Origin of the sequence: Ohtaekwangia kribbensis, assembly GCF_042676245.1 — a bacterium.
In the GTDB taxonomy this organism is placed as follows: Bacteria; Bacteroidota; Bacteroidia; order Cytophagales; family Cyclobacteriaceae; genus Ohtaekwangia; species Ohtaekwangia kribbensis.
Genome location: NZ_JBHTKA010000001.1, coordinates 2,133,841 through 2,191,511, shown reverse-complemented (window position 1 = coordinate 2,191,511; position 57,671 = coordinate 2,133,841). Strand labels below are relative to the sequence as shown.

Genomic DNA, 57,671 nt, shown 5'->3' with positions numbered 1-57,671 from the left:
GCACACCTGGCGGTATACCTGTTGTTTTGCTGGCGTTACATTCTCAATAACCTGCAAGGTGCCAGGTTGTTGCCGTGGTATCGGAATATAGTGTTGGGTGTTACCATCCTCTGGTTTTTGTACGTTGGCATTTTTGTAGGCGTTATTCCGGTATATATACTGGGGGCTGTCTTCTTTTCATTTCTCATCTATATATTCTCGTACCTGTTGCTGAAGCGACATGTGTTTAACCTGCAGAAATATACCAACACCGCGATGAGTACCGAAGCATCAGCTAATTTGTTGAAACATTTAAAACAGTTATTCGAAGAAAAAGAGATCTATCTGGATAGTGCGATTTCTGTAAAGTCCGTTGCCGAAGGTCTTGGTGTGAGTCCGCGCGAAGTGTCGCAGGTGATCAACGAAAGCGTGCAAATGAATTTTTCGGAGTTCGTGAATTATCATCGCATTGTAAAAGCCAAATCGCTGCTGGCCCATCCGGACTATTGGCAACAGAAGATCGAAAGCATTGCGTACGACTGTGGTTTCGGAAACGTTACGTCATTCAACCTCGCTTTCAAAGCCGACACGGGACTGACGCCTTCGCAGTATCGAAATCAATTCAAAGTGGCCTGACTTTGTTCGAAACCAACTTTTTTGCTTTAACAATCGCGATTATTAAAGACTTCTGACGTGATATACCGGATTCTTGCCAGAAAAAAAGATATGAATCTGGCAAACGTATATCAACCGTTTCGAAAAAAAGTACAACAAATTTTTGGGCTCGTGCCGGTGCTGCTGTCGCTGGCGGGTTACGCGCAAGACTTGCACAGCGTGAGCGGTAAAGTGCTGAGCCGGGATGGCGAGGTGCTGATGGGTAACGTGGTGGCGCTGTCGGTTAAGGACTCGAGTTTTCTGAAGGGCAACAGTTTTTTGGACGGCGATTTTGAACTGGCAGGTTTGGACAGGCGAGAGGTGTTGCTAAAATTGACCTCGCTGCAGTTTAAGGACACCGTGTTTCGCGTGGTGTTTAACGAAAAGCAATCTGTACAACTGGGGGTGATTGTGGTGAATGATGGGATGCGCGTGCTCGATGCTGTAGAAATTGTAGGTGAAGTTCCGTTGTTCAGCGCGCGGCCTGATGGCGTGCTGCAGGTAAATGTTGCCAACACGGTGCTGGCCACCAGCAGCTCGGTGAACGAGATATTGACCCGAACTCCGCAGGTAACAATTGACGATGATGGTATATCTGTTTTTGGGAAAGGGCAAGCTATAATTTACCTGAACGGTAAGCGCATTACCAATGAACGACTCGCTGCCATTTCGGCCAGCCAGGTAAAGAGCATCGAAGTTATTTCCAATCCCTCGGCTATATATGATGCCGAGGGCAAGGCAGTGATCAACATCATTACAAAAGATAATCTGCAGGATGGTTACCGGATATCCGCACAGCAACAGGTAACATGGTCAGACATGGCGGGTATTGCTTCGAGCTCTATTCTTAATTTTAACTACAAACGAAGAAAAGTAGATGTATCCGGTAATTATGATTTGAGACTGGGCAATGATGCCGAACTGCTCTATACTTCGCGTGTGCGGCCCGCGCAGGAGGATTACCTGCATTCGGATTTAATATGGGATTTTCAGCGTGATTTCCGAAATGTATCGAAATATAGTCTGGGAGCATCGTACGATCTGAACGGAAAAGGCTACGCCTCGGTAGAGTATAACGGCTCATACGAACGTACGGATGACCTGACCCGAAACCGGAATCACATTGTAACACTTGATGAAGATGGTTTATATACTTCGCGCGTTAGTCGTGACGGACTGATTCGCAATAATTCCGTTACCGTAAATTTATTTACGATCATGGATAGTCTGGGATCGTCTTTCTTTATCGGTGGCCAGTTATCAAAGTATACTGCAACCTTGCTCGATAATATTGATGAAGATAATGTAGTGAACAACGAGGAAGTTTCGCGTCTGCTGAAAAGCAACCAGAACAGTGACATCACCATTATAAACCCACAGACCGATTTTGTGAAAGTATATACCGGTGGTAATCGGTTAAGTATAGGTGCGAAGCTGAGCTATGCAAAAATCGAATCGCATCTCAGGTTTTACCGGGCTAATAATGAAAATGAATACGAGTTTGATCCCGTACGTTCAAATGATTTTGAATATGAAGAGACTGTACCCGCGGCCTATGTTCAGTATGATGGTTTGCTCGGTAAAACTATATCCTACGGACTCGGTTTGCGTAGCGAGTGGACGCGGTATACCTTGAATACCACCGTTCAGGACAACGGTATGTTTCGTTCATCGTACATAAACGTTTTTCCGAATGCACAGATGAGCATCGCGCTGGATAAGGTAAAGCTGCGTGCTGCCTATACCTCGCGCATTACGCGACCATCTTACCAGTCGTTAAGTCCGTCACTGATATACCAGGATGCTTTTACCTCCATTGAAGGAAACCCGGAACTACGCCCTGAAAAGACGCATGCATTTGAAATGGGCGCTGCGCTCCATGCATTTGATTTCAAGGTTGGGTATAATTATACAATTGATCCGATGAGTGGTGCTGCCCTGCGGGGTGATAACGACAAGAGCTATGTTCTGAAAAACCTGAACTTCAGAAGCGGCCATTTATACTTTGCAACGTTGTCGGCTTCGTTTAGCACATCGTGGCTTACCTCTACCAATACCGTAAGTGTGAGCTATAACAAGTTAACGGATGATCAGTATGGCTATAAACAGGTTGGTGTACGCCCGCAAATATATATTTACTCCAGCAACAAGATCAACGTTGGCAACATTGTTACCGTGAACTTGATCGGCTGGTACCTGGGAGAGAAGTATTACAGTTTACGTTACAATAAAAGCAGATCCATTGTGGCGGTGGGGGTTGAACGGGAGTTTCTTCACAAGGCAATCAAATGTACGCTTACGGCAAACGATATATTTCATACCAACCATGCAGCCGGCACGTACGATGTGGGCGAGACCTTTGTTACCTACAACCGCCTGTATAACCTGAACTATTATCGCTTTGCCCTTACCTATACCTTTGGTCAGTTGAAAAAGATACAGTATAAAAGTAAATCTACAGGCGAGGCGGAGAATAGCAGGGTGCGGTAATGTTTTATATGGACCATTGAATAATTATCTGCTGATAGCATTAGGAATACTGCCGGATATTTGTTAAGTTTTATATTGCAATGACCTATAAAAACGAACATGAAGTCTGTTTTTGATACCACTACACGGGAGGAATTGGTAACAAGAATAAAATCCTTAACTCCGCAGAATAACGCACAATGGGGTAAAATGAATGCCTATCAAATGGTAAAGCATGGCACATTGCATGAAGATATGGTGTTGGGGAAGCTGAAGATCAACCGTGTTTTTATTGGACGTTTAATTGGCGGTATGCTGCTGAAGAAAGTATTGAAAGATGATAAACCTTTCGGTAAGAATTCTCCCACAAGCTCATTGCTGAAAACTCTTAACGAGAACGGTGACATTGAACAACAGAAAAAAGAATGGATAGACAGGCTTGAACAGTACGCCAGTTATACCGATCCTGATTTTATTCATCCCTTTTTCGGACCCATGACGAAAGATCAGATCGGATTCTTTGCCTATAAACACGTAGATCATCATTTGAGACAATTTGGTGCATAAAAAATTGTATGTTGCGAAACTTGCTGTATTAATTTAATATAGTGAACTGAAATTTATATAGTTACCCTAAAGCAGCAGCAGCATTAATATGAACAACGAAATATATCCCATCAGGAACCGAAGGGAACGTACGCGGATAGAGGTTGAAGAAAAGAAAGTTACCGGAAGGGGTTGATTTCGAATTTATTTTCGAACTTCAGGAGTGCAGTACATCGGAGCTATTTTATATTTATTGGCAAGGTACAGAGCAAACATTATGCTTCTGATGATGGCATTGTTGCCAACGATGCACGGGTTGTGTCAGCAAAAGTCTTTGCCTCCTGTTTACGTATATAGCAATACATTTACAAGTGAACAGGGACTGTCGCAAAACAGTATTGCCTGCATAACTAAAGACCGCGATGATTTTATATGGATAGGTTCTGCTGACGGCCTTAATCGCTTTGATGGATATTCTTTTAAACACTTCAGTCATTCAGATCAGGATTCAACAAGTCTTAGTAACGATGTAATCCGAAATCTTCTGGTAGATAGCAAGGGGCGTCTATGGGCAGGTACATATAGCGGCCTTAATCTCTACGACAGTGAAAAAGAAAACTTTCGACAGTTTCTGGCAAGTCGCGCAGATAAAAATACCATCAGCCAGAATACTATACTTTGCCTCCTGGAAGATCGGCATCATAATCTTTGGGCGGGCACGTATTGGGGCCTGAACAAAATAAACCTTGAGACATTTGAGATCACCCGGTACTTTTATCGTACCGATGGAACAGGGCTGTCTGACAACGCTGTGACTGCTTTGCTGGAAGACAGGAACGGAAAGATATGGGTGTGCACTGCCGGAGGAATTAACATCATCGGTGCAAAGGGTATAGAGACTACTATACGTCCGAGTACCGCACCCGATGGATTGACTTCCACGCTGCTCGTAAATGTAGTGCAGGATTCTACGGGCACTATATATTTTGGTTCGAATGGAGGGGGGGTGTTGTGCCTGGAAAATGAAGAGGACCGGACGTTCGAGTACTTTGTTCATGTGGCGGATAAACCATCGCTGGGTTCCAATATTATATCCTCTATAGCCATCGATCGCAACGGTGTGCTTCTTGTTGGTACGGATGGTGCCGGGCTATACAGATATGAAGGTAACAACAGTTTTACACAGATTCTCACGCGCGAAACCCGCATCCTCCACAATGGAAGTTTACACGGTATTTATGTTGATGATCAGAATAATTACTGGGTAGGACTCTTTGGTGCGGGTGTCACGTTTATATCCGGGGCGCGGCCACGCTTTGAGCATTACCGGTACTTCGATGAGAATATGGAGAGTATCGGGAAGAATTCTGTGCTGGCCATTACAGAAGATCATGATCATAAAATATGGATTGGAACGGATGGTGCAGGGTTGTATAAATTTGATCCGGTTACAAAGCAGTTTACACCATATTTACATTCTCCAAAAAATAAAAACAGCATCAGTACCAACGTGGCCAAGTCGCTGCTGGTAGATAGCAGGAATAACCTATATATAGGCACGTTTGCCGGGGGGCTGAATTATTTCGATACCAAGTCAAAAACATTTTCGCGATACCTGCATATACCCGGAGATACAACAAGCATCAGTACCAATCACGTATGGTCACTTCTGGAAGATGATAATAGGATATATGTAGGGCAGTTGGGCGGACTCGATGAGTTTCTTCCGGAAAGCAAAGTGTTTAACAAGCTCGTTATAACAGGCAGCAATACTGTAACCACACAAACGGCATCGGTTTTTTGTATACGTAGAGACCGGCAAGGGTATATATGGATGGGAACGCGCCTCGCAGGTATTCATCGGTATGATCCTCGTACACGTACATTCAAGTCTTTTCTGAATATACCAGGCGACTCACTGAGTATGCCTACAAACGAGATTATCGCATTTTCGCTTGATGCCCAGGGTAAACTTCTTGTAGGCACCGATAACAAAGGTTTGCTACGGTTTGACCCGGAAACACTTACCTATACGCAGCTTCTTCCAGACTTTCGCGAACGGAATATAACTTCTGTCCTGGAAGACGATTCTCATAATTTGTGGTTTACAACTTTCGATGGTCTTCACCGGTATGATCCGAAAACAGATAAAGTTTTCGACTTTACGGTTGCTGATGGATTGCAGGGCGTACAATATAACGAAGACGCAAAATTTAAAAGTTCAGCGGGTGATTACTACTTTGGCGGTACAAACGGTCTCAACGTTTTTCGTCCTGAAAAAGTATTGGAAGATCACAGCAAGCCTCGCGTTGTCTTTACAAAGCTCAGCCTCTTCCACGATGCCGTGCAAATGAATGATAAAACGAAGCTGCTCACCAAGAGTATATCCAAGTTAAAAACGATTACGTTTCAACCGGATCAAAATGTATTCTCGATCGAGTTTGCCTGTCTCGAATATAAATTCCCCAAGAAGAATAAATATCGTTACTACCTGGAAGGCTTCGATAATGGCTGGAACAATATAAATGAAAGCCGGATTGCAACCTATACCAATTTGCCGCCGGGCGGATATACCTTAAAAGTAAGTGCTACCAATGGTGACGGCTATTGGAATGATGAGGCTGCAAGCATCGAGATTATTGTTATACCTCGCTGGCACCAACGGTTGGGTGTGAAGGTTGCGTTAGCGATGCTGCTGGTTGTGTTCACCATGGTAATTATACACATCCGTACAAATTTTCTGTTTCAGCAAAAACGAAAACTGGAGCACCTGGTAACGTTGCGTACACAGGTGGTAGAGTCGCAGAAAGAAGAGATCAAGGACAAGAACGAAAAACTGGAACAAGCGTACGAAGAAGTAAACTCCGTGAATGAAGAACTGCAGCGGGTTAACACAAATCTTGAAAAGCTTGTCGAGAACCGTACAGAAGAATTGAAACTCACCATCAAGCAGCTAATTGAGACAGATAAAGGGCTTGATACATTTTTATATAGGTCCAGTCATGACTTGCGCGGTCCTATAACATCCTTGCTTGGTTTGGCACGTTTGGCTAAAATGCAGAACCAGCAAACAGATTTAGATAATTACTTTGCTAATATAGAAGGTACAGCAGGTCGCATGTTACGACTTCTCGGCAGGTTAAGCGATACCGGCTCGCTCTTCCGCACCAAACGTAACACAGAGATCATTCACGCAGATGAATTTATTCAAACCCTGCGAAGCCAGATCAATAGTTTAAATACCAATAACGCAGTACACGTAGAAATTGAAAACAAAATAGGAGTATCCTTCGAAGGCGATTCGGTTTTGTTGAATCATATCGTTATAAACCTGATGGAGAACAGTATTATCTTCAGAAAGGAAAGCGAGCCGTTTGTGAAATGTATACTGAGCCAGGAAAATCAACAGTTGGTTCTCCAGGTAATTGATAATGGGATCGGTATACCGGAGGAATTGCGCGACCGTATATTCGATATGTTCTACCGTGGTTCCGAGAAATCGATAGGCAATGGATTAGGACTATTTATCACCAAGAAAGCGCTCGAAATACTGGGTGGCACGATCGAGATCGAAAGTGAACGACATAAGTATACCACCGTCACCGTTCGTATACCCCTCAATTATACCGATATACCTTCTGCGGTAAATTCTGCTTCATGACAGCTTGAAGAAGGGTAACATTCCATAAAAAGTTAGTTCACCACTTCTGCGAGAATGGTAAGTTCAGATCCGATCTTGAGTTTACGTGCCTCGAGGTTTTTGATGCTTATGGTAAATCCCAACCGGTCATCATCCTGAATGAAGAAATTTATACAAGCTCCTTTTTTTGCCAGACCATCACGTTGTGTGATGATCAGTACCGGTTTATCTTTTATTGTGTTGATGATTTGTTCCAGGTCTTTGCTTTTGGCATCGGGTATATAAAGCATCTCACAATCGGTAATGCTCTTGGCATCCATCACTTCTGTTACCACGATCGATTTTCCATTGGGAGTCTTTTTCACCAGGGCAAGCTTTTTCAGTTCAGCGCTGATCGGAGAATTACCATATACAATAATTCTGAAATCGCCTACAGGTGTTGGCCAGTTTGTATACTTCATAAAGTTATACATAAACAATACCTGTGCTTTATAGTCTACCGATTGCGCCTGGCTTGAAACACCGGAACATAGCAGTATAGCAAATACAACTATATACTTAGCCTTCGATTTCATACGCTACCGGGAGTTTAAGGTATAGGTTAATCTCAGCATGAATTCCCGCGACATGGAAGGGTAGGAGCCCGTTACCGTAAAGTATGGCGACAGGTAGTTATAGTTTTTGTTAAACAGGTTGTAGGCTCCCGCACCACTTTCAAGTCCACGCACAGGAGTTTTCCAGTATATATACAGGTTGGCCAGTAAAGCCGGATTCTGTGTAATCAGTTCGTTTTTATAGGTTCCCTGCGTAACGGGAGTTAAATCATAACCATAGCGTTTGCCATAAAAGATTAATGTTGGACTCACGGAGATTTTTCTATGAACGCGCACACTCGCATTCATACTCGCCTTATGTGCCGGGAAGGCCAGCACAACAGCCGTGTTGGCTTCTTCGCCCGAAGGAAGCACTCCGTCACCCGATGTATACTGGCGCGTGGCATACGAGCTGATCTTGCTTAATCCTTTCACTGAGTAGAAAGAGTAATTGGCAACTATATAGCCCCAATGTCTTTTATATCGCCATTCAATTTCCAGTCCACGCGTAGCAGCCTTGTCTCCATTGCTATATATATCCAGGTCACTGTTATATACAATCGGGTTTTTAATAATACTGTTGTATATATTCAGCGTCATTACCAGGTCGTGCGTTAACTGGTAGCCTGTTTCCAGTTCAGCGATGGTTGTTTTCTCCGGTTTCATAGAGCGTGTAGGGCCTGCGTTGCTGGAATCCATCTGTACACCCAGCGCTATATTCTGAATGGTAGGCGCGCGGAAGGAACCGCTGTAAAGGGCTTTGAAATGCCAGCGGTTTATTTTTCGGGTGAGGCCTATACGCGGTACAAAGGCCGATCCGTAGTTCGAGTTATGATCGTATCGTGCACCGAGTATAAGGTTGGCCAGCCGGTGTTTTATCAGCAGTTGCGAGAAGAACGCGTAGTTGTTATAGTGTATGGATTTTACGGCTCCATTGGCAGTTTGAATGGAGTCTTTGTTGTTGGTGGCCTGGTCGCGAAAGAATTCAGAACCGGCCGTTACGTTAATCTTCCTGGATGGATTATATACCAGCAATACTCCGCCCTTTATACGTTCGCCCTGTTCTTTTGAGTAGCTTATACTATCGCTTGTACTTTTTATTTTAGGTGCCTGATGTATATAGCCTATACCGGGTGTAACGGTTAGCTTTCTGGAAATTTTCAGATCGTACTTTACTTCAGATGAAAGTGAAAAATTCTGTGCTGATATAACCATGTTTCCATTCGCATCACTTTCCTCGCGCACCGTTGAACCGTAGTTATCAAAAATTGCTTTGAATGAAAAAGCCTTATGCGAAGCTTTTAAGTTTAGCATAAAAGGATTGGCATCAGCATTACCGATCAGGCTTTGATACGATCCCTGGATGCGGGAAGGGTTGAGGGAACCACCACCGGTACTTCTGGTTTGTACAAATGCACTTCGATCGCCCAGGTTTCCCTGTCCTGCCATACCGGTGAGGCTTATATCCCATTGTTTAACCGTATTGCCTATACCAAACTCTATATTTCTGCGCGCATAGGTGTTACTGGTCTGCCCATAGCTGGCCGTAGCATAGCCTCCTTTCAGATCACTTCCTTTCTTGGTAATAATGTTGATAACACCTAGTTCGGCAAAGCCTCCATATATAGCAGAACCTGGTCCGCGTATTATTTCAATGCGGCTGATGCTGGATACAGAAAAGTGATTGCCAAAAGACAGCGTTGCGGAAAATATATCGTTCATCTGTATACCATCCATCAGGAGTAAAACTTTTCCTTCATTTACCCAGTTGCCTCGTATGCCCAGCCCGATCTTTCCATTGCCATCATACGCAAAGTCGAATCCCGGTATTAACCGGAATACATCAACCAGGTCGCGGGCACCGGATTGTTTGATTTCTTCTTCGGTAACAAGACTTACAATGCCTGGACTTTCGCGTGTCGATAATGTTTTTTGTGATGCAACAGACATCAAAGAGTTGAGGAATTTTTCCAGTTCACTGGATACACCGGACGCTTTTACTTTGTTAAGTTCTTCCAGGCTCATGTCGTAATACCGAGCCAGCGAATCGGTTGATATCGGATCCTGGGCCCAGGCACAGACTATATTTCCGATGAGGAAGACAAACAGCAGAACGTGTTTCATGTTCGAAACGGACAGATTTTAGAGTAGTGAATTATATAGTATACTACCTGATCTTATGGTATCCTGGTAAGCAGAATGACAGCCTTAAAATCAGCTTCTGAACGAAGAAAGCTTTAACAGGCAAACACCGGGACAATTGTAGACGAAGCCGGGAAGAATAGCGTCAATACTTGTTTTCATGAAGAGAAGACCAACTGTATAGCTCAAAACAGTTGGGGTATACACTTTCGGATGCTCCTGTTGCCGAAAAAAAAACAGGCAAGTTCTGATGGAATAGGGTATAGAATATATAGAGAATTTTAATCGTTACAACGCTGATTTGAGCGGATCACAAACGTTTTCGCGAAAACGTTTGTAATGGAGCATCATTTATGGGTTTTGGGCTATAATTCATATCCTGTTCACTCCTTCATTTTCATCTTTAGGTGCCCGTTTAGCCCTTCTCCGCATACTTAATATATATGCCGGCAAGTATATACAGTTGCGGTGCAAGTGCAAGAATTAGTACCAAAACCAAAACCAGATGAAAAGACATTTACTTTTGATCCTGGCATTTATCTGTGCGTGCGCGCTGGAGATAAATGCCCAAACCTTCGTGCATCCCGGTGTACCATTTACTACGGATGATCTCAATCATTTAAAATCAAATCTTACCAAAGAACCGTGGGCTTCCGCGTATGCAGCATTTACGAATGACTATAGATCGAAGCTCACGTATGGCATGCAAGGGCCCTATGTTACAGTAGGGCGAGCTCCCGATGTGAACCGAAACCCATGGATGAACGACATGGTGGCGATTCACAACCTCGCGTTTATGTGGATCTTTACTGGCGATCAGGCCTACGCTCAAAAAGCAACCGGTATACTGGATGCATGGGCTATAACCAACACGCGCTGGACAGGCGATGAAACATTCCTCGATCTTGGCGACTATGCACAATACTATATAACCGGTGCAGATATACTTCGTTCCACGTATCCCGGTTGGACAGCAGACAATGATGCGCACGTGCGCAACTGGTTTGCCAATATACTCTGGAAAGAAGCTGATGTACCTAATCCGCTGCGCGGTCTCAATCAGGGTGCTATACAGATAAAGATTGCTATCGGTATAGCGGCATACCTCGGTGATGCTGCATTATGGCAACAAGCTGTTCAATCCTATCGCACCGATGCAGGAGGAGCATTGCCGAACAGTTTAGGCAATGGTCAGGTCGGTGATGCCGGCCGTGACGAAGGTCACTGGTTTGGACAAGTTGAAGCACTTGCATGGAGTGCTGAAGTAGCATGGAAGCAAGGTATAGATGTGTTTACCGACTTGAATAATCGCGTGTTGGCCACCAGCGAATTATATACAGGCTTTCATGTCAACAGCAGCTCCTATATCAATAACTTTATACCCTTTGGCGGAACTTACGCCTACTATACCGGCTGGGGCTCTTCGGGGTCTGCACCTGCCAGACAATCGATGCTATATAATATTATAGCAAATGCCTATACATTACGTAAAGGTGTAGCGGCACCGAATACAACTTACTATAGAAGTCTGATGGGAGAGAGTGGTCACTCTTTTCTTTTCAGAAGAACGATCGATAATTCAACAGCATCAGCATTAAGTCCTGTGCAGCATCCTGCAACGGTAAATACCACTTCGCTCACGAGTATAGATGTAGGCGAAACAGGACTTGCCGGTAAAGCTATATATAGCAATAGCGCGTGGACACTGCAAGGTGCCGGTGCCGGTGTCCCGGTTCCCCCGCAGTCACAACCGGATGCATTCAATTTTGCATTTCAAAAAATGAATGGCGATGGCGCGATCATCGTGCGTGTTGATACTATACTTACATCTGCCAATGCACAGGCGGGTATTATGTTTCGCGAATCGTTGGAGGAAGACGCACGACATGTAGCACTAGTATTACAACCGAATGGCGGACTATATCTCACCTGGCGAAATGCAACTGCCTGGAGTAAAACAAATATATCGTGGAACAATCCTCCGGGAGGCTACCTGGTACATTTTCAACCAAAGGCTCCATGGTGGCTTAAACTCGAACGAATCAACGACCGCGTTTTTGCATATCACTCGCAAGATGGAGTCAATTGGACTTGTATTGGTATTGTAGTAAGTTCTTTGTCCGCATCTCCGTATGTCGGCTTATATACTACATCTCAAAACCCTTCGTCATTGGTTACAGCTGTGTTTACCAATGTGTCGATGACCAATAGTGCGCCTGCGGGTTCACCAGCTATTACCAGTGCTACGTCAGCAACCGCTACGGTAGGTTCGGCATTTAGTTATGCTATAACAGCATCAGCATCACCAGCAAGTTATAGTGCTTCCGGTTTGCCTGCAGGGTTGAGTATAGATACCAGCACCGGTATTATATCCGGTACACCTACAGCCTTGGGTAAATATCTTGTTACCGTCAATGCTACAAACGCACAGGGTACCGGTTCGGCTGTTGTTGTTATGGATGTATTTAACAATGTAGCACCGGCAGCTCCGGCAAACATGGTGCTGAGCAATACCGCCATCAAACAAGTTACACTTCACTGGGATGCTTCAGCTAATGCCACAAGCTATACCGTGAAACATGCTTTGAATGCCGGTGGACCCTATACCATCATTGCATCTGCCGTAACATCAACAACCTTTACACAGGCAGATGCATTTCCCGGAAACAACTATTATATAGTAACGGCCCTTTCGGGGAATTTGGAAAGTGCTCCTTCTGCGGAGGCTGCCATCACGTTACCTCCTGATATTCCAGGTAAACCAGTTATCACAAATGGCGATGGACAAGTTACATTGCAATGGCCCACGGCCACCGGTGCTGCAACCTATACTATAAAACGTGCTGCCGTTAGTGGCGGATCGTATGCTATACTTGCCAGCAACGTCACAACCACAACGTATGTTGATAGTCCCTTGGTTAATGGTATATATTATTACTATGTAGTATCTGCTGTGATTGGCGATCGTGAAAGCAATAATTCCGAAGAAGAACTGGGTATACCAGGATCCACATCACCGAAGTGGAGCATAGCACCTGTGTCGGGCTTATGGAATATAGCTGACAACTGGGAGGGAGGCATTATTCCGGCAAGCCCCGCTATACTTCGCTTTGACAGCACGAGCATAACAACACTGACGAATGATGTAGCCGATCTGGAAGTAGCGCGCTTTTCATTCGAGTCGGAGGCAAACGCTTATACGATAGCGGGCAATGCCGTGCGCATGGGGAGCGAGGTTATCAATAAATCGGACAACATGCAGGTATTGAATATAGGCATGACGCTGAACGGTCCGTTGCAAGTCAATGCTCCGAAAGGCGCGGTGCGATTGGGAGGTGTTATTGCAGGAACCGGAAGTATAGCCAAGAAAGGTTCCGGCTGGGTATATCTTACCGGAGCGAATACATACTCCGGAGGAACTACGATTCAGGATAGCCAGGGAGGCTGGGGACCGAATGCACCGCTAAATATAGCCGGGGCCGGAACGCTTTCGAATGGTGTGCCCGTAGCCGGTCCGTTGGGTACCGGTGTTGTTACCATGAAGGGGGGTGCTTTGCGAAATGCTGATGCCTATGCGCTTATCTATAATGATATACTGGTGGAAGCAGGTACAAAGAATTTTCTATACTCCGAAGGAGGAGGCTTATTCCTGGCCGGCCGACTAACCGGTAGTGGTACCATTGAACACGATGGTAACGCGTACGATGGCTTGCACCTGAGCGGTAACAACAGCGAATTTACGGGTACATTCATATCCGTAAACCGGAGCAGCAGACACCGCGTGCGCATTGATGCATCATCAGCCGGCAGCGCGAAAGCAAACTGGATTTTGAACAACAGTTTTTCCGATGGCCACCGTCTGAGTTTTAATGATACGATTCAATTCGGTGCACTGTCGGGTGGAGGTCTTATCAATTCATACAATGCACCCGTTATGAATATTGGTGCGCTCAATACCAACACAACCTTTAGCGGTGTAATGGCGAATAGCAACATTGGTGTTGTGAAAGTAGGTACTGGTACATTGAAATTTACCGGCACCAACCTGAACTACGGTGCTACCACCGTGAAGAATGGTATACTGTTGATCAACGGGCCCTATAACAGCGCGGTAACAGTAAGAGGTGGAACGATAGGCGGGAGCGGCACGATCAATAACGTTGTTACTACAGGAACCGGATCGGGAGCAGGATCATCGCTGGCACCCGGTGATGAAACTATAGGACAGCTTACCGTTGGAAATATAGTAACGTTGAAGAGCGATGCTACCTTGCGTGTCGAGTTCAGTGGTAAATCAGCCACCATGGATAAACTTATAGCTAAGGGACTGACGCTCGAAAATGCTGCATTACAATTTACAGATATAGATCCGGGTAATCTCACAGCAGGTGTTTCGTTTATACTTGTAGACAACACCAGCACCAATGCCGTTACCGGTATATTTAATGGTCTTGCAGAACTGGCGCTTGTCCAGGTTGGCGACTACCAGTTTCACATCACCTATAAAGGCGGTGATGGTAATGATATAGTTTTGCTGGATCATCGTACGACACCCGCGCTCATCACCAGTGCACCGACTGCAGCGGGAATGAAAGACCAGGCATTCTCCTATACCATAACAGCCATCAACACTCCATTGAGCTATAGTGCCACCGGCCTTCCGGCAGGTTTAACGGTGAACACAGAGACCGGAGTAATTTCCGGTATACCGACAGAGTCAGGAATTTTTAAAGTACAACTTGGAACGCAGGATGAAAAAGGTTCAGCGTCACTCGAATTAAACCTGACGATACAAACCAACGAAGTTCCTCCGGCTCCTGCTGGATTATCCTCCATAGCCAGGAATAGTTTACAGCTTGATCTTTCCTGGAATCGTTCACCCGTCTCGGCTTTCACACAAACCTATACACTAAAAAGAGCGCAGGTTGAAAGCGGGCCTTATACCATTATTGCACAAAACCTGACGGATACTACCTATTCGGATAAATCGTTAGCCCCGGTTACAGTATATTTCTATGTTGTATCGGCTACGAATGCTATAGGCGAGGGATCGAATTCTGTCGCGATCAGCGATACCACGTTGTTCCCGAATATATCCCCCAAGGTTCATAATGTACTTGCCGTTGGTTCGAATGCAAAAATCAATCTTACCTGGAAGTCATCTTTTGAAGCGGCTTCTTACAATGTTAAACGGTCACTTACAGCAGATGGTATATTCAGTACAATTGCCAATGTAGCAGACACCAGCTATATAGATACAAACATTACCGCTGGCACCACTTACTACTATACTATATCGGCCGTAAATCTCGCAGGTGAAAGTGAACCTTCAGATATGGCCAGTGCCATGGCCGATGCCGCTGCGTATGCATACTGGCCGTTTAACGAAGCACAAGGTACGGTCGCTACAGATTTGTGGAATGCAAAAACAGGAACCTTAACCGGGGCTACGCCTGGCTGGGCATCCGGTGTTTCGGGTTCTGCTGTTAAACTGGCGGGTAGCTCGCACGTTGCATTGCCAAACGGAACCATGAGTACCCTTACGAATTTCACTATATCCACGTGGGTAAAACTCGATGAAAAGCGAACCTGGGAGCGTGTCTTTGATTTTGGATCAGGCACTGCCACCTATATGTTCCTCACAACAACGCACAACGGTGGGGGAGTGCGTTACTCTATTAAATTAAACAATGGCAGCGAACAACAGATCAATTCATCCTATTCTGTGCCACTAAACGTCTGGGTTCACCTGGCTGTAACGCTCAATGGTTCCACCGGTATACTTTATATCAACGGAGAGGAAGTTGGTCGCAATACAGGTATGACTATAAATCCGTCAAGACTGGGTAATACAACACAAACGTGGATTGGCAGATCGCAGTGGGCATCCGATCCATACTTTCATGGAACGATTGATGATTTTCGGATTTATTCCCGTACGTTAAGTGCCCTGGAGATTTCCGGGATGGTAAAAGCAATTGCACCATTACCACCGACAAATGTAATGGTTGTGCGTGCGGGTGATGGAACAGCACTTTCATGGACTCGTTCTAAAGACGCAGATAGTTATACTGTACTGCGAGGTTCTGTTGCCGGTACGTATACAACGATAGCTACCGGAGTAACGGATACACTCTATACTGATCTTGCTCCGCTGAAAGGCAAGAACTACTACGTGGTATACGCAACGCGTAGCAATTTCAGAAGTGTATTGTCCAATGCAGCATTCATCACCATGCCACCTGCTATACCCGGCTATAGCCACGCTTCCGGGTGGAATCATCGTGTTGATTTAAGTTGGGCTGCATCAGCCGGTGCAACAGGTTATGCTGTTAAACGTTCAGCAGGTAGTGAAGGTATATTCACCACGATAGCAACCGTTACGACTACAATTTTCAGTGATACCGCAGTAGTGAACGGTACGCAGTATAATTATACAATTTCTGCAACAAACGAAGGCGGTTCTACCGATGGCGTGCTTGTTAGTGCTATACCGGTAGCGAACGAAGTTGTCAATACATGGCAACATGCTGATGTCGGTGCGACAGGTATATCCGGTAATGCGCGCTATGTGGACGGTATATTTACCATGCACGGTGCCGGTGCGGATGTTTGGGGTACTGCGGATGGATTCCATTTTGCATACCAGGCGCTTACCGGTGACGGTGCTATTGTAGCGCGTGTTACATCATTGGAAAATACCAACACCTTTGCAAAGGCTGGTGTTATGATCCGCGAGACTTTGAATGCCAATGCTAAGCATGCCATGATGGATCTGCGGCCCGATGGTGGTGTCGAGTTTATAAGACGTACCGCTATAGCAGGAAGTTCCGTGTCAACAACAGGGGCTACCTTACTATATCCGCACTGGGTAAAATTGGTACGACAAGGAAACGTATTTTCGGCTTATCGTTCTACGGATGGCAGCAAATGGACACTGGTGGGAACGGAGACCATCGCCATGAATGAGCAGGTATATATTGGTATTGCTACTTGCAGTCATAATACAAGTGTCATTGCAGAAGCGAGCTTCGATCATGTTAATATCGCGACAGTATTGCCAGCGATCAACAGTGCATCTACTGCGAACGGAATGGTGACAATACCGTTTGTATATACTATATCGGCAACGAATATGCCGTACCAGTTCAGCGCAACAGCATTGCCGGATAGCCTGGTGATCGATAAAGAAACCGGTATAATATCCGGTACTCCGGTTGTTGCCGGTACATTCCCGGTTATTATCACTGCTGCCAACGCACTGGGTATTGCAACGGATACACTCACATTAACGATAGCAAAGAAGACACAGTCTGTTTCGTTCGAAGCCCTGGCAGGAAAGAAACTCGGTGACCGCGATTTTCAACTTCACGCATCGGCTACGTCCGGGCTTACTGTTGCATACACCAGTTCAGATACAACAATAGTCACCATTGCGAATGATATAGTTCACATAAAGAAGGAGGGATCCGTAACCATTACGGCTTCACAAAGTGGCAATGAGTTTTATGAGCCAGCTACTGCAGTGAGCCACGAGCTTGTTATCATAAAGCTGCCGCATACTCCGTATGGAGGAACAGCGCGCGTTGTTCCCGGAGTGGTGGAAGCGGAAGACTTTGACATCGGTGGCGAAGGTAAAGCCTATCACGAGACGACTGACTGGAACTTAGGACTTCTCTACCGATGGAATGAAGGCGTTGATATCGAACTATGCAAAGCCGGAGGCTACGATGTATTCCTGACTGCAACGGGCGAGTGGTTGAAATATACTATAGATGTACAGGAAGATGGTAACTATCAGCTTGGTGTATACCTTGCGGATCTTCTTGGTAAAGGAAAGATAAGAATAGAGATTGACGGTGTTGATAAAACCGGAAGTATAGCGCCCGGTAAAACCGGTGGCCTTCAGAAATGGGTTACGCTTAACAGAACCATTAACCTGACCGCTGGACTTCGTGTTGTTACGATATTCTTTGAGTCAGGGGGTATAAGTGTCAACAAGCTTGTGTTCTCGAAGGAAACTTCATCCGCACGTGCGTCAGTTGAAGAAACTGAAATAGGCGAACCGTCCTTGTTCATCTCGATGTATCCTAATCCTGTCGAAGATCATCTTCAGCTTGTTGTTGACGAAACATTAATAGGTGCTGAGGCTTCGGTTATCGATAACCGGGGTGTAAAAATGAAAACGGTCTTCATTCAAAACCCTGTACTCACACTCGATATGACATCCTTTACTTCCGGAGTATATATACTCCGATTAAGTAAAGGTCACGATGTAGTTACACGAAAAGTAATCAAGAAATAAATCAGTTTGGGTTGATTTGGTGTACAGCCCTGGTCACGAAGGTGGTCAGGGCTTACTTATGCCTGATAAGTCAATGTACATTGAGTGACATCTCCCGCATTTCACTTTCCAAATTCCCCACTGACTTAACTCATAGCTTCTGCAAAGTCGTGGAATTCCCTCTATGAAATGCACTTTTAAGTTAAAACGAACCGGTAAACTTTAATATTTATTCACATTTTGTATGTATTATTGAATCCATTCTCCATACATTCACGTAAAGCAATGTGTACGTGAAAATATGAGCGTCCGGAGATCAACATTCAAACCCGATCATAATCGGAAGAAGCATGAACCACCTGCGTGGGCTCAACGATTCATTGTGTGGTACTGTAAGCCCGAGCTTGCTGAGGATTTGCTTGGAGATCTTCATGAGTATTTCGACCGGAATGTTAGATCAAAAGGTCCACTCCGCGCCAGGCTCATTTATAGTATGGATGCATTCAAGTTCTTCAGAATATATACTGTTCGTGCGCCAAAATTTGTAAACCTCTTAATCAACTGGATCATGATTGGAAGCTACGTCAAAACATCGATGCGTAATGTGCAGCGCAATAAACTGTTCTCGACTATCAACATCGTTGGTCTTGCCATAAGTATGTCGGTAGGTCTGTTGCTGATTGCTTTCGTACACGACTTGCTGTCGTACGATAAATTTAATGAGCATGGTAAACGTATATATCGCATTACCTCGCATGCCCGGTTTCAGGAAGGATCCGGTGAAAAATTTGCATCCACGTCTTTGATGGCAGGCAAGCTCATACACGAAAAAATATCAGGCATAGAAGAGACAGTGATCATCGGGACGGAATGCTCAGGTGATGCAACGGTTAATAATAATGTTGTTCCGCTTACCGGTATATATGCTGAGCCCACCATGCTTCGGATCTTTACGTTGCCCATGGTGAAGGGTGATGCAGCAACAGCGCTAGCCAAACCTTATTCCATCGTACTCACAGAAACTTCTGCAAAGAAACTTTTCGGTGCTGAAGATGCTTTCGGTAAAACTATTCACTTCGATAGTGCTGATTATGAAGTGACGGGTATACTCAAGGATGTTCCATTCTTTTCTCATATTCAATTCGAATCGCTTGTTTCATTCAGTACCGTTGAAACGCAGTTGGCGAAGGGCCGGGATTTTTCGGAGTGGTCGCGCGTTTGGGACAGAAACTATGTATACTTGTTGCTCCCGGAAAAATCAAATGTCTCTGACATTCAGGCGAAGATCGATGCCCTCTGTGCGGAACAAAATAACGGAGACAATAAAGCGCAAATATATCTTACACTTCTTCCGCTATATGATATTGTGTTGGGCGAAGATCTCGCTAACTCCATTCAACCCGTGGTGCCTGATATTGTGCTCTGGATCGTTGGTGGTTTGGCACTGATAGTAATCTTGTCTGCATGCTTTAATTATACCAACCTTTCGATTGCGCGATCGATGAGACGCTTCAAGGAAATAGGTTTACGCAAAGTGATTGGTGCGGGAAAGAGTCAGGTTCGCTTGCAGTTTCTTGCGGAGGCAATCATCGTATCGTTAGTTGCTCTTCTTCTTTCTTTTGGAATGTTCCTGGTACTCCGCCCGCAATTTGTCAGTATAGCTCCCGAGTTACTGAAAATGGTAAAGCTGGAAATAACAATGCCGATGGTGTTAACATTTGTTGTCTTCTCTATGGCGGTTGGTATAGTCGCGGGCTTTTTACCGGCAATATTCTTTTCGAAAGTCAATGTTAGTAATGCACTAAGAGATGTCTCGTCTGTAAAAGTATTTAAAGGACTCAGCTTCAGGCGCGCGTTGGTTGTTGTTCAGTATACATTAACGTTGATGTTCATCACCAGCACATTTATAGGTTACGTTCAGTATAAAGATATTCTCACGTTCGATCTGGGTTTTAATACGGAGAACATTCTTAACATCGACTTGCAAAAAAATAGACCCGATGATTTGATTAACAAGCTCAAAGCTATGCCCGAAGTATCCGGGGTTTCACAGTCGCGGCTGCTGACCAGTGTTGGTAATGCGTGGGGCGGTTATGTGAAGTATAAAGACTTGCGTGATTCATCGCTTGTGTTTACCAATATAATCGATGAGAACTATATACCCTTGCATGAGTATAAGTTGATTGCCGGGCAGAACTTTATCACCAGACCTGTAACGCGCGATGCTGCCAGCGAAGTGATCGTTAACGAAAAAACGTTGCGACTATTTGCTATAGCCCATGGTGATCCTCAAAAAGCAGTAGGCGATGAGATACTTCTGAATAGTAAAAAGCATACAATAGTCGGTGTGATAAAAGACTTTCATTACGGAAAGCTTGACGAAGACATCAAGCCAGTTGTGTTTACATACCTCACACCGGATGCATTTCTCACCAGTGACAGGAGGGATGGTCTTGTGAATGTACGCATTAATACCAGCGACCCGATTGAGACTATGGCAAAGATCCAGGGGGTTTGGAAAAGCGTTGACTCCGTTCATCCATTCGAAGCCCGCTTCTATGACGATTCCATCGAGGATGCATACAAGGAACTCTCTGCAATGATAAAGGTAATCGGCTTCCTTTCGTTCATCGCTATATCTATAGCTTCTCTCGGATTGTTGGGTATGGTAGTGTTTACCACGGAAACAAGACTGAAGGAGATGAGTATACGTAAAGTGCTGGGCGCGACTTCCGGTAACTTAGTGTTCTTATTAAGTCGTGGTTTTGTTGTTCTGCTTTCTATCGCTGCATTGATAGCGCTTCCGATAACCTATATATTCTTTGAAAATATAGTGCTCATCAATTTCCCATTTCACAAGCCGGTTGGAATAGCGGAATTGTTTGGTGGCGTGCTGGCTGTTCTAACAATAGCATTCATCATGATCGGGTCGCAGGCTCTGAAGACTGCCCGGAGTAATCCGGCCGAAGTTCTGAAGTGTGAATAGGCCGAGGTAAAGTGAATAAATTTTAGTCTTCACGAAACAAGTCCAGGTATATTGCCTGGACTTGCTTGTTTATACTGAATGTTGATTGATGCAAACGCTATTTTCTTTCTTCAGTTGCTACATCTACACCGCGCAGCATGTCCCATACTCGGGATGACGCGCCATCATAGAAACCTGTATGTACTGAGAAATCTTTTGGATTGCGGAATGTTCCAAAAATAATATCAAATACAGGCAAATCAGAATAGTTGTATTTATGAACACCGGTGGCATGATGTAATGAATGACTTTCCGGACGCTGTACAATATAGCCAAGCCATTGGGGCGTGCGTATGTTTGAATGCTGAAATATACTCAGGAAGTTTGTAGCCAGGATCATAACAGTGATCGCCTGTGGTGTAAGCCCGGCAACAAGACTAAAGCAAATGCTTCCGAGAACGGTCCAGCCAATCATATCAAGTGGACTAAAATAAAAAGCTCCGTATGCATCTACACGTTCGGCACTGTGGTGGATCTGGTGAAAGAATTTCCAGAGTACATCACTGCGATGCATGAAGTAGTGCCATAAGAAAACACCAAACTCATAGAGCAGAACTGCAAAAATACCACCGCCTACTATACCCATCCACGAAAGATCCAGCAGACGATATGGCTCGAGCAAAGGATTAATATAGTATGGCAGGTACGATGACAGAAAGAAATAGCAGACAAAGGCCAGGATGCCTTTTACTTTCCAATACCTGATGCGTGGAAGCTCGCGTCCCGGAAAGAAACCTTCGTATAACATTAATGCGGCATAGATGGACATCACAATAAGCGATATCGGGTCGAGAATAAGATCTAAAGGAGTTGGCATAAAGGGTCGATTTTGATTGATAACTTTAAAACCCAAGGCGTGAGTTTTCACCTTACATCGTAAGAATCATTCTTTTTCCAGGTGCCACAATACATTTTTCTCAGGGCGATACGAACAAAAAATTCCTGTCTTGATTGAATTGGACAAGTGTTTGCCCAGGGAAGGATGAATGGTCGCAATTTTCTTTATTGAGTTTCGTATACGCCACGTTACTGCGGACCGGACCTTCTCTATAGGATCATCGCTTTTTCGTGTGCGTCCGTTGAGTCCCATAGAATTACTGAGCATGTCAAGAATGTCATCGTATTCCTTTTGCAACACGGCCGACAGCTGGTAGTTGTTATGTGCTTCTGCGAGCGACAGATCTTCCTGCAAGCTGAGTAGTCGGGCCTTATAACTTTTCTTTGCCTTCTCATCGATGACTTGCTCACCGCGCATCTTCACCATACTTCCCATCAGTTCACTGCAATGAATTAGCTCACCGGGCATTGACAGTAAACGGGCTATATCATTAATCCCTTTTGCATCGGAGATCCGGAAGGAATGATTTTCATAGGAGATCCGCCATCCATCATCTTCACGGAAAAAGAAATTGAGTAGGGGCTGCGTTGTGCGTAAAAAATTTCTGGGTGCAACTGCTGTTTCCTTTCCGGCCATGTGTTCCCAGAATCTTCTTTGATGGGTATGGCCGCGGTATGGACTCACGTTGATCACCCATTGTATAGCTTCGCGATTGCCGGGAAATCGTTCATCCTTCAGAATTTTTGTTTTGAATTCATACAGGTAGCGATGCCAGCTTTTTTCCATTCCTGCCTGATCGCCCATCTCGAAGTAAGCAGCAGCCAGTATACAATGCGAGTCAACCCAGGCTAGTTGTGTACTGTTACTGAGTTTTATACATGTTTCAAAATTTCCCTGTTCAAATGCGATGAACGCCCCTATATAATAAAATTGCTCTGCGCGTTGGGTATTATACTGAAGTACTTTTTGATAGAGTGCTTCAGCTTCCACTATATATCCCAGGAAGACAAAACATGAAGCAATCTGTACAAGATTTTCAGTGTCGGTAGGATTTAACTGCAGCGCCTTTCTCAGGTAATGTTCAGCGATGTCGTATTCGGCTTCATATAAATATACCCGGCCGAGAATCATAGCGGCCACATGGTTATGCGGATCAAGGTCTATCGCTTTCTTCGCCCAGTCGAACGCACCCTGCTGACTCACATCCCACCGTTCCCATAGTTGACAACTCCATTCGTTAAAATAGGTAAGCGACATTCCGGAATATGCGAGCGAATTAAGCGGGTCAGTCTCCATCGCTCTTTGAAACTGATCACGTGCGCGCTCATCGGCTTCAACGGTGCCCTTGCGTAACTCTTCCATGCCTTGCAACCAATACTCATAAGCAGAAATGGAAACCACTGGCTTTTTGGACATGTAGGCAAGCAAGTCACTGTTCAGATGATCCTGCATTGTCTCGACAATCCGCTTCAGTAATTTTTCTTCGACAGCAACAAGTGCATCTTTATCGAACTCGTATTGCTCGGCCCAGGCAAGCTGCGAACGCTCATTGTTGATAAGCTGTGAATTTACCCGTAGTGTATTTTGAAGAAACCGGTATGAACCCCGGATGGAATATGTAGTATGGACATCTTTATGTTTGGCACTGTCTGCAGGAAATATTTTGAACTGCCGGAAGCGGGAGAATTCCGTAATGAGATCTACATAAAACGAACGGCAAAAGATATCGGCATCCTGATTCATCGTCAGGTTCTCAAGCGGAAAAATAGCAATGGAAATTTCAATCTCTTTTGCAGACATCAAACCTAAAATAGGTCAAATCATGTGCATAATCAAATAAAGTTTGAGCCATGATTGGACTGGTTATAACAGTATATATAGGAAATAGTTATTCCGTTGTCTCAACTGATTTCGCCTGCTATATATTTTACATTCTGTTTCGCAATATTTGTATTTCATATTTTCAGAACGAATACTGTAAATGAGCTATAGACAGATTAAGCCAACCGGATTTTTGAGCAACTTTGTGCAGAGCTTTTGGTATTACCAAACTACGGATGCCGAAGTTCAGCACACGATTTTGCCAGATGGGTACTTTGACTTAATTGCAGAGTTTGAAAACGATGTGCTGTCCCTTGTAAAGTTAACGGGCGTCTGGACGAAGCCCAAGGATATCGTAATTCCTAAAAACACAAAGTTCTTTGCTGTGCGATTCAAGCTTTTAGCAATTGAGTATGTCTTCAAAAAGGAAATTAAATCCATTGTAAACACCACGGTAGATTTGCCTTTCACATTTTGGAATCTGGATACATATACATGTGATGAATTTGAGAAATTTGTTGCAGACACGTCCAATAGATTAGAGGCTTCCATAAAACATCTCCGTGAAATAGACAACAGAAAATTTAAACTTTTTGAAAACGTTTATCAGCAGAAAACAAAAACTGTCGCTGAGCTTTCTACTCAAATTTTTTGGAGCAGCAGACAAATCAACAGATACTTTAATTCACAGTTCGGTATTACGCTAAAAGAGTTTCTGAAAATTGTTCGCTGCCATGCTGCGTATGAGAAAATTTCAAATGGAAACTTAAGTCCTCAATCAGATTTCTTTGACCAGGCACATTTGATCAAAGAGATTAAGAAATATACCGGAGTAACACCAAAAGAATTGAACAAAAATAAGAACGACCGATTTTTACAATTATCGAAGCTGGACGGAAAGTAATCTTGCGTCATAATATTTCATCAAATGAAGATAAGTAAACTTTCTCCCAACTTTGAAGTGAGCAACATCCGGAACACCGTTGCCTTTTATACTGAACACTTTGGATTTAAACTAATGATGGCAGTTCCTGAATCTCAGGATGGTGTTGATGAAACTTTTGCAGAGAACAAAGAATATGTTTATGCCATGATGCAGAAAGACAACGTTGAATTTATGTTTCAACGCACCGATACTTTTAAGAACGATGTTATTTTTTCAAAGGATCTATCCATTGGGGCAACCGTTTCATTCTACATGGACATAGAAGCCCTAAAAGATTTTTACACGACACTGAAAAATAAAAACCTTCAAGTCACCGAATTGAAAACCACCTGGTATGGTATGCAAGAGTTTTATGTAAAAGATCTCAATGGCTATATACTTGGATTTGCTGAGAAGGCCGGATGATTAATATATAAAGTCTTGTTGAAGAACAATAGTTAGAGCATAAAAAGTGGACGCGGTAAAAGATATCATCGTCCACTCAGGTTGACCGGAGTGGCAAAATTTCGAACCGGTTTTATTTAGATCTTAATTTAATATTCAGATTATACCCTTGATTGCTGAGAAAAAATGGATATTTATTTCTGAGAAATAGAGAACAAATTTAGATCGCTAAACAACGAGCGATTTAATGCAACTGTATCGGTATGAGATAAAGGAGATGTACTGTCCATAAATTTTTGGATAGCAAAGTCTCTTGACTGAGCAGAATTTTCCTTAACAGCATAGGCAAGAGCTTGCTTAAGGCTCGGTGCGCTTAGCTCCGTGCAATATGCGGGAGTACCCGGTTGATGCTTCCATGATTCCGACAGAGTTCCAGCATCGACCGCGTCAAAGCCTAAATCATGAACTAAGCTAGCCAGTTTTTCTTTGGCGGTCTTATCATCGCCAGATATAGCCATCGCTATTCGTCCTTGTTCTCCGGCTGTTTTTGCTCCATGTTGAAGAGTATGCGCCAGGAGATTATTAAATGCTTTAATGACTGGTCGTCCTAACTGCTCAGAGACCCATATACTTTCTACTTTACCATTTTGTAGTTCTTCGATCACACCATCACGAAACGGATAATAATTTGTAGTGTCAACGATGACAACATCGTCCGAAATGTTTTTAAACAGATTTACAGGCAACTGAGTCACCGCAGCTGTGGGTATAGACAGTATAACAATATCAACGACCTCTATAACTTCGGTAATAGTGGCTGGTACAGCGCCCAACTCTTTTGCTTTAATTGATAATTCACGGAATTGACCGGCATTATTAACCTTTACCTGATGACCCGCTGCGGCTAGTTTTTTAGCTATGGTACCTCCTATAGCACCGGTGCCTATTATTCCGATTTTCATTTATTTAAAGTTTATGGTGCAAAATTAAGAATTGTCACTTTCCTTTGTATAGTCCTTTCCCAAAGGAAAGTAAGATCGATCTATGGCTTCAAAAAAAACTTACTGTGCCTGCCTGGATACTATCAAGCCGGTGCGTGATGCGCTAGATGTAATAAATGGTAAATGGAAGTTGTCTATTATTATTTCCGTAGGCGTAGGTAATGAGCGCTTTACCGATATACAGGAAAGTATTCCCGGTATAACCCCCAAGGTGTTGGCGAATGAACTTAAACAACTTGAACAACACGAACTGATAAGGCGGATTATAGTAGATGATTATCCTGTTAAAATCCTGTACAGATTAGATCCTTATGCTGAAACATTGACGCCTATTATATACGCATTGAAGGATTGGGGAACGAATCATCGAAGAAAGATTTTTCGTGGAGATTCACCGGCATCGTAAGCCCGTGCCCAAATCCTGTCATTAAAATTTTTACAAACTTGTTGTTTTATTGAACGGTGTTCAATAGTTTTGTGTCAGACTTTAAGCATAATGACAATAGCAGAAAGAAAGAATAAGGAAAAAGAAGAGATGTCTAAACGCATCCTGGATGGAGCTCGGAGGGTATTCCTGAAAAACGGCTATGAGCGTACCAGTATGCGGAATATAGCGGAAGAGATAAATTATAGTCCTGGAACGCTATATTTTTATTTTAAAGACAAAGGAGAGATATTCAATAAGCTTCACGAGGAGGGGTTTCGTTTATTATTAGCGAAATGCAAAGTGCTGGATAATGTGGCAGATCCTTTTGAACGACTTAAAGCTGTTGGGAAAACTTTCATTCAGTTTGCAACGGAAAACAAGGATTATTACAATCTTATGTTTCTGGTTGACGAAGCTGATGACTACAAAAAAGGCGGGTTAAACGTTGCCACGGACGCAATAAATCACTTGGCAGCTACAATAAAAGCTTGTCAGGAAAAAGGGCACTTTAAGGATATGAAAACTGACTACCTTACCTTTATGATTCTTTCTTCAATACATGGAATTTGCGCTTTGTTCTGTAAGGACCGTACTCAAAATTTCAAGGACCACACTACCGATGACTTGATAAAAAATGGATATGAGTGCTTTACAATGATGCTCGAAAGAGCATAAATTTTTTTGCTTATTATTTGAACACTGTTTAAAAAAAATACAATGATCAGTTTTATTGAACGAAAATCAACATTCTTTAATAGGTTCGCATTTGCTGCATTTGTTCTTGTAGCAAATACCGCGAGTGCACAAGAACATCTTAACCTATATATCAATCAGGCACTGCAAGCTAACCAGGGAATCAAACAGCAAAACTTTCAACTTGAGAAAAGCTTGTTTGCGCTCAAGGAGGCAAAGGGAATGTTTCTACCGAGCGTAACCTTCTCTACAACCTATACGAAAGCGGACGGTGGTAGAACGATAGATTTTCCAACAGGAGATTTACTTAATCAGACTTATTCAACACTGAACCAGCTTACAGGAACAAATAGCTTCCCTCAGTTAGAAAACCAAAGTATACTTCTCAATCCTGATAATTTCTATGATGCGAAGTTCAGGACAAGCATGCCTTTGTTTAATGCTGAACTGATTTATAATAAAAGAATTAAGCAACAACAAGTCGAGTTGCAACGGGCAGAAATAGCCTTGTATAAACGTGAACTTATAAAGGATGTAAAGACTGCTTATTATCAATACGCCAAGGCTGTAAATGCAGTAACTATATATCAATCATCATTGCAGTTAGTAGAAGAAGGCAAGCGAATCAATACTATACTTCTGAAAAATGAAAAGGCAAACCGAACCGCAGTGATTCGAAGTGAAAACGAGGTCTTCAGAATAAATGCAGCACTAACGGCAGCCTTGGAGAATCGCAAATCAGCCCGAGCTTATTTTAATTTTCTTGTCAACCGGCCATTGACTGACAGTATAGTTTTAGATGAGATAAATGTCTTGCCACAAATGGATAGCGAGACCAATGATGAAGTAGGTAAGAGAGAAGAGCTTTTAAAGCTAGGCATTGCCAAGGAAATTGATGAAAATATAACAGGGTTGTCAAAGGCATATATAGTCCCGAATGTAAATACATTTTTAGATCTCGGTTCACAGGCATTTGACTGGAAGTACAATGACAAAACCAGGTATTACCTGTTCGGTGTGTCCTTAAGCTGGAATATATTCTCAGCAGGTGTGAACACTTACAAGATAAAGCAAGCCCGGGCAGAGCAACATAGCCTCGTTGAACAAACAGACTATATAGAAGATCAACTTAAGACCGAGCTATATGTTCGTAAAAATGATTTTCAAAGCGCATTAGCCCAGTACAATGCCGCGCAATCGCAGTTAAAAACTGCAGAGACTTATTATAACGATGAGTTAAAATTATACAAAGAGGGGTTGGCCATTTACATAGAATTACTGGACGCACAAAATCAACTTATCAATGCCCGACTTGATTCAAATATAGCCTTGTATAATACATGCATAAGTTATGCCGCCATTGAAAGAGCCAGCGCCAGTTTTAATATACAATAACACTTAATCAAAATAGTATGAAATTAATATTCACTTTCAGTTTATGCATCTGCATTGGATTGCTATTTACTTCTTGCGGACATAAGAAAGAACAAGAGAGCACTACTCAAACGAGTAAAGACACGGAAACCATTCGGGTGAAAGTAATGCCTGTATCGTCTTTGAAGTTATCCGATGACATTATTGCTACAGGTTTACTCACCACAGAAAACGAAGCTATATATTCATTCAAAATAGGCGGAGTCATTAGCCGGATTCTTGTTGACGAGGGACAGTTTTTCGGCAAGGGGCAAGTGTTGGCGTTGCTTAATACAACAGAGATAACTGCCGGATATGAGCAGGCTCGTCTTAATGTTGAAAAGGCGCAGCGAGATTATGACCGCGCTCTTCATCTGTTTAAAGACAGTGTATATACGCTCGAGCAATTGCAGAATACCAAAACAGGTCTTGACGTAGCACAGAAAGCTGCCGAAGCTGTTGCCTTCAATAAACAATACGCTCAGGTTTATGCAGCTTCCGATGGCTTTGTTACAAAGAAAATGGCAAACGAAGGAGAGATTGTCGGACCAGGCACTCCAGTGCTCGCCATCAATGAAACGAAGGGCAACAGTAATTATGTACTTAAAGTAGGTGTAACGGATGAAGAATGGGCTGCTATATCTATAGGGCAACAAGCCGTTGTTAAACTTGATGGCTATCCCGACAAAAGTTTTGATGCGCATGTATTTAGAAAATCATTGGCATCAGACCGCAACAGCGGATCATTTCAGATCGAACTTAAGATGAAGCTGGGAGACGTAAGACCTGCCACCGGTATGTTTGGCAGAGTGCAAATTATAGCCTTGAATGCACGCTCTCTCCCTGTAGTACCCTACGATGCTTTGATAGAAGCCGATGGCAACAAAGCTTTTGTATTTACTACATCAGGCAATAACCGGGTTAAAAAGATACCTGTGATCATCTCTCGGTTCGATAATCAAAAAGCCTATATAAGCCAGGGATTGGAAAATATTAACGAAGTAGTGGTAGCTAACAGTACCTACCTGAACGAAAACTCTACAGTCCAAATCATTCGATAAGCTAGCTATATGAAGATTACTAATTTTTCAGTCAGAAATTATCAGTTTACGCTCGTGATGTTTCTCATGGTGGCAGCTGTTGCATTTGCAACATTGTCTACCATGCCGCGATCCGAAGATCCAACTATACATCCGCCTCAGTACCTGATCACAGTCATCTATCCGGGCACCAGTCCGAAGGACATGGAAGAGCAGGTGGTTAAGCCTATTGAAAACAAAATATACCAGCTTGAAAATATAGAGAAACTACTGACCACTATTGAAGATGGTGTAGCAGCGATTCAAGTCAAATTCAAATATGGTGTCGACATTGATAACAAATACCAGGAGTTGGCCACCGAAATCAATGCGTTAAAAAACAGCGGACTGCCAGACGATATATACCTGATAAAGACAGAAAAGATAAGCCCTACCGATGTAAATGTTTTTCAGATTGCGTTGGTTTCCAACACCGTTTCTGCAAAGGAGCTGCGTAGCCAGGCAGACAGGCTCAAGACTCAGCTTGAAAAGATCACAGATCTTAAGAATGTAAAATATTCTGGTATGCCGGAGCAGCAAATCCGTGTTGACGTAAAGGTTGACAAGCTCGCGCAATTAGGCATTCCATTGAATGTAGTGACAGGCAGTTTACAAAGTGAAGCTGCAGATATACCGGGAGGAAGTATCAATCTTGGAACCAAGACTTTCAATGTAAAAACAAGTGGCAAATTTCAAGATGCCGATGATGTAGCCAACACTGTAATATTCAATGGTAACGGAAAAATTATATACCTGAAAGATATAGCAGAAGTGGGTTACAAAAACGAAATCGAAAAACATATTATCAGACTGAACGGCAACCGATGTGTGTTGGTAAACGCCGGAATGAAGGAAAATGTTAATATTACAGCCGTTCAGAAAAAATACCTGCCGGTAATAGATGAGTTTAAAAGTACATTACCCGCTAACATCGCGTTAGTAAAACCGTTTGACCAGGCCGATATGGTCTCGCAGCGATTGGGGCATTTAGGTGTTGACTTTATAATCGCCATAGTGCTCGTGCTTTTTACATTACTGCCATTGGGCTCAAGGGCATCTTTGATTGTGATGATTTCTATTCCACTCTCTTTAGGATTAGGACTTATCGTTTTAAACGCTGCCGGTTTCTCTTTGAACCAATTAAGTATAGTCGGGTTGGTTGTAGCGCTGGGACTTTTAGTAGACGATAGTATTGTGGTGGTGGAGAACATAGAGCGCTGGCTAAGGGAAGGTGCTTCTAAACGTGATGCTGTTTTAAAAGGGACTAAGCAAATAGGTATTGCTGTGATTGGTTGTACGGCTACTTTGATTATCGCTTTTCTTCCACTTGCTTTTCTTCCAGACATTGCTGGAGAGTTTATAAAAAGTCTTCCAATGGCTATTATCACTAGCGTATTGGCATCGATGATTGTAGCATTATCCCTTGTACCTTTTCTAGGTAGTCGTCTTTTGAAAACTCACTCAAATGAGCATGGTAACGTGTTCCTGGTATATCTACAAAAATTACTGAATATATCTTACGCCAGGGTAATGCCCGCGGCATTGAACTGGCCTAAGATTACGATAGCACTTTCGATCATATTGAGTGCCGGAGCTTTTATGCTCATTCCCCAAGCGGGCTTTAAGTTATTTCCTGCATCTGAAAAACCAATGTTTCTGATCACTATTAAAATGCCTCTGCAGGCCAACATTCCGGAAACGGATAGAGTAACAAAGCTGGTTGAAAGTGAACTGAAGCAACATCCGGAGATAGTATATTTTACAGCCAACATCGGTAAAGGTAATCCGCAGATTTATTACAACGTACGCCAGCAAGAAGAGAAAGCAGACTTTGCTCAAATCTTTGTGCAGTTGGAAGAAGAAGCAAAGCCAACCGATAAGGTAGCGCTGATTGAAAAGCTCAGAAGCAAGTTCAACGACTTTCCCTATGCAAAGATTGAAGTAAAAGATTTTGAACAAGGATCGCCCATCGAGGCTAACATCGTAGTTAGAATATTTGGAGACGATCCACAAGAGTTACGCAAATTGGCTTTCCAGGCAGAAGATATATTACGTAAACAAGAAGGTACAGTATATATCAACAATGAACTGAATACTTACAAAACAGATGTTAAACTAAAGATAAATAAAGAAAAAGCCAGAACGTTAGGAGTCTTAACAGCGGAAATTGATAAGACGGTGCGTCTGGCTGTAGCCGGCTTACCCGTTGGAGACTATATAGATGAAAAAGGTGATGCCAGGAATGTAATGATCACTACATCTTTCGAGAAGTTTCCAAATCTGGATGCATTCAAGAACCTATATGTAAATAATCTGCAGGGAACTCCCGTTCCACTCAACCAGCTTGCCGATATAACATTCGAAACATCGCCTACTGCAATCAATCACTTTAATAAGTCTCGCTTTGCCAAGGTTACTGCGATGACAGATAAGAATATATTGGCTAATGATATACTTAAAAAAGTTGTACCACAGCTCGATAAGCTTAAAATGCCAGCCGGATATTACTATAAACTTTCAGGTGAAGCAGAATCAGAAGGCGACACATTGGGCGGTAATTTTTTGACTGTGATTCTCTTTAGTGCATTCTTATTTATTGCAGTGTTGTTACTTCAGTTCAAAACATTCAAGGGAATTATCATTGTACTGTCAGTTATACCACTTGGAATAATTGGAGGCGTGATCATGTTGTTGATCACAGGTTTTCCGATGTCACTTGTTACCATCATTGGTTTTATCGGGCTCTCTGGTATACAAGTGAAAAATTCTCTTTTGCTTGTTGACTTTACGAATCAGTTAAGAGAAGAAGGACATTCTATAGATGATGCCATAAAGAAATCGGGTGAAACAAGATTCCTGCCTGTCGTGTTAACATCTCTTACTGCTATATGTGGACTGATTCCTATTGCCATGAATCCCAATCCGCAAATTGCACCTTTAGCAATGGTTCTGATAGGCGGTTTGATTAGTTCAACTATACTCTCACGAATTGTAACACCGGTGATGTACAAATTGATTCCACCGAGAATTGGATCAGAAGAATAAACCATCACCAAGGATAAAACAAATGAAATTATATGTCTTGCCCACAGGAGTATCGCCAGGCATTGGCTATGAAACGGTAACTCCATTAGCCACTAAACAATGAATTGGATTTAGTATGTAAAGGTATATAAGTGATAATGTTCTTCTCAAGAACAAGCAATGGGAAGTAAAGAAAGAAAAGCAAGAAACAGATTGAGTATGCATAAGGAGATACTATATGCAGCACTGAGTATTGTCAGAGATGAAGGTCATCATTCATTAAGTCTGAGAAGGCTGGCTGGCAATATAGAATTTTCTCCAACGGCAGTATATCTGTATTTCAAAAATAAAGACGCACTTATGATTGATCTGGCCAGATTGGGATATCAACAACTTAATTCGAGTATAGATAGAGATTGTAAGAGTATAAATGACCCTAGGAATCGGCTGAGGGCAGTGCTCAGAACCTATTGGGATTTTGTGAACCATGAGAAGAAATTATACCTTCTCATGCAGGAGACTGAAATGAAACTGAATGAATTAGAGCCGATGTACCCGGAGATGCAGCGATTCATCAACTCGATAAATCAGGCAACTACAATGGCGTATGGAAAAGAGAATTGCACCGATGGCTTTCTGAAACGCAAGTGTTATATGTTAATTGCGATTGTACAAGGGCTTGCATCGCTCAATTTACTTCACAAAGGCATAGATGTCAGCTCCCAATTCCAGATGCTGGATGATGCTATTGAAAGTCTTATAGATTCTTTGAACTAAATGTATATCTGGATAAACATAAGTAAATACTAACCGATGTTTACTCAACTTAAAAATTAAATCAACTTAGAAATGAAAAAAACAATTTTGATTACGGGCGCATCGTCTGGCTTTGGTTTATTATTAGCTACAAAACTTCATGAAAGTGGCTACCATGTAATTGGTACAAGTCGTAATCCGGAAAAAACACAGACACCATTTAAAATGTTAGCATTGGATATTGCCGATGAGACTTCTGTCAACGAATTCAGGAAAATACTTTTTGAAACAACCAACCGGCTAGACGTATTGATAAACAATGCCGGGTATATGCTTGTGGGCATTGCCGAGGAGACATCATTAGAACTGGGCAAGAAACAATTTGAAACTAATTTTTGGGGTACCGTCAATTTAACCAACGCTCTGTTGCCATATTTCAGAAAACAAAATAGCGGGCAAATTATCACCATTAGTTCTATTATGGGTTTAATAGGACTCCCAAGTAAGTCTATATATTCTGCTTCCAAGCACGCGCTCGAAGGATATTTTAAATCTCTACGCTTTGAATTAAATCAGTTTAACGTCAAGGTTAGTATGGTGGAGCCGATGTGGTTCAAAACAAATTTAGGCAACAGTGCAGTGACTTCCGATATTAAAATTGCTGCCTACGATTCATTCAGAGAACAAGCCAACGCTTACATTAAAAAAAGTATAGAAAATGCAGAACAACCTGAAGTCGTAGTCAATGCTATAATAAAACTGATGGGTGCAAAAGCTCCTAAATTTAATTATCCAGTTGGAAAGATGGCAGGAATGATTCTGTTTCTTCAGAATTATGCATACAATGCTTTTGAAGGTTCAATACTTAAAAGTGTGAAAACGGCTAAGTGAAAACATGAAAAATATACTTCTGATAGTATTACTAATTATTGTAAAGATAAATGTCTTAATGGCGTTATGAATAACGATACTAAAGCTGGCTCTAATGGAATTACATCATTATGTAGACATCGCCATTTAAGATTTTATCTGCTAATTAAGCCTCGAATGGATAATAAGGCCTATACTTCACTAAGCATATATACTGCAATTGAATAGAAGAAACGATGACTTGAATATTTGGGGTATACACGGGTATCTTTATTTTTATAGGATAGAAAGAGCTGGAGGGAGGAAGCAATACTATACTTGTTTGGGTGTGGGGGTAGTAAGCACGCTATAGTTTTGAATCAAGGTACAGATGGACTCAATGATATAGAAGATTTCAATACCCAGATAATTACATAACATTCTGTGCCCTAAATATAGTATAGGAAAATAGCGTACAAGTCTATTGAATAAGATGGTGTGAATTGATTTAAGAACTGCAACCCATTTATGTGATACGATTTATGTTTTTTTGCCGACAAATGATTTTTGAAATGTCGGGGCGACAGGATTCGAACCTACGACCTCCACGTCCCGAACGTGGCGCGCTACCGGGCTGCGCTACGCCCCGAGTAAATCAAATTTAATAAATCGGTTTTAAAAATATATATAGCTATTCATGGTCTTTGACGCAGCGGAAACCGATGTGCGACTGGCCACTGTCAAATGCGGTGCCTTGTCGCGCGCTCGGGCGGTAATTGAGACAGTAATTGTTAGCGCATAAAAATGATCCACCTTTCGTAACACGCTTCTGTGCATAGGGTTCGTTGGGATCGAACGACTTTGCAGGGCCTTGGGGATTAAGCGTTACTGCATTTTGTGACAGTGTGGTATAGTAGTTTGGATCATACCAGTCGCTTGTCCACTCCCAAACATTCCCGATCATATCGTATAGTCCGTATTCATTCGGAGGGTAGCTTTTAACGGGAGCTGAACCTTCGAAGCCATCTTCTTTTAAATTACTCGAGGGAAAACTTCCCTGGAATGTATTGGCCATCAATTTTCCTCCCGGGGTAACTTCGTTTCCCCAGCTATATCTTGTTTGTTGTTTGCCTCCGCGTGATGCGAATTCCCATTCGGCTTCTGTTGGTAATCGTTTGCCTGCCCAGGTTGCATAGGCTGCTGCGTCTTCGTAAGCTATATGTACAACGGGATGTTGCCACTTGCCATCGAGGTTGCTCTGCGGTCCATCAGGATGTTTCCAGTCGGCACCCTTTGTCCATTTCCACCAGAGGCTTAAATCGTTTAACATAACCGTGCCGCTGGGAGCATCAAACACCAGTGCTCCCGGTACCAGTAAACTATCCGGTGGCTTGGGTGTATAGGGCGGGAGCTGTTTCTGCAGGTCTTTCCATTCCGGTTTTCGTTCGGCTACGGTTATATAGTTTGTAGCTTCTGTAAACACGCGGAATTGTTCATTGGTAACTTCAGTCTCGTCCATCCAGAAACCTTTTACACGAACATTGTGTGCAGGACGTTCATGTTCGTAGGTATCAGGTTCATCGGTGCCCATACTGAATTCTCCGCCCGGTATCCATACCATGCCTGCTGGCTTTTCATCGGATGTATTCGTAGCCGCCAGGTTCTCGGAGTTTTTCTTTACGCAGGCTGAGAGCAGCAACGTAGCAAATAAAGCTATGTATACTTTCATCACTATATATTTACTTAGTCGGTGCCGTACGGATGGCTTTGAGATATTGCTGATAAATTTCGTCAGGTGGCTCGGGTTGTGATTGTAATAGTTTTTTTCTTTTCTGTGGATCATATTCCCATCGGTAGAACCATGAAAATCCATACGGACCAGCATAATAATCGTGTTGCTTGTAGACGTTGTCTTTCAATGCCGTTGTCAGGTCTATAAATGTATACCCTTTCTTTTGAAGCTGTTCGATAAGCGTGGTAATGCAATCGGCATGAAGCGCATTTATATGTCCTAGAAAAATCTGAGGCACCTGGCGTTTATATTGTTCTTGCGATATTGTTTCAAAGTAATCGAATACAGCTATAGTATAGTTGATATAGGAATCAGCGATAGCTTTTGCTCTTGTTTTATCGTTCTTGTCCAGTGCCTGTTGATAAAGTGTATTGAAAAGGTAATCGGAGCTTTCGATCGTGAACGGAGTGCTGATATAGTTCTTTTCTTTCAGAAAATTCTGCATGGCAGCTTTTGTTATACTATCGCTGCCAAGTGCATTGAACGGGAACCGGAAATACAGCAGAGATTGTCCGGTACCCTGGAGTAATTTTTTGGTAATCACTTCGCCTTTGATGATTTCATCCTGAAAGGCAGATGCGTTCATGTTGACATAGTTTGGATGACTATAGGAGTGATTGCCCGGTGTTATCAGCGGATTGGATAACCACTGTTTCAATGTCCGGATACGTGCATCCGTTTCGCCTTCTTTTATCAATGTATTCTCATTGATAAAGATGCACACCGGAACAGTATACCGGTCGATGGCGCGAAGTATTTTTGTGTTTGCTTCTTCAAGGGTCTTTAGCGGTGTTCGGTCGCTCCAGGTAGTGAATGGTGCATCGTCCAGTGTAATGGCAACTTGTTTCAGCTGTGCGAAGCTTGCCTTATAAAATAGAATGAATAGAAGCGAGAGGAAGTACCTTTTCAAAATCATCTTTAAAAATAGAAAATGAATCGGCCATAAAAGCCACCGATCATCATTTTCTATGACGTTGCTTTAACCGATGATTTAAAGAATGTCAAAAACAGGAATGCACATGCAGCCAGAAAACTGCAGACGCTGAACGTAATGGCAAAATTGGCGGAATCATTACCATAGATCAGTCCTGACATAAACGCCCCTACACCAATCCCTAATTCCATAAATATATATAGTGATGCTATGCCGCGACCTTTGTGATGTGCATGACTTAGGTCGGTTGCCCAGGCTAACAGGGTAGGAGAGGTGGCGCCTTGTGCAAAGCCATATATAGTTACACCTGCGATGAGCATCAGTTTGGATTCTGCAAACGCGATAATCAGCATAGACACAACGATAAGGCTAGTGGACAAACGAAGTACGGGCTTGCGTCCCCAAAGGTCAGACGCTTTACCGCCAATGAGCCGCACGAGAAAAGATGCTACCGTGAGATATGTAAAGAGTAAACCTTTGTTTTTTATACCCATAAATTCACCGAGGTCGGGTATTATGGTAAACATGGCACCGTAAGCATACGCACTCAGTACCATTACAACGCATGGAGCAATTACACGTGGTTCGAATAGATCGCTTGTCTCAACTTTCAGAATTGAAACGTGAAAGGTATGCTTCTCCTGTAATGTCTCACGAATGCCTGCGAGTATAAGAATGGAAAGTATACCAAATGTTGAAGAACAGTAAAACATAACATCGAGTCCGAAAGCGTTGGCCAATGTTCCACCGATAGCCGGGCCGCTTGCCATGCCTAATGTACCGGCAGTGCCAAGTAGTCCCATGGCTTCTCCTCTTCGATGCGCAGGAATAATGTCTGATAAGTATGCCGTTTGTCCTGTAGGAGTAAAACCTGTTGAGAAACCATGTATCAGTCGCAGCAGCAGAAAGCCTGCCACGGAAGTAAGTATAGGATATACCAGGCTGCAAAGAAAACATACTCCGGAGCCAAACATCATTACGGGAACACGCCCTACCTTATCGGCTAACCTTCCACTGAATGGACGTGATATCATCGCGGTTAATGTAAACAACGCGATGATGAGCCCTTTATATTCTGCACCACCCAGTTTAGTAAGATACGCTGGTAATTCCGGAATGATCATGTTGAAGCTTGCAAAGAACAAGAGCGAGCTTGTGCATAAGAGCCAGAATTGCGTGTTGTAAATTTTAGTGTTTGTCAAGGAGGTATAAAAGAGCCTGCACATATACACTGTGCAGGCATGTTGATGCAGAAATTTTTAAGCTTGTTGTGGTTGCTCCTGGGCACCCAGCAAAAATGCTTTTATAAAATCGTCAAGGTCGCCATCGAGAACGCTTTGTGCATCGTGACGCTCTACACTTGTGCGTGCGTCTTTCACGAGTTTGTAAGGATGCAATACATAGTTTCGTATCTGCGAACCGAAATCTATTTTCATCTTACCGGCTTCGATCTTGTCACGTTCAGCATGACGCTTCTCCATTTCCAGCTGATATAGTTTTGACTTCAGCATTTGCATGGCGCGCTCGCGGTTGGCATGTTGTGAACGTTCTACCTGGCATACGATTACTATACCGGTTGGCTTGTGTGTTAACTGTACTTTGGTTTCAACCTTGTTAACGTTCTGTCCACCGGCACCACCCGATCGCGATGTTTGTATTTCGACATCAGCAGGGTTTACATCAATCTGTATAGAGTCGTCTACTTTCGGGTAAACAAACACTGATGCAAAAGATGTATGTCTGCGTTGGTTGGAATCAAACGGAGAGATGCGCACCAGGCGATGTACACCTATTTCTGATTTCAGTTTACCATAGGCAAAAGGACCATCGATCTCGAGTGTAGCCGATTTTATTCCGGCCACATCACCACTCTGGTAATCGATCTGCGATACTTTGTAATCACTCTTCTCGCCCCACATGATATACATACGGTTCAGCATATCCGCCCAGTCCTGACTTTCAGTACCACCGGCACCGGGGTTAATTTCGACAACGGCACTTAGCTGATCTTCTTCTTTGCTGAGCATTTTCTTGAACTCCAGTTCTTCAACTGCTTTGGAAGCTTTCCGGTATTCAAGTTCGAGTTCATCTTCGCCTACATCACCGGCTTCATGAAATTCATTCAGTACTTCGAGGTCGTCCATTAATTTGGAGACATGTTCGAAGGCATCCGTCCATATTTTTTTTGCACGGATATTCTTTAAAATGACTTCAGCTTGCTTGGGGTTGTTCCAGAAATCGGCTTGCTGGGTTATGAGTTCTTCATCGCGTACTTCAAGGCTCTTACGATCGTAGTCAAAGATACCTCCTCAAGGCGCTAACACGAGCCTTCAAATCTTTCAACTGTTCAGTTGTCATCCAGATTTTGTTTAAATTAGGTGGCAAATATATCCCATTTATGAGGAATACTTTACTGTTGTTTTTTATTTTGACATCTCTTGCGGTCAATGCCCAGGTAAAACGAATCGTTCTCAAAGCCGGAGCCAATCGTCCATTTATCAATGATGTTACCAACACCTTTACTATGGTCTCCGTTATCCCATCGCCTCTGGGGTATGGTAACGCCATTACTGTAGCAACTTTTAACGAGCGCTATGATGAGAAGATCGGTGCTGACCTTGCAGGTAGTATAGACTATACTATATGGAGAAAGTTTTTTGTCAGTACCGGGCTTGGTGTTAACTACACTCGCTTCAAGCGCGATGGCGCTGTGGTTGGACTTGATGATTTTGCCAATGGAAACCTCGGTTTTTATTCAAGTACTTATCCAATCAAGACCGGTGTACCCATTGGTTCTATTTATGGACCAACTGTAGATCCTCGCTTTACCGTTTCGCAGGGAAAATTAGATAATCTTGGAAAGACGGACCTGGTATATGTCCAGATTCCATTGATGGCTGGCATTTCTTTATTACAGGACAAACTTATGGTGCGAGCAGGCACAACGTTGTCGACCCTTGTATATGCATCCGAGTATGAATCGCGATATAGTGCTTCTGATAATGTGTTTTATGAGCAACGCAGTACAAGCAAAGAAAAATATAACCAGTTATTGGCCGGTATTACACTCAATGCCACCTACTATATTATGCCGGGGTTAGGCATTGATGTTTCAGCTAATAAGTCGTTAACACCTATTTATGATCTGGATGACGATGGAACAGAAAAGGCAAAAATGACCTTACTATCGTTAGGCTTATGTTACTCGATTGTTAAATAAACTTCGGAAAGTCCATACAGAACGAAGAAAATTGTCGTTTTGAAAGTCACTTTGTGATATTTAATAGTGTCAACGACCGATTTCTGGAAAATTTTCGTTTAGATTTGCCGGCAGTATGAAGAGTGAAATGGAGAAAATGAAGCCGATCGTTGGTCTTTTCCTGGAAGGACTGATGCTTGTATTTATTTTCGTTTACTCTCATAATACACTTACTGCTGACGCACAAGACACACATGACTCTCCGTTGAAGAACAGATTTTCATTTCATGAAGTCGTTATTCGTTCAGGTTGGTCATCCGAGTCACTTAGTAAAGTTGTTCCGCATTTGCCCACCATACTATCAAATATATTCCCACCGGTATCCAGAGATAAAGCGAGTACATCTATAGCGATGTGTGATGCTCTTTCGGTTAATTCATTTGAGCGAAATACATTCTATATAATAGCCTCCGATAATGTTCCGTAACCCCGATGGCCATTCTATTGTTGCGCTTTTGTAAAAAACATCAATTTCCAAATTGAAAACTTATATATTTAAAACTCTTTGGCTAACAAGTATTAGCTAAGTAGATATGATTTCAACGGCTTTTTTATTTATAGATCTGTTTAATCCGGAAGAGATAATCAAGTGGGGTGGATTGGCTCTGCTTCTCTTTATTATTTTTGCCGAAACAGGTTTGTTCTTTGGTTTCTTTCTTCCTGGTGATTCATTATTATTTATAGCTGGTATTTTAAGTGATACGGAATACTTGTCTATTAATGTATGGTTACTGATTCTTCTCCTCGTGATATGTGCCGTGGCAGGTACATGTGTGGGATATGCGTTTGGGCGCTGGGCTGAAAAATATCTGAAGAGGCGAAAAGAAAATTTCTTTTACAAGAAGCGATACATGGACATGGCGCAAGACTTTTACAAGCGCTATGGAATGATGGCTTTTATCTTGGGAAGATTTTTACCCATCGTCCGTACCTTCGTGCCTATATTAGCGGGCATGGTGAGAATAGAATTTGGAAAATTTTTCTTTTTCAATGTTGTAGGGGCAGCAATCTGGATTGTTGTCATGGTGATATCCGGTCATTTGTTGGGGAATATGTTCCCTTCTATTACCGAACATCTTGAAATAATTGTCGCGGGAATGGTTTTACTTACAGCGATCCCGCTTATAATTTCATGGAGCCGAAACCGAAGTGTTGGAAAAAATGGAACAAACTAAAAACTGAAAAATAATTATTGTATTTCTGTGACTATTGCACACTATTTAAATTATTATAACACGCAAAATTTCCTAAACTAAAAACCATTAACAATTAACATTCACTATGAAAACTACACAAACTTCTTCTTCTTCTTCTTTAGCTGAGAGCCTGAAGTCTGGATTTGCGGCATCTGTGATCCTGATCGAACTTTTTATAGGATTTCTTATCTGGAAATTTGTACTGGGTAACCCAGCAAACTTCGAAGGTGGCGATCCGGCATCTCACCCGCTGGAAGGAAACTTCTTAGGTATATTCTATAAAGGAGGTTATCTGGTACCTCTGGCGATCGGTCTGTTGCTGATGGTTTTTACTTTTGCTATCGAGCGTGCTTTCACAATCAGCCGTGCAAAAGGTAAAGGTAGTGTAAAGGCTTTCGTACAACGCATCCGCTTATTAGTAGCTGGTGGTAACATCTCTCAGGCTATTGCTGAGTGCGACAAGCAAAAAGGATCTGTTGCTAACGTGGTTAAAGCAGGTCTTTTGAAATACAACGAACTTGTTAACAACAACGCGATCGAGTCTGAAAAGAAAATCGCTTTGATCCAGAAAGATATCGAAGAAACAACTCAGCTTGAGTTACCAATGTTAGAAAAGAACCTGGTTATTCTTGCAACCATCGCTTCTATCGCAACACTGATTGGTCTTTTGGGAACTGTATTGGGTATGATCACAGCCTTCGCTTCAATGGCACAAGCTGGTGCTCCTGACTCAGTAGGTCTTGCTAACGGTATCTCTGAAGCGCTTATCAATACAGCTCTTGGTATCGGTACATCTGCGGTAGCGATCATTTTCTATAACCTGTTTACAAGCAAAATCGATGCATTGACTTATGGTATCGATGAGGCTGGTTACAGCATCGTGCAGAACTTCACTGCTACGCAAAAGCACTAGGAATTAAACTAAACGAATAAGTGACGTATGGGAAAAGCAAAAGTACATAGGACATCTCCTTCATTGGATATGACGCCTATGGTGGATTTGGGCTTCCTGCTGGTAACATTCTTTATGTTGACAGCAACGGCTGCGCCTGATGAACCTGTGGCGGTGGACATGCCTTCGTCTGTTTCGGAAATCAAAATGCCGGAAACAGATATTCTCCTGATCACTGTAGCGGATGATGGAAAGGTGTTCTTTAACATGGACGGTAAATACAACCGCCAGGAATTGTTGAAGAGTATGGGCGAGCGCTACAACGTTCAGTTCTCTGATGAAGAGGTAGCACGTTTCGCGGTAATGTCAACGTTCGGATTACCGATCGGACAGTTGAAAGAGTTTATTAATCTGGCTCCGGATGAACGCAAGAAGGTTAACCAACCTGGTGTGCCGGTAGATTCATTGAACAATCAATTGAAAGACTGGATCATCTTCTCGCGTATGGCTAATCCAAAACTTCGCATCGCGATTAAAGGTGATTCGGATACAAACTATCCGGTAGTTGAAAAAGTGATCAACACGCTGATTGATAATAAAGTCAATCGCTTCAACCTGATCACAAACATGGAAAGAAATCCTTCATAACATTAAACCCTACAAGAAATGGCAGAAGTAAGTCAAGGCGGTGGCGGTGGTGGTCATAAAAAAGGTGGTAAAGTAAGAGCCAAGAAAGCGTCAACAAAGATTGATATGACGCCTATGGTGGACTTAGCCTTCTTATTGTTGACCTTCTTCATGCTCACCACGACTTTCAATAAGCCTCAGACCATGGAGATCACCATGCCTGAGAAACCTAAACCGGAGGACAAACTTCCGGAAGTGAACGAAAAGAAAGTAGTTACGCTTGTATTAGGAAAGAACGATAAGATATACTGGTATCACGGTATCACCGATCCTAAGATCGAGGTGACTGATTTTTCAGCAAACGGAATCCGTAAAGTGTTGATGACACAGAACTCGCAGATCCCGGGCATGATTCTTCTGATTAAACCTTCTGAAGAATCGCGTTACAAGAACATGGTAGATATACTCGATGAGATGAATATTACCAACATGCAACGATACGCCCTGGTGCCCATTACACCAACGGATAAAGAACTCATAAAAGAATCTAATTTATGAAAGCAGAACAGTTAAAACCGCAGCGTTGGGAAGACATAGTCTTCGAATATCGCAACAAAGAGTATGGAGCGTACGAAAACCGCAGGTCTTACTCAAAGCACGTAGTTCTTGCTGCTATCATAACCGTGCTGGTGGCAGCGCTTGTGCTGGCTTATCCTAAAATTGTTGAATGGATAAAAGGTCAGCAAGAAGCAGAGGCACCGGTGTTGAAGACTGTAAAATATACAGACCTGGCACCACCTCCACCAATTCAGAACACACCTCCGCCTCCACAGGTAAATATACCACCTCCGGTAAAGACGATTATCAAGTATCTTCCTCCGCAGGTAACGGATAAAGAAGTTGTAGAAGAAGAAGAAATGCCAACCATCGAAGAGGTAAAACAAAACGATGTAGGCTCTGAGAACATCGAAGGTACCGGTGAAGTAGTATTCGATGAACCTGTACAGGAAGTTGTTCAGGAAACAACGGAAGATGAAGATAAAATCTTCATGGTTGTTGAGCAGCAGGCTGAGTACCCGGGTGGTCTTGAGTCAATGGCTAAATTCCTTCAGAAGAACGTGAAGTATCCTGCAGCGGCCCGAAGAATGGGTATCGAAGGTTCGGTATTCGTGAGCTTCGTGGTAGATAAAGAAGGAAAGATCAGCGATCCTCAGGTAGTAAAAGGTATCAGCGCAGAGTGCGATAAAGAAGCGATCCGCGTTGTAAACCTGATGCCACCCTGGAAGCCTGGTAAGCAAAACGGCAGAGCTGTAAAGTCGCGCTTCGTATTGCCTATCAAGTTTAAGCTGGCAAGCTAATGGAAACAGAAACTGACGAGTATAAGATGACTGGTATGGACATGGTCATCAAATACTTTGGACTAATTATGGCAGCGGCCTATATAGGTATAGGCGCTGCCCTGATTACTCGCCCTGATATGATTAATATTAATGGAGCTTATGCTTTGCCTTTAGGAATTCTTCTTATTGCGTATGGTTTATTCAGAGCATTTAAAGTATACCAGCGATATTTTCAGAAGTAGATATGAAGATTGTTTTTCATAGTTTCATAATAGCATTATTCATAGTAATAGCTGGAGCCTGTACGCAGCGTGATAAAAAGGGAAAACCTTTGGATACGTCTACGTCAGGCTCCATCACTATTGCAGTAGATGAGTCGTTGAAACCTTTGTTCGATACAGAGGTTGATACATTTATGGGGCTCTACAAACGAGCCAATATTAAAGTGATCTATACTTCCGAGGCTGATGCCATGACGCAGCTTTTGCTTGACAGTGTTCGCCTCTCGGTTGTTACACGCAAGCTTGAAAAGGAAGAGATAGAAACATTCAAGGCGCAAGCCATTAATAAACCCCGCCAGGTAACAGTGGCGAAAGAGGGGATTGCACTTATACTGAACCGTTCTAACCAGGATACAACTTTTACGATAGCACAGTTAAAAGATATTCTGGCGGGTAAAATCACGAAGTGGAATCAGCTTGATCCGAAAGGTAAAGCAACCCCGATTGAAATTGTATTTGATCAGCCTACTTCAGGCATATTACGATATTTAAAAGATTCATTGGCCATCGATTCACTGCCGGCCAACTGTTTTGCGGTCAACAATAATCCCGCAGTTGTGGATTATGTCACCAAAAAAGAAAACGCCATAGGTTTGATTGGTGTCAGTTGGATCAGTGACGATGACGATTCCACCACCAATGTTTTCAAGAACACCATACGGATTGCCGAGCTTTCAAACGATGGTGTCGAATTTTTCAAGCCTTACCAGGCGTATATTGCTCAAAAAAATTATCCTTTGGTGCGCGATATAACTATAATCAGCAGGGAGACTCGCACTGGGCTGGGAAGTGGCTTTATAGCCTTTGTAGCAGGAGAAAAAGGCCAGCGCATAATTCTGAAGGCTGGACTTGTTCCTGTAACCATGCCGGTTAGGATTGTAGAAATTAATCGCCAACCACTATTTTAGCATTCAGATTGTCCGTATTTTCATTGTCCAATGTCGCATACAACAGAGCAATGAGGTATGGCATCGTGTTTGTTTACGTAACATCTAAACTTAAAATAAACTCATGAAAGAATTAATCAAACGAGCATGGAGCGGAGGGATAATGCTCTTATTCTTCATCGCTGCTGCTACACTTGCTGTTGCGCAGGAGCTGCCGGCTGTTAAGCAAGCACGTCAGCAAATGGAAATTGAGCAGACTAACAAAGCAGTTGCTACGCTGAGCGAAGCTGTAAAAGCAAATCCGGCAGATGCAACATTACTATACTATCTCGGTATGGCGCAGATCGCCAACGGTGAAAAAGAAAAAGCCGAGATATCATTTCAGAAAGGTTTAGAAGTAAATCCAAAAGAAGCGTTGAACCTGGCAGGTAAAGGATATCTGCGCATGATTGAAAACAATGTTGCTGAAGCAAAGACATTGTTGGATCAGGCACTGGCTCAAACAAAATCAAAAAATGCTCCTGTATTAAAAGCTGTAGCCCAGGCTTATCTGCAAAACGATAAGTTCACTGCGGATGCTTTGACTTTATTACAGAAAGCTAAGTCGATCGAAAAGTCTGACTATGAAACTTTCATCTTATTAGGTGATGCTTATACAAAACAGGTAAAAGGTGGTGAAGCCGTAAGTGCCTTCGAAACAGCAGCTACACTTGATCCGAAGAGCGGAACACCCCAGTATAAAATTGGTGTTGTATATCAGCGTTCTAAAAACCTGAGCTCAGCAGAGGAACACTTCAATAAGGCTATTGTAGCTGACCCTAATTATGCACTGGCTTACAAAGAACTTGGTGAATTATACTATGCGCAGAAGAAAGCTCCTGAAGCTGTGAAGGCTTACGAAAAATATCTTTCATTAACAGAGAGACCTGAGCCTGCTCAACTTCGTTATGCGTTCTTCCTGTTCATGGCGAAAGACTATAAGAAGGCAAACACTGTATTCGAAGGTTTAACGAAGCGTGCAGATGTATCTGCAACAGTATATAAATACTATGCTTACTCATTGACTGAAGCAGTTGAACTTGCTAAAGCTGAGCAGGTGTTCGGCCAGTACTTTGCAAAGGCTGCACCAACTGAAATCCAGGCTAGCGACTATGTTTACTTGGCTAGATTGCTGCAGAAGCAAGCTAAAGATTCCCTTGCGCTCGTAAATTTTAAGAAGAGTCTTGAGCTGGAGATGAATCCTGAGATTGCTCAAACTATCGCAGATGCTTATTACAAGCAGAAGAAATATCCTGATGCTATCGAGGCGTTCAAACAATTGCGCACCGCTAAAAGCAACAAACTTTCTTCACAGGATTTGTTCGCATTAGGTCGTTCTTATTACTTCAACAAGCAGTTCATAGAAGCTGATACAACATTTGCTGAGCTTGCTGTACTGCAACCAAACATTACAATTCCGTATGCATGGAGAGCACGTTCCTTAGCTAACCTGGATCCTGAGTTGAAACAAGGTTTAGCAAAGCCTTACTTCGAAAAAGTAATTGAAATTGCTGAAGCAAATCCTGATAAGAGTAAATCTAAGCCTGATCTGATCGATGCATATTCTTATATGGGATATTACTACGATACGAAAGGTGATTTTGCTGCCGCGAAGAAGACTTTTGAGAAGCTGAAAGAGCTTGATCCTGCTAACGAGAAAGCTAAAGCATATCTCGAAGCTTTAAAGCAAGCTGCTGCTGCGAAGCAGAAAGCTAAGACGGCGAACTAGTCACTGCAATAAATAACAAGAAGTACGCGTTCTTACCCAAAGAGAATTTTTTACAGTACTTCGGTCATTAAACAATATAAATAGCGATAGTAGCAAGTATTTTGCTACTATTGCTATTAAATATAAATCCCAATCTCTCCAATGCTTGGTATCCTCACTATTCTTTTGCAGATCACAACATCTGCAGACACTACTGCTGTAACAACATCGACAGAGTCATTATCACTCCTCGACATGGTAATGAAAGGTGGCTGGATCATGATCCCGATTGCCTTCTTAGGATTTGTAGCCTGCTACTTCTTCTTCGAGCGTTATTTATACCTTAACGCTGTTACCAAAGAGAAAAAGGAACTTGTGTCATCCATCAAGCAATACCTTAAGAACGCTGATATTAAAAGTGCACGCATGTATGCAGCACAAGATGGTTCTGCTACCGGTAAAATATTACAGGTAGGACTGGAGCATATTGGCAAGCCGATGAAAGAATTGGAGAGTATGATGGAGTCTGCTGCCAACATTGAGGTAGCAGAAATGGAACGTAACATGGGCTACCTCGGTATCATTGCCGGTGTGGCGCCTATGCTCGGTTTCATTGGTACAATCGGAGGGATTATCCGTATCTTCTACGATATATCGCAGACGGATAACATTACCATCGGTATTATAGCAGGTGGTCTTTATGAAAAGATGATCACCAGTGGGGCCGGTCTTTTCGTGGGCGTAATTTCTTACTGTGCTTATCACATTCTTCAGCAGCGTGTAAACGTGTTTACATTGAAGATGCAGAAAGATGTTTTCGATTTCATGCGTTCAATCCTTACTCCTGAGTCATGAAGATCAGACACCGGAAACAGTTTGCCCATGAAGTAGCGACCTCATCGCTCAATGACATCATGTTCTTTCTGCTGTTGTTCTTCCTGATCATATCAACCGTTACCAACCCGGCTGTTATCAAAGTGCCGCTCCCGAAGTCAGGCGCCAACCAAAGTGTTAATCGGTCACCGGTTGCCCTGGTCGTTACAGAAGACAAGCGTTACTATGTTAACAAACAGCAAGTGGCTTTCGATCAGTTGGAGTCTACACTCATCAAGCAATGTGCTGGTATGACTGATCCGACTGTAGTAGTACACATCCCTTACGGTGCTACCGTTCAGGATCTCGTAAGCGTTGTTGAGATCGGAGCCAAGAATAAAATCCGAATGGTGTTGGCCACAGAGAAGCCAAAGTAGATCTCGCTTCCTCTATTGTCTCATTTAGACTACTTGTCTCATTCTATATTTAGTTACAACGTGACGGCTAAGGGTGCAGTCATATTTACTCTAATCTCATTCTAATTTTTATGGATGCTATAGATGGTTATTTATAATCAATCTATATAACATGCTAATTGTGTCTATAGCACACAATCTCCGGAATTTTATTTCCTGAAATCATCATTCTGCAACGACAATTTTTGCTCGGAGCACTTCACATCAATCTTTATTCTTTGGCTTGTTGGTGTTTGAACTTTCTGAATATGCAGAGTGTAATATTTCATGAAAGATCGTGGTGAAAAACCGGTAAATAATTGTTCGCCTTTTGTGGAGTTTGAAGGATAAAAAACGAAATTTACCCCATTCTAATTTGCTATGGAGAATTCAGATTTAGCACAATACCTTCCGATTGCTTTAATGTTTCTTTTCGCGATGGGGTTCATTGTCGTAACCATGATCGCTACACACGCATTGGGACCGAAGCGTAAAAGCAAAGTGAAGCTCGATACGTTTGAGTGTGGTATCGAATCAAAAGGCAACGCCCGGGTACCGTTCAACATTAAGTACTTTCTGGTGGCTATTCTGTTTGTTTTATTTGATGTCGAAGTGATCTTTATGTATCCCTGGGCTGTTAACTTTAAAGAGCTAGGAGAACCTGGGTTTATTCAGATGATCACCTTCATAGCATTGCTACTGGTAGGCTTTTTCTACCTGATCAAAAAAGGGGCTCTTAAGTGGGAAGATTAGTGGAAGTTGTGATTTAAAAAGTGAAAGCTATGGAATCAACAAGCATACAACAGGGTGTAACAATCGGTACGAAGCCGGAAGGCTACGAAGGCGCAGGTTTCTTTGCTACCAGTTTGGACAAGGTAGTAGGGCTTGCCCGAAAAAATTCAATATGGCCGCTACCTTTTGCTACTTCATGCTGTGGCATCGAGTTCATGGCGACCATGGCCTCGCATTATGATCTGGCCCGCTTCGGTTCGGAGCGTCTCAGTTTCTCACCGCGTCAGGCTGATTTGCTGATGGTAATGGGAACGATCGCCAAGAAAATGGGACCGATACTTCGCCAGGTATATGAACAAATGGCTGAGCCACGCTGGGTAATCTCCGTAGGAGCCTGTGCCTGCAGCGGTGGTATATTTGATACCTACAGTGTTCTTCAGGGTATCGACCGCATCATCCCCGTAGATGTATATGTACCCGGATGCCCTCCGCGCCCGGAACAAATCATAGATGGTATTTTGAAAATACAGCACCTCGTAGAAACAGAGTCGCTTCGCAGAAGAGATTCTGATGAATACAAGGCCATGCTGAATAAATACGGAATGGAGTAATTGTTACTTCGCTACACCTTGATCATCCAAGGTGTAACGGATAATAATTACCAATACATAAACAAAACCGAAACCGAACCAATGGAAGGTTCTACGCAGGACAACGTCATTAGTGCGCTCAAAGAAAAGTATGAAGACCAGATACTTCATATGGACACACCTTACAATTTTCTCACGATCTCTTTGAAGAAAGAGAAAATTGTAGAGATCATTCAATACCTGTACAACCACCCCGATACAAAATTGCAATACCTCACAACATTGTGTGGTATACATTATCCCGAGTTGAACCAGATCGCTGTTATGTACCAGCTTCATAATCTGGCAACCAACACACGCGTACGCCTTAAGATATTTCTTTCGGCAGAGAACCCGGTAACGCCTACCATTACACCTATATTTTCGGGAGCGAACTGGCTGGAGCGCGAGACATACGATTTCTACGGAGTAAACTTCGTAGGACATCCGAATCTGAAGCGTATTCTGAATGTGGAGGATATGATCATCTTCCCGCTGCGTAAAGAATATCCGCTGGAAGACCAGAGACGCGAAGACAAGAACGATACTATGTTTGGACGATAATTTTATGAATGTGAATCAATCGGTCATCGAACAGGAAAAAGCAGGAGAGAAACAATACTCATACCTGAACCTCGGTCCTACGCACCCGGCCACGCATGGTATATTTCAGAATGTATTAAAGATGGATGGTGAGATCATCGTAGAAGCAGAACCCACCATTGGCTATATACACCGTGCGTTTGAAAAGCTCGCTGAACGCAGACCTTTCTACCAGATCACACCGTTGACGGATCGTATGAACTACTGTTCATCGCCCATCAACAACATGGGGTGGCACATGACAGTTGAAAAACTGTTGAATATAGAAATACCGAAGCGTGTACAATACCTCCGTGTTATCATCATGGAGTTGTCGCGTATATCAGATCATATCATTTGTAATACGATCATCGGTCAGGATACCGGAGCAACAACCGGCTTCCTATACCTGTTCCAGATGCGTGAGCGTATCTACGAAATCTTCGAAGAGATTTGTGGTGCCCGCTTAACAACGAACATAGGTCGCATTGGCGGACTCGAGCGTGACGTACCCCAGAAAGCCTGGGATAAGATTGATAAATTTCTGATTGACTTCCCGATAGCATTCAAAGAATTCTCAAACCTGCTGGAGCGCAACCGTATCTTCATGGATCGTACGATTAACTGCGGCCCTATATCTGCAGAACGTGCGCTCAACTATAGCTTCTCGGGTCCCAACTTGAGAGCTGCCGGGGTTGACTACGATGTGCGCGTCATGAATCCATACTCCTCCTACGAAGAGTTTGATTTCATTATCCCGGTAGGTACCAATGGCGATACATACGACCGCTTCATGGTGCGCCAGGAAGAAATGTGGCAAAGTCTGAGCATCGTTAAGCAGGCGATCGAAAAAGTAAAGAAAGAACCTGCCGGTATATATAGCGCGCGTGTTCCTGAGTTCTGTCTTCCTCCAAAAGAAGAAGTATATAACGACATGGAAGCGCTCATCTATCACTTCAAGATTGTGATGGGTGAAACAGAAATTCCGAAAGGCGAAGTATACCACTGTGTAGAAGGCGGTAATGGTGAGTTAGGTTTCTACCTGATCAGCGATGGCGGCCGAACTCCATTCAGATTGCAATTCAGAAGACCTTGCTTTATATACTACCAGGCATATCCGGAGATGATCAAAGGATCCATGCTGTCGGATGCAGTAATTACCATGAGTAGCATGAACGTAATAGCAGGAGAACTTGATGCATAAGCTCAAGCATAACGGATAGAAAGATGAGTGAACAGATAAAACCGATACAATTTTCAGCCGAGACAATGGATCTCGTGCAGCGCATCATAAAACGTTATCCGGAAGGAAGACAGAAGTCAGCCCTGTTGCCTATACTACATATAGCGCAGGCAGAGTTTGATGGCTGGCTGAGCACACCGGTGATGGACTATGTTGCATCTATACTTTCCATCAAGCCGATTGAAGTGTATGAAGTTGCATCATTCTATACCATGTTCAATCTCGAACCGGTAGGTAAATGTCTCATCGAAGTTTGTCAGACAGGTCCGTGCTGGTTAAGAGGTGCTGATGATATTGTTGAACACTTCGAGAAAAAACTGAATATAAAAGTAGGAGAGACCACAGCAGACGGCATGTTTACCCTGAAGACTGTTGAGTGTTTAGGTTCCTGCGGAACTGCCCCGATGTTACAGTGTGGTTCTGATTACTACGAAAACCTTACGACTGAGAAGGTGGATACCTTGATTGAAAAATTGAGATCTTCCAATCAGCGCAGTACATATATGAAATCTAACATGCAGGAGATCTAATCATGGCAAGACTTTTAGAACATATAAATGTACCGGGCATCAATACATTTGATGTATATAGAAAACACGGTGGCTATAAATCGGTAGAGAAAGCGTTGAAGACGATGACTCCCGATGAAGTTACCGAGGAAGTTAAAAAGTCGGGTCTTCGCGGAAGAGGTGGTGCAGGTTTTCCTGCCGGTATGAAGTGGAGCTTCCTCGATCGTAAATCAGACAAGCCACGTTACCTCGTGTGTAACGCTGACGAAAGCGAGCCGGGAACATTCAAGGATCGCTACCTGATGGAGAAGATTCCGCATGTTCTTATTGAAGGAATGATTACATCAAGTTACGCACTGGGTGCAAAAACATCCTATATCTACGTGCGTGGTGAGTATATGTATATCATCCGCATTCTTGAGAAAGCTATAGAGGAAGCACGTGCGAATGGCTTCCTTGGTAAAAATATATTAGGTACAGATTATTCACTGGAGCTATATGTACAACCCGGTGGCGGTGCCTATATCTGCGGTGAAGAAACGGCATTGTTGGAATCACTGGAAGGTAAACGTGGTAATCCACGTCTCAAGCCTCCGTTCCCGGCCGTTGCAGGTTTGTACGCCAGCCCTACCGTTGTAAACAACGTAGAGACTATATCGGCTGTTTGTTCGATCGTAAATGAAAGTGGAGATGAGTATGCAAAGATCGGTGTCGGAAAAAGTACCGGTACAAAACTGATCTCTGCCAGCGGACACATCAACAAACCCGGTGTATACGAAATTGAATTAGGACTTCCGGTTGAAGAGTTTATATACTCTGATCAATACTGTGGAGGTATATGGAAAGGCAGAAAGCTCAAGGCTGTTGTAGCCGGAGGTTCTTCCGTACCGATTCTTCCTGCAGAACTTATACTCAAAACAGCCAAAGGTGAACCACGACTGATGTCCTACGAGTCATTATCCGATGGAGGTTTTGCGACAGGAACAATGCTCGGTTCCGGTGGTTTTATAGTAATGGATGAGACAGCATGTATCGTTCGTAACCTCTGGACCTTTACACGCTTCTATCACCACGAATCCTGCGGACAGTGCAGCCCTTGCCGTGAAGGTACTGGCTGGATGGAGAAAGTTCTTCATCGCATTGAACATGGCCACGGTCACATGGAAGATATAGACTTACTCGTAGACGTAGCAAAGAAAATCGAAGGAAATACAATTTGTCCCTTAGGAGATGCAGCCGCATGGCCGGTAGCCAGCGCAATCCGCCATTTCCGCGAAGAATTTGAATACCACGTGAAGTACCCGGAGAAGGTGAAGAACCCGAAGCACTTCGAGCTCGAACCGTTCCGCTCCGAGAAAGTACTTGCAGGAGTTTAATGAAAAGTAAATGTCGAAGTATAAACACACCCTTCATCCCACGCACACACAACTAGTAGCTCGCAGCCAGCAGCTCGCAGCTATTCGCAAAACGATTAACTATTAACGGACAATCCGATCAATGGCTAAAGTAACAATAGATGGTATTGAAGTAGAAGTTGCAGATGGAACAACCATTCTGAATGCAGCCCGCCAGATAGGCGGTGAGGTTGTGCCTCCGGCAATGTGCTACTATTCTTCTTTGAAAGATACCGGTGGTAAATGCCGCGTGTGTTTAGTAAAAGTAACGCAGGGATCTGCCAAAGATCCACGTCCTATGCCGAAGCTCGTAGCATCATGCCGCACTCCGGTAATGGATGGTATGGTCGTGCAGAACATTACTTCACAGGAAGTACTCGAAGCACGTAAAGGTGTTGTTGAGTTCCTGTTGATCAACCACCCGCTGGACTGCCCTATATGTGATCAGGCCGGTGAGTGCGATCTGCAAAACTTAGCATACGAACATGGCGCTGCTAAAACACGCTATGAAGAAGATCGCAGAACATTCGAGAAGATCGATATAGGAGATAAGATCAAACTACACATGACGCGCTGCATTCTTTGCTACCGCTGTACATTTGTAGCCGATCAACTTACCAACGAACGTGTTCACGGTGTGATCAATCGCGGTGATGCATCCGAGATCAGCACCTATATCGAGAAAGCAGTTGATAATGAATTCTCCGGAAATATGATTGATGTTTGTCCGGTAGGAGCATTGACCGATAAGACATTCCGCTTCAAGAGCAGGGTATGGTTCACGAAGCCACTCGATGCACACCGTAACTGCGACAAGTGCTGTGGTAAAGTTGTACTCTGGACAAAAGGTGATGATGTACTGCGCGTATCAGCACGCAAAGATCAGTACGGTGAAGTGAAAGAGTATATCTGCAACGAATGCCGTTACGATCACAAGAACATGAACGACTGGACAATTGAAGGTCCGCGTCATATCGATAAACATTCGGTGATTTCTCAGAATCACTATGAGAAGATCGACATGCAGAAACTGAAGCTTGATATCGAACGTCAGATTCAGTTCCAGAAGGGAAAACAATTACCGGAAACTAACCAGTCACCAGCATGAGCGAATTCCTGATCTATAAACTTATACTGGTAGGCTCGGTGTTTGGTATAACACTCTTTGTAGCAGCTTACTCGACTTATGCAGAACGTAAAGTTGCTGCCTTCCTGCAGGATCGTGTTGGTCCGGACAGAGCGGGACCTTTCGGTATATTTCAGCCACTTGCTGATGGAATGAAGTTCATCTACAAAGAAGAGATCATCCCGGTAGTATCCAACAAATTTCTTTTTGTATTAGGGCCGTGCCTCGCCATGCTAACCGCGATGATGGCAGGTGTACTGATTCCCTGGGGAAATACATTGATCATTGGTGACCAGGTATATTCTCTGCAGATCGCTGACCTCAACGTAGGTATACTATATGTATTCGGAGTTGTATCGATCGGTGTCTATGGTATCATGATCGGAGGATGGGCTTCTAATAACAAATTCTCATTGCTTGGAGCAATTCGTGCGTCAGCACAGATGATCAGCTATGAGATCGCGATGGGATTATCCATCATCGCGCTTATCATCATGACGGGTACATTGAGTCTCGGTGAGATCAGTGCGCAACAGGCTGGTGGTGTAGGTGGCGACTGGAATATGTGGAATGTAGTATATCAGCCACTCGGATTCCTGATCTTTATTGTATGTGCATTTGCAGAGTGTAACCGTACGCCATTCGATTTGCCGGAATGTGAGACCGAACTTGTAGGTGGTTATCACACAGAATATAGCAGTATGAAGCTCGGCTTCTACCTCTTTGCTGAATACATCAATATGTTTGTTTCTTCAGCAGTAATCTCAACGCTATATTTTGGCGGGTATAACTTCCCGTTCATGAACGACCTGGGATTGGATCATAACACAATCTCTATCATCGGAACGGTAGTATTGTTTGGAAAGATTTCCTTCTTCATCTTCTTCTTCATGTGGATCCGCTGGACAATCCCGCGCTTCCGCTACGATCAGCTGATGAACCTGGGATGGAAGATATTGATACCGCTTGCGGTCTTTAATATATTCCTTACCGGACTTGTAATGATATTGTTGAAGTAAAGTTGATTCGATCAATACGGATAACTGACAACGAATAACGACTAACGATGTTAACAAATAGATCAAAGCTTGTAGTAAAGAAAGAGATGACCTTCGCAGAGAAGATATATCTCCCGGCAATTCTGAGTGGAGTTGCTATTACGATCAAGCACTTATTCAGAAGAAAGGCAACGGTAAAATATCCGGAGAAGCAACGCGAGATCAGCGAGGTATGGCGTGGCCAGCACGTGTTGAAGCGTGACGACAAAGGAGCTGAGCGTTGTACAGCCTGCGGGTTGTGCGCAGTGTCGTGTCCTGCGGAAGCCATTACCATGGTTGCTGCCGAGCGTAAGAAAGGCGAAGAGAATTTATACCGCGAAGAAAAGTATGCAGCAACGTACGAGATCAACATGCTGCGTTGCATCTTCTGTGGATTGTGCGAAGAGGCTTGTCCGAAGGAAGCTATATTCCTGACGGATCGCATTGTCTCAACTGACTACGAAAGAAACGGATTTATATACGGTAAGGATAAGCTTGTAGAGCCGGTGAACGAACGCGTTGATATAAGCAAGCGCCAAACACCGGCCGTGTTGGCCTTCAAACAACAGAAAAGATTAAGTCATAATAAATAACAGAATTCAGCAGTGACGCTCAACGCATTCTACTTCCTTTCATTTCTGGCCATTATGTCGGCCATCATGGTAGTATTATCCAAGAACCCGGTATATAGTGTACTATACCTGATCATTACTTTTTTCTGTATCGCCGGGCACTATACATTGATGAACGCGCAGTTCCTTGCGATTGTACACATCATTGTATACGCAGGTGCCATCATGGTATTGTTCCTCTATGTAATCATGTTGCTCAACCTGAACAAAGAATCTGAACCGCATAAGAGTAACGTTCTGAAGTTTGCTGCCACCATCTGTGCCGGACTTATTATGTTGGTACTGATTGGTTCATTGAAGGGTACTGAAAATATGCTGCAGCAACAACCGGCTGCTGCCGATATAGGACTTGTAAAAACATTAGGGAAAGTAATGTTCACTGAATTTTTACTTCCCTTTGAAATAACATCCGTGTTACTGCTCGCTGCTATGGTGGGGGCTGTAATGCTGGGTAAACCGGAGAGCCGATAAACGTTATTTGTTAATCGTTATCCGTGAATAACAATAACGATTAACTGGTAACGAATAACTGATAACGATTAACGAACAATGGTTAAAACCGTACCACTTGATTATTACCTGTGGCTGGCCGCTGCACTCTTCACGATAGGAGTGCTGGGTGTGCTATACCGCAGAAATGCTATTATCATTTTTATGTGCATTGAATTGATGTTGAATGCTGTGAATCTTTTACTCGTAGCATTCTCAACATATCTCAACGATGCCTCCGGACAAGTATTTGTATTCTTTATCATGGCAGTGGCTGCGGCAGAAGTCGCGGTAGGTCTTGCTATATTGGTAATGATGTACCGTAACACAAAATCGGTTGATATTAATATTTTGAATCGCTTAAAATGGTAAGTACAGATCTATTGGTAAGCCTGGTACCTTTGTTCCCGTTACTGGGCTTTTTGCTTGTTGCACTGAATACACGAAAACTCACACACGGAGTTACTGCATTTATAGCCTGCGGTTCAGTACTATTATCGTTCATAGTTTCC

Annotated in this window: 48 protein-coding genes and 1 tRNA gene (2 of these 49 only partly in view); 39 read left to right on the top strand and 10 right to left on the bottom strand. The window is 43.1% G+C overall.

The window, feature by feature from the left end; all coding sequences use genetic code 11:
* The 4 genes from ACFQ21_RS08855 to ACFQ21_RS08840 form a co-directional block, all read left to right on the top strand.
* Positions 1-615, top strand: the 3' portion of a protein-coding gene (locus ACFQ21_RS08855; RefSeq protein WP_377577815.1) for a helix-turn-helix domain-containing protein. 378 nt of this gene lie to the left of the window's left edge; 615 of the gene's 993 nt are visible here — the last part of the coding sequence; its start codon lies off the left edge, out of view; the stop codon is at positions 613-615.
* Between the two features lie 90 nt (positions 616-705).
* Positions 706-3,123: an outer membrane beta-barrel protein gene (locus tag ACFQ21_RS08850; RefSeq protein ID WP_377577812.1), complete on the top strand. Its 2,418-nt coding sequence runs from the start codon at positions 706-708 to the stop codon at positions 3,121-3,123.
* A 99-nt stretch (positions 3,124-3,222) separates the two neighbouring features.
* Positions 3,223-3,669, top strand: coding sequence for a DUF1569 domain-containing protein (locus ACFQ21_RS08845; RefSeq protein ID WP_377577809.1), 447 nt, complete (start codon positions 3,223-3,225; stop codon positions 3,667-3,669).
* Between the two features lie 256 nt (positions 3,670-3,925).
* A complete protein-coding gene (locus tag ACFQ21_RS08840) occupies positions 3,926-7,309 on the top strand; it encodes a ligand-binding sensor domain-containing protein (RefSeq protein ID WP_377577806.1) in 3,384 nt (1,127 codons plus the stop codon).
* A gap of 32 nt (positions 7,310-7,341) precedes the next feature.
* Here ACFQ21_RS08840 and ACFQ21_RS08835 read toward each other — a convergent pair whose 3' ends face one another.
* A complete protein-coding gene (locus ACFQ21_RS08835; protein ID WP_377577803.1) occupies positions 7,342-7,863 on the bottom strand; it encodes a YfiR family protein in 522 nt (173 codons plus the stop codon).
* 3 nt (positions 7,864-7,866) lie between these two features.
* Positions 7,867-10,005, bottom strand: coding sequence for a TonB-dependent receptor plug domain-containing protein (locus tag ACFQ21_RS08830; RefSeq protein ID WP_377577800.1), 2,139 nt, complete (start codon positions 10,003-10,005; stop codon positions 7,867-7,869).
* 523 nt (positions 10,006-10,528) lie between these two features.
* Here ACFQ21_RS08830 and ACFQ21_RS08825 point away from each other — a divergent pair.
* Together ACFQ21_RS08825 and ACFQ21_RS08820 are read left to right on the top strand one after the other, a co-directional pair.
* On the top strand, positions 10,529-18,328 hold the full coding sequence (locus ACFQ21_RS08825) for a LamG-like jellyroll fold domain-containing protein (protein WP_377577797.1): 7,800 nt from the start codon (positions 10,529-10,531) through the stop codon (positions 18,326-18,328).
* Positions 18,329-18,608: 280 nt separating this feature from the next.
* Entirely contained in the window at positions 18,609-21,293 is a 2,685-nt protein-coding gene (locus ACFQ21_RS08820; RefSeq protein ID WP_377577794.1) for an ABC transporter permease, read from the top strand.
* Positions 21,294-21,390: 97 nt separating this feature from the next.
* On the opposite strand, the gene ACFQ21_RS08815 is transcribed toward ACFQ21_RS08820, so the two are convergent.
* On the bottom strand, positions 21,391-22,149 hold the full coding sequence (locus tag ACFQ21_RS08815) for a sterol desaturase family protein (protein WP_377577791.1): 759 nt from the start codon (positions 22,147-22,149) through the stop codon (positions 21,391-21,393).
* A gap of 66 nt (positions 22,150-22,215) precedes the next feature.
* A complete protein-coding gene (locus ACFQ21_RS08810) occupies positions 22,216-23,970 on the bottom strand; it encodes a hypothetical protein (protein ID WP_377577788.1) in 1,755 nt (584 codons plus the stop codon).
* Positions 23,971-24,151: 181 nt separating this feature from the next.
* Between ACFQ21_RS08810 and ACFQ21_RS08805 the strand changes: the two genes are divergently transcribed.
* Complete coding sequence (locus tag ACFQ21_RS08805; protein WP_377577786.1) at positions 24,152-24,895, top strand: DUF6597 domain-containing transcriptional factor; 744 nt, start codon at positions 24,152-24,154, stop codon at positions 24,893-24,895.
* A gap of 24 nt (positions 24,896-24,919) precedes the next feature.
* Positions 24,920-25,342: a VOC family protein gene (locus ACFQ21_RS08800; protein ID WP_377577783.1), complete on the top strand. Its 423-nt coding sequence runs from the start codon at positions 24,920-24,922 to the stop codon at positions 25,340-25,342.
* Between the two features lie 173 nt (positions 25,343-25,515).
* Here the strand turns inward: ACFQ21_RS08800 and ACFQ21_RS08795 are convergent, their stop codons facing one another.
* Positions 25,516-26,283 (bottom strand): NADPH-dependent F420 reductase, encoded by a 768-nt coding sequence (locus ACFQ21_RS08795; RefSeq protein ID WP_377577779.1) that lies wholly within the window; start codon positions 26,281-26,283, stop codon positions 25,516-25,518.
* 82 nt (positions 26,284-26,365) lie between these two features.
* On the opposite strand from ACFQ21_RS08795, the gene ACFQ21_RS08790 reads away from it, so the two are divergent.
* The 7 genes from ACFQ21_RS08790 to ACFQ21_RS08760 all read left to right on the top strand — a co-directional run bounded on the left by ACFQ21_RS08790 (position 26,366) and on the right by ACFQ21_RS08760 (position 34,605).
* On the top strand, positions 26,366-26,728 hold the full coding sequence (locus ACFQ21_RS08790) for a winged helix-turn-helix transcriptional regulator (protein WP_377577776.1): 363 nt from the start codon (positions 26,366-26,368) through the stop codon (positions 26,726-26,728).
* Between the two features lie 90 nt (positions 26,729-26,818).
* Positions 26,819-27,424: a TetR/AcrR family transcriptional regulator gene (locus ACFQ21_RS08785; protein ID WP_377577773.1), complete on the top strand. Its 606-nt coding sequence runs from the start codon at positions 26,819-26,821 to the stop codon at positions 27,422-27,424.
* 42 nt (positions 27,425-27,466) lie between these two features.
* Positions 27,467-28,837, top strand: coding sequence for a TolC family protein (locus ACFQ21_RS08780; RefSeq protein WP_377577770.1), 1,371 nt, complete (start codon positions 27,467-27,469; stop codon positions 28,835-28,837).
* Between the two features lie 17 nt (positions 28,838-28,854).
* Positions 28,855-29,916 (top strand): efflux RND transporter periplasmic adaptor subunit, encoded by a 1,062-nt coding sequence (locus ACFQ21_RS08775; protein WP_377577768.1) that lies wholly within the window; start codon positions 28,855-28,857, stop codon positions 29,914-29,916.
* A 9-nt stretch (positions 29,917-29,925) separates the two neighbouring features.
* Positions 29,926-32,979: an efflux RND transporter permease subunit gene (locus ACFQ21_RS08770; protein WP_377577765.1), complete on the top strand. Its 3,054-nt coding sequence runs from the start codon at positions 29,926-29,928 to the stop codon at positions 32,977-32,979.
* A 198-nt stretch (positions 32,980-33,177) separates the two neighbouring features.
* Positions 33,178-33,735 (top strand): TetR/AcrR family transcriptional regulator, encoded by a 558-nt coding sequence (locus tag ACFQ21_RS08765; RefSeq protein ID WP_377577762.1) that lies wholly within the window; start codon positions 33,178-33,180, stop codon positions 33,733-33,735.
* 72 nt (positions 33,736-33,807) lie between these two features.
* Positions 33,808-34,605: an SDR family NAD(P)-dependent oxidoreductase gene (locus ACFQ21_RS08760; protein WP_377577759.1), complete on the top strand. Its 798-nt coding sequence runs from the start codon at positions 33,808-33,810 to the stop codon at positions 34,603-34,605.
* 533 nt (positions 34,606-35,138) lie between these two features.
* On the opposite strand, the gene ACFQ21_RS08755 is transcribed toward ACFQ21_RS08760, so the two are convergent.
* From ACFQ21_RS08755 to prfB, 5 genes are all read right to left on the bottom strand, one after another.
* A tRNA-Pro gene (locus ACFQ21_RS08755) sits at positions 35,139-35,212 on the bottom strand.
* A 42-nt stretch (positions 35,213-35,254) separates the two neighbouring features.
* The gene (locus ACFQ21_RS08750) at positions 35,255-36,292 is read right to left on the bottom strand and encodes a formylglycine-generating enzyme family protein (RefSeq protein WP_377577756.1); all 1,038 of its coding nucleotides are present in this window, start codon (positions 36,290-36,292) and stop codon (positions 35,255-35,257) included.
* Positions 36,293-36,302: 10 nt separating this feature from the next.
* Complete coding sequence (locus ACFQ21_RS08745) at positions 36,303-37,271, bottom strand: polysaccharide deacetylase family protein (protein ID WP_377577753.1); 969 nt, start codon at positions 37,269-37,271, stop codon at positions 36,303-36,305.
* 50 nt (positions 37,272-37,321) lie between these two features.
* Positions 37,322-38,491 carry an MFS transporter gene (locus ACFQ21_RS08740; RefSeq protein WP_377577750.1) on the bottom strand — a complete coding sequence of 390 codons (1,170 nt, stop codon included), beginning with the start codon at positions 38,489-38,491 and terminating at the stop codon, positions 37,322-37,324.
* Between the two features lie 57 nt (positions 38,492-38,548).
* Positions 38,549-39,647, bottom strand: a protein-coding gene (prfB, locus tag ACFQ21_RS08735; protein WP_377577747.1) for a peptide chain release factor 2 whose coding sequence is annotated in 2 segments (ribosomal slippage) — positions 38,549-39,586 and positions 39,588-39,647 — 1,098 coding nt in all. Because the reading frame shifts where the segments join, the coding sequence is not laid out codon by codon here.
* Positions 39,648-39,687: 40 nt separating this feature from the next.
* On the opposite strand from prfB, the gene ACFQ21_RS08730 reads away from it, so the two are divergent.
* The 24 genes from ACFQ21_RS08730 to nuoL all read left to right on the top strand — a co-directional run.
* Positions 39,688-40,509 carry an outer membrane beta-barrel protein gene (locus ACFQ21_RS08730; protein WP_377577744.1) on the top strand — a complete coding sequence of 274 codons (822 nt, stop codon included), beginning with the start codon at positions 39,688-39,690 and terminating at the stop codon, positions 40,507-40,509.
* 115 nt (positions 40,510-40,624) lie between these two features.
* A complete protein-coding gene (locus ACFQ21_RS08725; RefSeq protein ID WP_377577742.1) occupies positions 40,625-40,975 on the top strand; it encodes a hypothetical protein in 351 nt (116 codons plus the stop codon).
* 106 nt (positions 40,976-41,081) lie between these two features.
* Positions 41,082-41,723 (top strand): DedA family protein, encoded by a 642-nt coding sequence (locus ACFQ21_RS08720; protein ID WP_377577740.1) that lies wholly within the window; start codon positions 41,082-41,084, stop codon positions 41,721-41,723.
* 106 nt (positions 41,724-41,829) lie between these two features.
* Positions 41,830-42,657, top strand: coding sequence for a MotA/TolQ/ExbB proton channel family protein (locus ACFQ21_RS08715; RefSeq protein WP_377577738.1), 828 nt, complete (start codon positions 41,830-41,832; stop codon positions 42,655-42,657).
* A 27-nt stretch (positions 42,658-42,684) separates the two neighbouring features.
* The gene (locus tag ACFQ21_RS08710; protein ID WP_377577735.1) at positions 42,685-43,284 is read left to right on the top strand and encodes an ExbD/TolR family protein; all 600 of its coding nucleotides are present in this window, start codon (positions 42,685-42,687) and stop codon (positions 43,282-43,284) included.
* An 18-nt stretch (positions 43,285-43,302) separates the two neighbouring features.
* Positions 43,303-43,821: an ExbD/TolR family protein gene (locus tag ACFQ21_RS08705; RefSeq protein ID WP_377577732.1), complete on the top strand. Its 519-nt coding sequence runs from the start codon at positions 43,303-43,305 to the stop codon at positions 43,819-43,821.
* Entirely contained in the window at positions 43,818-44,621 is an 804-nt protein-coding gene (locus tag ACFQ21_RS08700; protein ID WP_377577729.1) for an energy transducer TonB, read from the top strand. The genes ACFQ21_RS08705 and ACFQ21_RS08700 overlap by 4 nt, the downstream gene beginning before the upstream one ends.
* On the top strand, positions 44,621-44,845 hold the full coding sequence (locus ACFQ21_RS08695; protein WP_377577726.1) for a hypothetical protein: 225 nt from the start codon (positions 44,621-44,623) through the stop codon (positions 44,843-44,845). Before ACFQ21_RS08700 ends, ACFQ21_RS08695 begins: the two co-directional genes overlap by 1 nt.
* An 89-nt stretch (positions 44,846-44,934) precedes the next feature.
* A complete protein-coding gene (locus ACFQ21_RS08690) occupies positions 44,935-45,792 on the top strand; it encodes a PstS family phosphate ABC transporter substrate-binding protein (RefSeq protein WP_377577723.1) in 858 nt (285 codons plus the stop codon).
* A gap of 103 nt (positions 45,793-45,895) precedes the next feature.
* Positions 45,896-47,539, top strand: coding sequence for a tetratricopeptide repeat protein (locus ACFQ21_RS08685; RefSeq protein ID WP_377577721.1), 1,644 nt, complete (start codon positions 45,896-45,898; stop codon positions 47,537-47,539).
* Between the two features lie 141 nt (positions 47,540-47,680).
* On the top strand, positions 47,681-48,373 hold the full coding sequence (locus tag ACFQ21_RS08680; RefSeq protein WP_377577718.1) for a MotA/TolQ/ExbB proton channel family protein: 693 nt from the start codon (positions 47,681-47,683) through the stop codon (positions 48,371-48,373).
* Positions 48,370-48,768: an ExbD/TolR family protein gene (locus ACFQ21_RS08675; protein WP_377577715.1), complete on the top strand. Its 399-nt coding sequence runs from the start codon at positions 48,370-48,372 to the stop codon at positions 48,766-48,768. The genes ACFQ21_RS08680 and ACFQ21_RS08675 overlap by 4 nt, the downstream gene beginning before the upstream one ends.
* Positions 48,769-49,167: 399 nt before the next feature.
* Positions 49,168-49,539, top strand: coding sequence for an NADH-quinone oxidoreductase subunit A (locus ACFQ21_RS08670; protein WP_377577712.1), 372 nt, complete (start codon positions 49,168-49,170; stop codon positions 49,537-49,539).
* A 29-nt stretch (positions 49,540-49,568) separates the two neighbouring features.
* Complete coding sequence (locus ACFQ21_RS08665; RefSeq protein ID WP_377577709.1) at positions 49,569-50,129, top strand: NADH-quinone oxidoreductase subunit B; 561 nt, start codon at positions 49,569-49,571, stop codon at positions 50,127-50,129.
* 81 nt (positions 50,130-50,210) lie between these two features.
* Positions 50,211-50,711: an NADH-quinone oxidoreductase subunit C gene (locus tag ACFQ21_RS08660; RefSeq protein ID WP_377577706.1), complete on the top strand. Its 501-nt coding sequence runs from the start codon at positions 50,211-50,213 to the stop codon at positions 50,709-50,711.
* A 4-nt stretch (positions 50,712-50,715) separates the two neighbouring features.
* A complete protein-coding gene (locus ACFQ21_RS08655) occupies positions 50,716-51,933 on the top strand; it encodes an NADH-quinone oxidoreductase subunit D (protein WP_377577704.1) in 1,218 nt (405 codons plus the stop codon).
* Between the two features lie 23 nt (positions 51,934-51,956).
* Positions 51,957-52,502, top strand: coding sequence for an NADH-quinone oxidoreductase subunit NuoE (nuoE, locus tag ACFQ21_RS08650; protein ID WP_377577702.1), 546 nt, complete (start codon positions 51,957-51,959; stop codon positions 52,500-52,502).
* Positions 52,503-52,504: 2 nt separating this feature from the next.
* Positions 52,505-53,857, top strand: coding sequence for an NADH-quinone oxidoreductase subunit NuoF (gene nuoF, locus ACFQ21_RS08645; protein ID WP_377577699.1), 1,353 nt, complete (start codon positions 52,505-52,507; stop codon positions 53,855-53,857).
* Between the two features lie 121 nt (positions 53,858-53,978).
* Positions 53,979-54,983 (top strand): 2Fe-2S iron-sulfur cluster-binding protein, encoded by a 1,005-nt coding sequence (locus tag ACFQ21_RS08640; protein WP_377577696.1) that lies wholly within the window; start codon positions 53,979-53,981, stop codon positions 54,981-54,983.
* The gene (gene nuoH, locus ACFQ21_RS08635; RefSeq protein ID WP_377577693.1) at positions 54,980-56,020 is read left to right on the top strand and encodes an NADH-quinone oxidoreductase subunit NuoH; all 1,041 of its coding nucleotides are present in this window, start codon (positions 54,980-54,982) and stop codon (positions 56,018-56,020) included. Before ACFQ21_RS08640 ends, nuoH begins: the two co-directional genes overlap by 4 nt.
* Before the next feature lie 47 nt (positions 56,021-56,067).
* Entirely contained in the window at positions 56,068-56,631 is a 564-nt protein-coding gene (locus tag ACFQ21_RS08630; RefSeq protein ID WP_377577690.1) for a NuoI/complex I 23 kDa subunit family protein, read from the top strand.
* A 12-nt stretch (positions 56,632-56,643) separates the two neighbouring features.
* A complete protein-coding gene (locus ACFQ21_RS08625) occupies positions 56,644-57,141 on the top strand; it encodes an NADH-quinone oxidoreductase subunit J family protein (protein ID WP_377577687.1) in 498 nt (165 codons plus the stop codon).
* 78 nt (positions 57,142-57,219) lie between these two features.
* Entirely contained in the window at positions 57,220-57,531 is a 312-nt protein-coding gene (gene nuoK / locus ACFQ21_RS08620) for an NADH-quinone oxidoreductase subunit NuoK (RefSeq protein ID WP_377577684.1), read from the top strand.
* Positions 57,525-57,671: the start of an NADH-quinone oxidoreductase subunit L gene (gene nuoL, locus ACFQ21_RS08615; RefSeq protein WP_377577681.1), read on the top strand. 1,767 nt of this gene lie beyond the right edge of the window; the window shows 147 of its 1,914 coding nt (coding positions 1-147); the start codon lies at positions 57,525-57,527; its stop codon lies off the right edge, out of view. The genes nuoK and nuoL overlap by 7 nt, the downstream gene beginning before the upstream one ends.

Coding starts and splice junctions, on each gene's coding strand:
- ACFQ21_RS08850 (WP_377577812.1), top strand. CDS start 706: ATGAATCTGGCAAACGTATATCAACCGTTTCGAAAAAAAGTACAACAA.
- ACFQ21_RS08845 (WP_377577809.1), top strand. CDS start 3,223: ATGAAGTCTGTTTTTGATACCACTACACGGGAGGAATTGGTAACAAGA.
- ACFQ21_RS08840 (WP_377577806.1), top strand. CDS start 3,926: ATGCTTCTGATGATGGCATTGTTGCCAACGATGCACGGGTTGTGTCAG.
- ACFQ21_RS08835 (WP_377577803.1), bottom strand. CDS start 7,863: ATGAAATCGAAGGCTAAGTATATAGTTGTATTTGCTATACTGCTATGT.
- ACFQ21_RS08830 (WP_377577800.1), bottom strand. CDS start 10,005: ATGAAACACGTTCTGCTGTTTGTCTTCCTCATCGGAAATATAGTCTGT.
- ACFQ21_RS08825 (WP_377577797.1), top strand. CDS start 10,529: ATGAAAAGACATTTACTTTTGATCCTGGCATTTATCTGTGCGTGCGCG.
- ACFQ21_RS08820 (WP_377577794.1), top strand. CDS start 18,609: ATGAGCGTCCGGAGATCAACATTCAAACCCGATCATAATCGGAAGAAG.
- ACFQ21_RS08815 (WP_377577791.1), bottom strand. CDS start 22,149: ATGCCAACTCCTTTAGATCTTATTCTCGACCCGATATCGCTTATTGTG.
- ACFQ21_RS08810 (WP_377577788.1), bottom strand. CDS start 23,970: ATGTCTGCAAAAGAGATTGAAATTTCCATTGCTATTTTTCCGCTTGAG.
- ACFQ21_RS08805 (WP_377577786.1), top strand. CDS start 24,152: ATGAGCTATAGACAGATTAAGCCAACCGGATTTTTGAGCAACTTTGTG.
- ACFQ21_RS08800 (WP_377577783.1), top strand. CDS start 24,920: ATGAAGATAAGTAAACTTTCTCCCAACTTTGAAGTGAGCAACATCCGG.
- ACFQ21_RS08795 (WP_377577779.1), bottom strand. CDS start 26,283: ATGAAAATCGGAATAATAGGCACCGGTGCTATAGGAGGTACCATAGCT.
- ACFQ21_RS08790 (WP_377577776.1), top strand. CDS start 26,366: ATGGCTTCAAAAAAAACTTACTGTGCCTGCCTGGATACTATCAAGCCG.
- ACFQ21_RS08785 (WP_377577773.1), top strand. CDS start 26,819: ATGACAATAGCAGAAAGAAAGAATAAGGAAAAAGAAGAGATGTCTAAA.
- ACFQ21_RS08780 (WP_377577770.1), top strand. CDS start 27,467: ATGATCAGTTTTATTGAACGAAAATCAACATTCTTTAATAGGTTCGCA.
- ACFQ21_RS08775 (WP_377577768.1), top strand. CDS start 28,855: ATGAAATTAATATTCACTTTCAGTTTATGCATCTGCATTGGATTGCTA.
- ACFQ21_RS08770 (WP_377577765.1), top strand. CDS start 29,926: ATGAAGATTACTAATTTTTCAGTCAGAAATTATCAGTTTACGCTCGTG.
- ACFQ21_RS08765 (WP_377577762.1), top strand. CDS start 33,178: ATGCATAAGGAGATACTATATGCAGCACTGAGTATTGTCAGAGATGAA.
- ACFQ21_RS08760 (WP_377577759.1), top strand. CDS start 33,808: ATGAAAAAAACAATTTTGATTACGGGCGCATCGTCTGGCTTTGGTTTA.
- ACFQ21_RS08750 (WP_377577756.1), bottom strand. CDS start 36,292: ATGAAAGTATACATAGCTTTATTTGCTACGTTGCTGCTCTCAGCCTGC.
- ACFQ21_RS08745 (WP_377577753.1), bottom strand. CDS start 37,271: ATGATTTTGAAAAGGTACTTCCTCTCGCTTCTATTCATTCTATTTTAT.
- ACFQ21_RS08730 (WP_377577744.1), top strand. CDS start 39,688: ATGAGGAATACTTTACTGTTGTTTTTTATTTTGACATCTCTTGCGGTC.
- ACFQ21_RS08725 (WP_377577742.1), top strand. CDS start 40,625: ATGAAGAGTGAAATGGAGAAAATGAAGCCGATCGTTGGTCTTTTCCTG.
- ACFQ21_RS08720 (WP_377577740.1), top strand. CDS start 41,082: ATGATTTCAACGGCTTTTTTATTTATAGATCTGTTTAATCCGGAAGAG.
- ACFQ21_RS08715 (WP_377577738.1), top strand. CDS start 41,830: ATGAAAACTACACAAACTTCTTCTTCTTCTTCTTTAGCTGAGAGCCTG.
- ACFQ21_RS08710 (WP_377577735.1), top strand. CDS start 42,685: ATGGGAAAAGCAAAAGTACATAGGACATCTCCTTCATTGGATATGACG.
- ACFQ21_RS08705 (WP_377577732.1), top strand. CDS start 43,303: ATGGCAGAAGTAAGTCAAGGCGGTGGCGGTGGTGGTCATAAAAAAGGT.
- ACFQ21_RS08700 (WP_377577729.1), top strand. CDS start 43,818: ATGAAAGCAGAACAGTTAAAACCGCAGCGTTGGGAAGACATAGTCTTC.
- ACFQ21_RS08695 (WP_377577726.1), top strand. CDS start 44,621: ATGGAAACAGAAACTGACGAGTATAAGATGACTGGTATGGACATGGTC.
- ACFQ21_RS08685 (WP_377577721.1), top strand. CDS start 45,896: ATGAAAGAATTAATCAAACGAGCATGGAGCGGAGGGATAATGCTCTTA.
- ACFQ21_RS08680 (WP_377577718.1), top strand. CDS start 47,681: ATGCTTGGTATCCTCACTATTCTTTTGCAGATCACAACATCTGCAGAC.
- ACFQ21_RS08675 (WP_377577715.1), top strand. CDS start 48,370: ATGAAGATCAGACACCGGAAACAGTTTGCCCATGAAGTAGCGACCTCA.
- ACFQ21_RS08670 (WP_377577712.1), top strand. CDS start 49,168: ATGGAGAATTCAGATTTAGCACAATACCTTCCGATTGCTTTAATGTTT.
- ACFQ21_RS08665 (WP_377577709.1), top strand. CDS start 49,569: ATGGAATCAACAAGCATACAACAGGGTGTAACAATCGGTACGAAGCCG.
- ACFQ21_RS08660 (WP_377577706.1), top strand. CDS start 50,211: ATGGAAGGTTCTACGCAGGACAACGTCATTAGTGCGCTCAAAGAAAAG.
- ACFQ21_RS08655 (WP_377577704.1), top strand. CDS start 50,716: ATGAATGTGAATCAATCGGTCATCGAACAGGAAAAAGCAGGAGAGAAA.
- nuoE (WP_377577702.1), top strand. CDS start 51,957: ATGAGTGAACAGATAAAACCGATACAATTTTCAGCCGAGACAATGGAT.
- nuoF (WP_377577699.1), top strand. CDS start 52,505: ATGGCAAGACTTTTAGAACATATAAATGTACCGGGCATCAATACATTT.
- ACFQ21_RS08640 (WP_377577696.1), top strand. CDS start 53,979: ATGGCTAAAGTAACAATAGATGGTATTGAAGTAGAAGTTGCAGATGGA.
- nuoH (WP_377577693.1), top strand. CDS start 54,980: ATGAGCGAATTCCTGATCTATAAACTTATACTGGTAGGCTCGGTGTTT.
- ACFQ21_RS08630 (WP_377577690.1), top strand. CDS start 56,068: ATGTTAACAAATAGATCAAAGCTTGTAGTAAAGAAAGAGATGACCTTC.
- nuoK (WP_377577684.1), top strand. CDS start 57,220: ATGGTTAAAACCGTACCACTTGATTATTACCTGTGGCTGGCCGCTGCA.